Genomic DNA, 57,671 nt, shown 5'->3' on the forward strand with positions numbered 1-57,671 from the left:
AGTTTTTTAAACACATACTAGTAGCGCGGGAATTGAACATGAAAATTTTGACGGAGGTGAATACCCGCATGGTAACTATACAAAAAACAACAAATGTACCATTATTACCTTTACGTGGACTTTTAGTATTCCCATCGATGGTGTTACATATTGATGTGGGTAGAAATCGTTCTGTAGCAGCGCTAGAACAGGCAATGTTAGAGGACCAGATGATTTTATTAGTAACACAAAAGGAAATGCACGATGAACAGCCAGAAGAACAAGATTTATACGCGATTGGTACAATGGCTTATGTCAAACAAATGTTAAAATTACCAAATGGTACATTGCGAATTTTAGTTGAGGGAGTTGCGCGTGCATCTTGGAAAAACTATCGTGCCTTAGAAAATTATACATTTGTTGATATCGACGTAAAAGAGGATTTGTTAGGTAAGGATGTAGAAACGCAAGCTTTAATGCGTACATTATTAACGTATTTTGAAAAATATGCTAAGTCCTCTAATAAAATAACAGCTGAGACCATCAACACTGTGGCGGATATTGAGGAACCAGGACGTTTAGCAGACATTATTGCATCACATTTACCATTTAAAATTGCAGATAAGCAAGAAGTGCTGGAAATGCTGAATGTGAAGAAACGACTAGATCACTTAATTATTCGTTTGCACGATGAACAAGAAGTACTCGATCTAGAAAAGAAGATTAATTCAAAAGTAAAGCAATCGATGGAGCGTACGCAAAAAGAATATTACTTACGTGAACAGATGAAGGCTATCCAAACCGAGCTTGGGGACCGTGAAGGAAAAACGGGTGAAGTAGCAGAGTTACGTAAATCAATTGATGCGTCAGGAATGCCTGAGTCAACAAAAGAAGTGGCTCTGAAGGAATTAGATAGATATGAAAAAATTCCAGGTGCTAGTGCTGAAAGTGGCGTTATCCGAAATTACATTGATTGGCTTATCTCGTTACCTTGGACAAATGCAACTGAGGATCGTATGAATATTGATCATGCTGAGAACATTTTGAATCGTGATCATGATGGATTAGAAAAAGTTAAAGAACGGGTTCTTGAATATTTAGCTGTCCGTCAGCTGAAGAATTCACTTCGTGGACCGATCCTTTGCTTGGCGGGACCACCAGGAGTGGGGAAAACATCATTAGCTCGCTCCATCGCGGAAAGCTTAGACCGCAAATTTATTCGTATTTCATTAGGTGGGGTTCGTGATGAATCTGAAATTCGTGGGCACCGCCGAACGTATGTAGGAGCTATGCCAGGTCGTATTATCCAAGGAATGAAAAAGGCTGGTACCATTAATCCGGTATTTTTATTAGATGAAATTGATAAAATGTCTAATGACTTTAGAGGAGATCCTGCTGCAGCAATGCTAGAAGTTTTAGACCCTGCGCAAAACAATACATTTAGTGATCACTATATTGAGGAAACATATGATTTATCCAATGTCCTATTTATTGCCACTGCCAATGATTTAAGTAGTATCCCAGGACCATTGTTAGATCGTATGGAAGTAATTTCTATAGCGGGCTATACAGAAATTGAAAAAGCGCAGATTACGAATAACCATTTAATTCCGAAGCAATTGAAAGAACATGGCTTGAAAAAGTCACAAGTTATTATTAAGGATGAAGCAGTAATTGATATTATTCGTTATTATACACGTGAGGCTGGAGTACGTGGTTTAGAACGTCAAATTGCTACGCTTTGTCGTAAAATTGCCAAGATAATTGTCTCGGGTGAGAAAAAACGAGTAACGGTTAACTCAAAATCATTACAAGAATTGCTTGGTAAACATCGTTTCCGTTACGGACAGGCTGAAAAGGAAAATCAAATAGGTGTTGCAACTGGCCTTGCTTACACAACAGTTGGTGGCGACACATTACAAATTGAAGTATCCTTAACACCTGGAAAAGGGAAATTGCAATTAACAGGTAAGCTGGGAGATGTCATGAAAGAATCAGCTCAAACAGCCTTATCCTATGTGCGAACAAAAATGGAGAAACTTCAAGTAGATCCAGAATATTTTGATACACATGATATTCATATTCACGTTCCAGAAGGCGCTGTCCCTAAAGACGGGCCATCTGCAGGTATTACAATGGCGACAGCTATTGTCTCTGCAATTCTAAACCGACCGATTCGCAGAGAAGTGGGGATGACAGGTGAAATCACATTACGTGGTCGAGTACTACCAATTGGTGGTTTGAAAGAAAAAACATTAAGTGCTCATCGTGCAGGATTAACAACTATTATTTGTCCAAAGGATAATGAACGCGATATAGAAGATATTCCTGACAGTGTCCGTGAGCAACTTACATTTAAACTAGTGTCATCGGCAGATGAAGTATTAGCCTATGCACTGGACGGAGGTATTTAGAAAAATGAAAGTCCATAATGTCGAAATGGTCATTAGTGCGGTAAGACCAGACCAATATCCAGAAGATGGACTGCCAGAATTTGCATTAGCTGGTCGTTCAAATGTAGGGAAATCTTCCTTCATTAATCGAATGATCGGACGTAAAGCTTTAGCGCGTATTTCGTCTAAACCTGGTAAGACACAAACCCTGAACTTTTATAAAATCGAAGAACAATTATTTTTTGTAGATGTTCCGGGCTATGGTTATGCAAAGGTTTCGAAATCAGAGCGTGAAGCGTGGGGAAAAATGATTGAGCGTTACTTTACAGGGCGTCAAGAATTAAAAGCAGTTGTACAAATTATTGATTTGCGTCATCCTCCAACAGCAGATGATCGCATGATGTATGATTTTTTAAAGCATTATAATATTCCTTGCATTGTGATTGCAACGAAGGCAGATAAAATTCCAAAAGGTAAATGGGATAAGCATAAAAAAATTGTCAAAGAGACATTGGAGATGGAAAAAAATGATCCACTTATTGTCTTTTCTTCAGAATCAGGCCTTGGTTTTGAAGAGGCTTGGCGTACTATCGAAAATAGAATGTAAAAAAAAGCATCTATTGGTTCTAATGAATTAGGACTGTAGATGCTTTTTATTTTTCTTATGAAGGTATGGAGAAAGTTGGAGAATATGCTTGAGAAATAAAAAATTTTGCCGATAAGGTAGATAGGAGGTGGACTGTATGGATATAGCGGCTTTATCGATAGCAATGAATCAAGCGACACTTATGCAAAACGTATCTTTGGCTGTAGCAAAACAAGCGATGGATATGCAACAGCAAAACACAGAACAATTAGTTGAAATGTTAGATGCTCCACATCCGACAGCCGGACATACAATTGATGTTCAGGTTTGAGCAGGCAAGGTAGCTTTAATTGAAAGCTACCTTTACTTTTAAAGTTATTGTTTGATAGAAATTGTAACTTTTTGAATGAGAAAAACTACCAATAATACGATATACTATTCATGACTAAAATTTAGCAAGGAGGCAGAATTTTTGAAAAAGATTTCATACATATTATCGATTATGTTACTGATGGTTCTAGTTTTTTCCTTTAACCAAACAGCTAAGGCTGCCCAATTAGTAACTGGTACCTTTGTTGATGTAACATATTCAGAATATACAAAGCCAGATGGCACGATAGAAAAGCAGCTGAGTAAAGTGACATTGCAAAATGATCGGGGCCGTTCTGTAACCTACAATATTAGTAAAAACACTCGCTTATTTATTAATAATACGTCCACAACTATAGAAGGTTTTAAAATGGGCATGGAAGTGGAAGCTGACATTTCTTTAAGAAGTGTTGTGGAACTACGAGGTAAATCTAATATACCTACAGAAACGAATGTTCCATCAACTGGAGGCAATAGTACAACAATTGCTGGTGTCGTAACGAGTATCGATCCTAATGGATTATTTATTATGGTTAAGTCAGATGTTGGTGCAGAGACTACTTACTATATTAATAAAGAAACCGTTTATCAAAAAAGCTCATCAGCAACGGATATCAGTGCACTGTATGTTGGAGATCGAATTAAATTGAGCTTGAAAAATAAAAATACTTCTATTGTTACAAAAATAGCGATAAGTGAAACGGGTACTCTTGTAGAAAACCTATATAAAGGCGAAATACAAGCAGTTAACCCTAATGCCAATAAATTAACTGTCAAAAACCAGCATGCTTTTGTTAACTGGCAATTTGGCTCTCAAATAACTGCAGACCTTTCAACAATGCCTTTTACTTCCAAGGTACCGATATATGTGGGAAATACTAAGGTAGAAAAAGGTCAACTGAAAAATTATATTGGTAGTGAAGCTTACTACGCGACTGTAAAACAATTTGGGAAAGAGGTTATTGAGAAAATTGTAGTATTGAAAAATAATGAAAGAACTTATTATGAACCAATGCTATCTGTTGATACAGATTACAATCTATTAAAACTTAAAACAGCGGGCTCAATGTATTTCCATAATGGAACTATTTTAATCCGTAATGGGCGTTTAATTGAACCAACGGGGCTTATGGCTTATGGTACAGCATTTGTAATTACGGATGGTGCTGCTCGTGATCACTATGCACAGGTAGTGCAAGTGACAAGTGATAGCTTTATGTCTCCAAATTTAGCTGGTCATGAATTATATTATGGACGATTATCTCAAGCTAATGGATACCTTATAGAAATTGATGATGCTATGAAAATAGAATCCAATGTTTTCAAGAAAACAGATCGTACAGTTCTGTCGGTTAGTAATTCAACAAAGGCAAAGGTAGATGACGGAAATAAAACATATAATGTCATGCCTGATATTGAACTTTATTTATCTGAAGGTGATTATGGTTACTTCTATGTGAAGGATGGACATGTACAAGCACTTCATATTTTAGATAATGCCAAACCTGTTGCACCATTAATGCTTACAGGGAAGTTACAATCTGTGAAATCGACGTATCCTGCAGTTATAAACGTTAAGAGTGTTAGTCAATGGCAAAATGGCCGTTGGTATGAAGCAGGTGAGATGATTAATATGAATATTGATCAAGCGACACTGATAAAAGCAGGTAAAGTGATTCAGGCATCTGATTTACAGCCATCGGATCGTTTAGTTGTATTATCAGATCGATTTGTAAAAGGACATTTTATTTTAGTAGATTAATGTAAATAACAAACTAAAATCTGCGAGTCTAATGCGAATAGTATTAGCAAAAAGGCGATATATTCATGAGCTAAAAAGGATACCTTCGCTAGGTCTTATGGGCTAAATTGTCAATACTTTCGAAAGATAAGCAGATTTTTGTTTTAGAAATTATTAAAACTGGCTTCATGATGCACTTTATGCATAGTGAAAGAGAGGACAAGCGCATGCAAAAACATTGGTCAAAATTAGTGTTAGTCATTCTGGCTATATTTGTAATTAGTTCGATTACGCCATTCCATGTATCTGCTGCTTCATTAGAAACAACAGGTGCCGTAAAAAATGAATATACATATGAGGAAGCGGTATTCCTTTCTGGAGCACCCGTTATTTTTAAAGGGACAAGTAAAGATATTAAAATTTCACAAAAAGAATCAAAGGGCAAACTAACTGAAACGTATAGCATGAAGTTAATGGGGAGCAATGGCGCTACATTAACAAGAAACATTGCCTATGAGTCAGATGTTGTGGATTATGCAAGTATTGGTCAAAAAACTTCTAATGGAGAGGTTAAGAAATACACAGAAAAAATTACAATTGGATCAATTACTTATTCTTTAGTGGATTATCAATTTTCCCAAGGAACTGTTACAGATAATCGAGCAGCTTCAGATTATTACTCGGGGAATGTTATTTCAAGAAAGACTTATGCCTTTGAAACTGGCAAAGGGAAAAATGCAGTTCAAAATACTGTAACAATTGATACGGATAGTAGACATGCAGGCTATGAAAATTTTTGGGGAGCAACTGAAACACAAATTACAGAGTCTGTTTATTCTTTTAGCGACGGCAAGACTAGCCATGTAAAAAACCGTTTATCTACAAGTAAATCCCGTGTCCTTAATTACGAGGAGAATTTAGGTACTCTAGGAAGCTTTGAAGGTGGCTATGCGGTAGTCAGTGAAAAAGATGTTATCTCGGAGTACACTTATAATTTATCTTCTGGACAAAAAGGTACACTTGATTTAGATACAGAATATATGCCAACTATAGAGCGTCTTATTATTCCTAAATTCCGTGATTTAACAAGTCATTATGCGAAAGAAGCAATTGAAAAGCTTTATTCACTAGGTATCTATTCAGATTCAAGTAATTTCTTCTCTCCTAATACGCCAATGAAACGCATTGACTTTACTACAGCCATTGGTAAAGCGGTGGACTTACGTGTGTTTGAAGAAAAGAAATCAAAAAAAGCACCTACTACAAGTGTTTTTAAGGATTTAAAACGTACTCTTAAAGACTATTCCTACATTGAATCAGCTTTAAATAAAGGGATCATTAAAGGCGTTTCTGCAGATTATTTCATGCCTGATGGTGCCATCACACGAGCACAGGCTGCGACTATTTTTGTTCGTGCCTTAGGACTGGAAAACAGAGCGCCAAATCCTGGCTATTTAACAAAATTTACGGATGACAATCAAATTCCAAACTATGCAAGAGACGGCATCTACATCGCCAATGAGCTTGGATTTATGATTGGCGATTCTGCCCGACGTTTTAATCCAAATAAACCTCTGACTCGTGCAGAAGCTTCTGTTGTCCTAGAACGATTCTTGAAATATTTGGAAGATGATTTAAAACAAAATTATCGTGATGACATATTGTTCTTTAACTAAAGAAAGGACTGAACAACCATGACATATGTAAAAAAAGCAGTGCTCACTACGCTGTGTTTCATGCTTCTTTTGATGACAGCAACACCTGTTGTTACGCAAGCAGCTACAACAATAAGAGATGTTCCGACGAATAGTAGTAATTATAAAGCTATTTCTTGGGCTGTTGATAATGAATTGATGTCTTTGAACAATGCCAATAACTTTTTACCGAATGAGCAAGTGACAGATCGAGAGCTTGTCCTCATGTTTGCCAAGCTAGATCGTAACTACGTCTTATCTTATACGGATAGTGTTGCCTATAACTTTTATAGCGATTTTTATTTACCGTTTAATGGGACACATGTAAATGCTAATCGATCCAAAGCTGTTACTCGTGGTCAATTTGCACAAATTTATGCTGCTTTTAAAGGATTGGATTTAGATGAGCCACAGGCAGTTCAATATTTATATTCAAATGATTTATCGACAAGTAGTTCAGCCAAAAAGACATTTGCAAGCTTTAATCCATCAACAAAACTAACGCGCGGTGATGTCGCTACATTCTTTTACAGAGCAGTTCAAAATGGTAATTTTGCTGTACAAGGGTTAAAGCGTAGTGCAGCTGGACGTGATAATGATACTATTACCTTGCCGCCAGGATTCATGGGCTCCAATAGTGCGGATTTTGAAGAGCCAAAGGATAATACCAATGATTTTACGGGTCCTGAGTATGTTAATAATGCCTTGCAAAGTATTGTAGTGGAAAAACCCGATTTAATTGCAAATGGAGTGGATTCCACACTAGTGACTGTATCGTTAAAGGCATGTAATGGCGACCCGATTGCGGATGATAAATCTTATACATTCCGAGTAACGTCTAGTTACGGTACGATTATCGATACTTCTGGTGAAGCGGTTAAAACCGTCCAATCTGATGGTTCGACTGTGTCAGCTATTGTTGTAGCACCAAAATTAACAAAATCTGGACGTGATACAATTTCTTTTGAACTAGTTAATAATACCGATCCAGCAATGAAGTGTCTCGTGGGGGAGAAATTAAATGCAGAAGTGCGTTATTCACCACAACCTGAATTACGTATTGATTACCAAGTATACGATCCTACCAATACGGATGATGATAATGGTAGTGTGACACCGCCGTATGTCCCATATGAAAAATTGCCAGAGTTCTTCACACAAAACTTAATTGATGTGTACTCGCCAATTCCATTTAAGTATGATGGGGATAAAAAATTATTTAGTATTGGGCAACAAACAAATGTAACAGACGCTTTAGGCAATGTACAGAATGTCTATTTACGTTATGGTGGATCAGATCCTAGATATCCAGCTCTAGGTTATGAGAATGCTATTTTACAATTCGAAAACTACAATATTTCTGTTTACCTTTTTGAGGAACTTTTAAATCGTCGTTTAGATAACTCTGTAACATCGCCAGCCAAAACAGAAATTATGTATATGATTTCAGAAGATGGTCGTCCGATTTATCGTGTTCAAGGGATTGATGATGATATCGCCTCACAGGTAGAAAACATTAATCCAGTTGGAGCTATCATCCAGCTTATGAACCATATGCCGGAAGAAAAAAAATTGACACTAGAACATTATGATAGTGTCATGAAAATTTATTCTATCTTTACAAACTTAAGTAATTATGATCGTACGGTATTATTAAAATATCAAGGCGGGAAGTTGCTTGGACAAGTAGAGGCTTATAAAAAACGAGTAGAGGCATTGAAAGAAAGTGCTGATGCTGCCTCTAGACCATCAGGCAAAGATCGCTATACAAAAGTCATGGTCACTTTAGTTCGCCCTGGTGGAGAACCAGTAACAGATTATCAAGGAACAGTCAAAATTAAATATGATGGAGTGGAAAAAACAGCTTCATTTATAACGAATACTTCAGATCCATTGAATAATACGGGTAGTCCAGGTACGGCTGTTGCGTACTTTGATTCCATTATATATGGAAAATCTAAAGTAGAAGCAACCCTTGTCAATCCAATAGACCCTCGCTATGCAACGATTTTGAAGGGGTTAAAAGATAAAACAGTGATGAAAGATATCTTCACTAATCCATATTTCAGTAAAAACTCGTGTTCATTAGCAACAGAAATTGCTTATGTAGTGGATTATTCTTCTTCTATGAAGGCTGTTGATCCAACCAATTATCGTGGCAAAAAAATGATTGAATTCATCAATCAATTGAAGGCGAAAAATAACATTGTCATCGAGACTAACACGAAAGCAACAATTCTTGGTGAGGGTACTACAGACGCTGTATTGAAGAAAGACCTCTATAAAGCATCTAAAGATAAAGGTGCTACGGATATTTTTGCAGGCATTGATATTGCATTAACGAAATTCTCAAACGATACGAAAACGGCTAAAGCTATTGTGGTTGTATCTGATGGGAAAACAAGTAAATCAAAAATGACAAAAGTGATCAATGACGCGAAAAAGCAAGGCGTTAAAGTATACACTGTAAGTATGGGCAAGAAATCACAAATAAACGATGCTACGTTAATGCAATTGTCTACAGAAACAGGTGGAGCTTATTATCATGCGCTTGATAATTTACAATTGCATCAAGTGTTCCAAAAGTTGATAGATGCTATTTTATGTAAAACTCCAGCATCAAGCTGTATCAACCCGGATGATTTATTTGAAGAAGCAACTGTGTCATTACGAAAAGGCTATCTTACAATGAGTGCTCGAATCGATGGTAATTGTCCAAACGTTGAGAAGATTAATGTACGTTATAAATCGATTAGTGGTGATGTACAATTCGAATTACAAAAACGCAGTGATCATGTGTTTATGTTAACGAAAACAGTACAAACTATGCAGGACTTTAAAGTTAATAATGAAATTGAGTTTATCGCATACGATAAAGATGGAAATATTATTGCGATGAAAACTGTTTCCATGACCAATTAATGATAAAAACTGCCTCCTTATGCGGGGCAGTTTTTTAATTTGAAACAAAGCGTATAATTTGGTACACTTAGTTTATAATAATTCTAATGTAGATGACAGAATGCAGTTCTTCATGACATGTTCACAAATTATAGATGAACTATTGTCGAACTGTGCTATAATGAAATTTGTGAATTAGAACGTGTGAGGTGTTATTCATGCATACCATCGTAGTAGGCTTGAATTATAAAACAGCGCCTGTTGAAATAAGAGAGAAGTTATCATTCATTGAGAGTGAACTACCTCAGGCAATGGAAGCGCTGCAAAAGCAGAAAAGTATTTTAGAAAACGTTATTGTTTCGACATGTAACCGTACAGAAATTTATGCTGTTGTGGATCAATTGCATACTGGACGTCATTTTGTGAAACAATTTTTAGCTAATTGGTTTGACTTGCCTGTGGAGACATTTTCTTCGTATTTAACAATTCGTGAAGAAGATGAGGCAGTCGAACATTTATTTAAAGTGACAGCTGGAATCGATTCAATGGTTCTAGGTGAAACACAAATTTTAGGGCAAGTAAAAAAAAGCTTTTTAAGTGGACAAGAGATTGGCACGACAGGAACGGTTTACAATCAACTATTTAAACAAGCGGTAACATTTGCAAAGCGAGCACATAATGAAACAGCTATCGGCGAGAATGCGGTATCAGTTTCTTATGCAGCAGTAGAATTAGCAAAGAAAATTTTTGGCTCTTTACAACGCAAACATGTAGCTATTCTAGGTGCAGGAAAAATGGGGGAGCTTGCGATTGAAAACCTCTACGGCAGTGGAGTAGGAAAAGTAACAGTAATTAACCGTACGTTTGAAAAAGCGGAAACCCTAGCCGCTAAATTCCATGGTCAAGCTAAATCAATGAAGGAATTACAGTGCTCCTTATTAGAAGCAGATATTTTAATTACATCGACTGGTGCAACTGATTATGTCATTGATTATGAGCTCATGCAATTCGTGGAACGTTTACGTAAAGGAAAACCATTATTTATGGTAGATATCGCTGTTCCTCGTGATATCGATCCACGTGTTGGCGATTTACCAAATGTTTTCTTATATGATATTGATGATTTACAAGGAATTGTCGAAGCTAATTTAGCTGAGCGTGAACGCGCTGCTGCTGATATTACGGATATGATTGGGCATGAAGTGATCCAATTTAAAGATTGGGTGTCAACGCTTGGTGTTGTACCTGTCATTTCTGCATTACGTAAAAAAGCAAATCGTATTCAAGAAGAGACAATGACTAGTATAGAGAATAAAATGCCAGATTTAACGGAACGTGAACGTAAAATTTTAAGTAAACATACAAAATCAATTATTAATCAATTGTTAAAAGAGCCAATCTTACAAGCTAAAGAAATGGCTAATTCACCAAAAGCAAATGAACAGTTACGTTTATTCCAACAAATTTTTGGTATAGAAGAAGCTGTGGAAGCTGAAGTTCAAGAGATGACGAAGCAAGAGCTTGAGCGTAAAGAACGCGCACAGGCAACTCAAACTTCTGCTGAACCAAAGTATTCTTTCTAAATTATCTAATGCGTTTTGTACACAGAAGTTGTACGAAGTGGTTTTGCGCTATTGGATTCTCTACTGATATTACATGAGGCGTTTTCGTATCTGTATGGTAAACTTAGGATACGAAAACGTTTTTTGTTTTCTTACTTATAGCTGTACAATTTCAATACAAAGAAGGGATGTCTATTGGCTGATTTGACCATGACAAGGCTATATGAGGTGATGATCGTCTTGTATGCGATCAGTCTAGTTTTTTACTTTACTGATTATTTTTATAAGCAAGTACGAGCAAGGCGCATTGCTTTCTGGCTTGTTTCATTTGTATGGATGATTCAAAGTGCCATTATTATTTTAACGTTTGTGGAAACAAAACGCTTTCCGATCTTATCATTGTCAGAGGGGATTCTCTTTTACTCCTGGTTACTTGTGACGTTATCCATTATCCTGCATTGCATTGCAAGAGTAGACTTACCGGTATTTATTATAAATATATTAGGGTTTTTGTTTGCTAGTATATTTACATTTATGCCTAAACGTCCTACGGGAACTGTCGGAGATACATTAATTTCGGAAATGCTTTTTATTCATATATCATTTGCGATATTGTCATATGCAGCATTCACATTAACATTTGTGTTTGCCATTTTATATCTAGTTTTATATCGATTACTGAAGAAGAAAAAGTGGTCCCATCTATGGACAAGACTGCCATCTTTACAGCAAACGAGCAACTGGATGAATGTATCATTCTTTATTGGGATCCCGATGTTATTTATAAGTTTAATATTAGGGTTTGAATGGGCATTATTAACATTAGAGAGTCTTTCGATTTTCGATGCGAAGATCATAGGATCCTTCATTATTTTAATTTTGTATTGCTTTATCTTATATGTGAATCGCAAAAGCAAGCTGATAGGTACAACTTATGCTTGGGTACATATTTATGCCTATTTATTAGTTGTTGTGAACTTCTTCTTAGGAAGTAGTTTATCGCGATTCCATTTATGGTATTAGAGGAAAGGTTGGAGACTGTTGAGAAAAATTATTGTAGGTTCTAGGAGAAGTAAGCTAGCACTAACGCAAACAAATTGGTTCATTAATGAATTAAAGGCTGCTGGTGCTCCATTTGAATTTGAAGTAAAAGAAATCGTGACAAAAGGTGATCAAATTTTAGATGTACAGCTTTCAAAGGTAGGGGGAAAAGGATTGTTCGTTAAAGAAATTGAACAAGCCCTTTACGATAAAGAGATTGATTTTGCTGTCCATTCTATGAAAGATATGCCTGCTGTATTGCCAGAAGGTTTAGTAATTGGCTGTATTCCTCCACGTGAAGATGCACGTGACGCATTTATTTCGAAGGGACATGTTAAATTTGCTGATCTTCCTGCAGGAGCTGTAGTCGGGACAAGTTCTTTACGTCGTAGTGCACAGCTATTAACAGTACGTCCTGATCTTGAAATTAAATGGATTAGAGGAAACGTTGATACACGTTTAGCTAAGCTTGAGACCGAAGAATACGACGCGATTATTTTAGCAGCAGCCGGTTTAAAACGACTTGGTTGGAGTGAAGATGTTGTCACTGAATTTTTATCAGTGGAAGATTGCTTGCCAGCCGTAGCACAAGGTTCTCTTGGTATTGAATGCCGTGGAGATGATACCGAGTTACTAGCTGAGTTAGCTAAATTAACAGACCAATTAACATGGCAAGAGGCGCATGCAGAACGAGCATTCTTGGCGGCTATGGATGGTGGGTGCCAAGTGCCAATCGCTGGCTATGCCACATCAAATGGGGATGAAATTACTTTAACAGGCCTTGTTGCTGCACCTGATGCATCAGTTGTGTATAAAGAAACAGTAGTTGGTTCAGACGCACAAAAAATGGGGGAAGAGCTGGCTACTATTTTAACGAAACAAGGAGCTTTCGATTTAATTCAACGTGTGAAGGCAGAGCAAGATGCAAAATGATTTACCTTTAAGAGGTAAAACGGTACTTTTAACAGGTACATCTAAAACAACAGCTATTGTAGATGATATTGCAGCTTTAGGCGGCCATGCAGTAATTGCCCCATTAATTGAAACATGCGAACGTATGGACAACGATGATGCAAAACTGTTGAACAGTGCGCTTCAATTTGACTGGATTATCTTTACGAGTCAAAATGCAGTAGATGCCTTTGCTAATAAGATGGAACGGTATCAATTAAGTGCCGAAAATTTCCAATCGAAAATTGCTTCCATTGGTACAAAAACAACAACAGCGTTAGAAAATCTAGGATTTCAAGTGAGCTTTATGCCTTCCATATTTAGTGCCGATATTTTCGTCAAGGAATTTCCAAGTATAGCTGGCGACCATCCAAGTTGTCTGTTTATTCGTGGAGAAAAGGCGAAAAGTACGTTGAAGGATGGACTGCCCTTTAATTTGAAAGAATGGACAGTTTATGAAACGGTAGAACGACAAGATCAAACAACAGCTATTATTAATTGCATTCATCACAATGAGGACGTCACAGTGATTTTTGCTAGTCCTTCAGCTGTTGATGTATATGCAAAAAGTGTAGCAGTACATGTTGGGTGGCAGGCAACAAGAGTTGCAGCCATCGGCCATATTACGGAAGCAGCTCTTGAACAATACGGTGCAACTGTGGATATCATGCCAAGTGTATATACAATGCAAGCAGTCATCGAAGAATTAATGAAAGTAGGGGACAAATCATGACAAAACTACAATTTCAAAGACATCGTCGTTTGCGTGCCAATGCAACGATGAGATCAATGGTAAAAGAAACATACTTACATAAAGAGGACCTGATTTATCCTATTTTTGTAATAGAGGGCGAAAATATTAAAAATGAAGTACAATCTATGCCTGGTGTTTTTCAATTTTCATTAGATAAGCTAGAAGCAGAAATTGATGAAGTTGTTGCTTTAGGAATCCCAGCTGTAATTTTATTTGGTTTACCAGCTGAAAAAGATGCTGTTGGAACTGGTGCATTCCATGATCATGGTATTGTCCAAGAAGCTACTCGCTTAATTAAAACGCGTCACCCTGAGCTTTTAGTCATTGCGGATACATGCTTATGTGAGTTTACGGATCATGGTCATTGCGGCTTAATTGAAGGCGATCAAATTTTAAATGACCCTTCATTAGATGTTTTAGCTCGTACAGCAGTATCACAAGCAAAGGCAGGCGCAGATATAATTGCTCCATCTAATATGATGGATGGTTTTGTTGCGGCGATTCGTGCTGGGCTTGATGAAGCGGGCTATGAACATATTCCAATCATGTCATATGCTGTGAAATATGCGTCAAGTTACTATGGCCCATTCCGTGACGCGGCAGATGGTGCTCCACAATTTGGTGATCGTAAATCATATCAAATGGACCCATCAAACCGTTTAGAGGCATTCCGTGAGGCAGAATCTGATATCGAAGAGGGGGCGGATTTCTTAATTGTTAAGCCTGCGCTAAGTTATTTAGATATTATTCGAGATATGAAAAATAATTATCCATTACCACTTGTTGCGTATAATGTTTCAGGTGAGTATGCGATGATTAAAGCAGCTGCTATTAATGGTTGGATTGAAGAGAAAAAAGTTGTGCTTGAAACATTGTTAGGCATGAAACGTGCAGGTTCTGATTTAATTATTACGTATCATGCAAAAGATGTTGCACGTTGGTTGGAGGAGAAATAAATGACACGTTCTTACGAAAAATCAAAACAAGCCTATGCTGAAGCTGTTCAGTTAATGCCAGGTGGGGTGAACAGCCCCGTTCGTGCATTCAAATCAGTAAATATGGACCCAATTTTCATGGAATCAGGCCATGGGGCTATCATTAAAGATATTGATGGTAATGAATATATAGATTATGTATTATCTTGGGGCCCACTTATTTTAGGACATACACATCCAGAGGTTGTCAAAGCAATTGCTGAAACTGCGGCAAAAGGCTCTTCCTTTGGTGCACCAAGCTATACAGAAAATCGTTTAGCTCAATTAGTGTTAGATCGTCTTCCAGGCATGGAAATGATTCGCTTTGTTTCTTCGGGAACAGAAGCTACTATGTCTGCATTACGTGTAGCACGCGGTGTTACAGGTCGGGATAAGATTTTAAAATTTGAAGGCTCTTATCATGGCCATGGTGATTCATTACTAATTAAAGCAGGATCTGGAGTTGCCACACTGGGTCTTCCTGATAGCCCTGGCGTACCAGCAGATATCGCTCGTAATACGTTAACTGTAGCCTATAATGATTTAGAAGGCGCTAAAGCTGTTTTCGAAAAATTTGGTGCAGAGTTAGCTGCAGTTATTGTAGAGCCTGTTGCAGGGAATATGGGGGTTGTACCTCCACAATCAGGTTTCTTAGAAGGTTTACGCGAATTAACAACTACACATGGTGCGTTATTAATCTTTGATGAGGTTATGACGGGCTTCCGTGTCGATTATGGCTGTGCACAAGGTTATTTCGGAGTTACACCTGATTTGACGACGTTAGGGAAAGTAATTGGCGGCGGCCTTCCTGTAGGAGCGTTTGCTGGTACTAAAAAAATTATGGAGCAAGTAGCACCAGCTGGACCAATTTATCAAGCAGGTACACTTTCAGGGAATCCATTAGCTATGACAGCAGGCTATGAAACGTTATCACGTTTAGATCACAATACTTATGAATACTTTAAACAACTAGGCGATCAGCTAGAGGCTGGTTTCCGTGAAGCGGCGACGAAATACAATATTCCTCACACTGTTAATCGTGCCGGTTCTATGATTGGCTTCTTCTTTACGAACGAAGAGGTAATTGATTTTGCAACTGCTAAATCATCGGATTTAGCCTTATTTGCTGAATACTTCCACTTGATGGCTGAGGAAGGAATTTTCCTACCACCGTCTCAGTTTGAAGGGTTATTTATCTCTACTGCACATACAGAGGAGCATATCGCAAAAACAGTTGATGCCTTCCATAAAGTATTTGCACAATTAGCTAAGTAAAATTGATAGGGCATGCTAGAAAAAAATCTAGCATGCCCTTTTTTAGATATAAGTTAGAAGTCATTGTAGTACTTGAGCAATAAAAGATCAAAAAAGGAAATATAGCATATATTAACTACCAAGGACAATCATCTATACTGGATGAAGGACCTGTTTTCGTCAAAATTATATCTTTCAGCATAGCCAAAATGTGGACGATATCGTTTATAATATAGCTATTCATAAAAGAAAGTAGTGAATTGATATGGCAACAGGCACACATACGGTCGAAGTACCCGTAGGAATTGAACATGTATGGGATTTCGTCAGTGATATGGAAAAATGGGCAAAGCTTGTCCCAGGTTATAACACACATGAAATGATTGATGACAAACATTCAACATGGACTTTTAAAGGAAATGTTGGAGTTCTGAAAAAAACAGTTGAAGTAGAAATTATTATTTTAGAGTGGGTATCCCCGTCCAAAGTGACATTTGAACTTAAAGGTCTCTCGGATAATTTTACAGGAAATGGCTATTTCCTTGCAGAAAGCATCGATGCTGAAAACACAAAAATGACAGGCTTCTTAGAAGTTATTGCTGGAGGATTAGCTGGTCCTGTTTTAAATCCAATTTTCAAACCGATTGTACCAAAGGCAACACGAATGTTAACAGATCGCGTAGCGAATAAAATTAAATTAGTACATGTGTAATGGATGTAAGTACATTCCTAAAAATGGCATGCTAGAAGTAATGTTCTAGCATGCCATTTTTATATGAATTTCCTCTTTTTTTATACGGTTGAATAGGAAGCTTTCTAGCATACTATCCCCTCATAAGTCATATGATGCAAAGGGAGGGATTATTATCGAACATAAAACTTGGAATATGAGTGAAACATTTTGTTTTCCTGGGTACGGCTGCCCAACAGAAATAGCAGCTGTACAAATTAAGCCACAATGGCAAGCAATGCAGTTAGAGGATTCACTTCGACTAATAGGCATATATCATATCACCGCACATGTACGCTTCGATTTTCAAAATATGCAAGCTTATACAGGCGATGAAAATTTAATTTCGATTGATGCCTTAGATGTCCAAGGAGATACAGGTTATTTTGAGTATGCCGTGCCATTACATGTCGATTTACCAAAGGAATCAGACCTTAAGGATATAATGGTCAAAGATATTCGCCCAAGCTTGACGAATCAGAAATGTCAGCTTGAATGGACAGTCACTAGCATCTTTAATGAATATGAGCCAGTTGTTGAAAATGACCATTTGTTAGAAAATCAGTCCTTTACTGCCAGTGCCTTTGAACATGAAGAGACACTTGCTGTACCAGAAGAAAGCATGCAAGTGAAAAAACAAACTACCGCAGTAGTAGCAGCTTCACACCAAGAGAAGACTACAACAGTTGACCAAAAAACAATTTTGAGAGAATCCTCAAGTCATATTGTTGTACGTGAATCCAGCTCTTGGCATGAAGTGCCTTCCATGATTTGGGATCTAACTGAAGAATATACACCGCTTAAAGTTCGTGTATCAAATGATGTCTTTCAAAAGTAAATAGCTGAGAAGTAGCAAGAGTAATAAGAAAACTAAATCACCGGATGTTGGAACAATAATGACACGGATAAACTGAAAACAACAAATCGGCACAATAATCGTTCTACAGTAAAAACGAACTTGCCTAATCCAAGGTGGTAAAAGCCAGGGGTTATACTTGCGTCGACGCATTTGAATATTCACTTCCTTTTCTATTTACTTTACTCTTATTAAAAGATGACTAAATCACTTGAAAAATTACACGTTTTTGCGGTACAATAAGGAAAATCAAATACAGATGCTATGATAGGGAAGAGTAAATTGTGTTTACATTTTCAGAGAGGAAACGGTAGCTGAGAAGTTTCTATTTGTACTTAATTGAAGGTAGCCCTTGAGCAGCTTTAGTGAACTAACAGTAGTTAAAGCCGGTTAAACACCGTTACCGAATTAAGAGCCAGTAGATAAGGCTGAGAAATGTACTCGATGATCATTTCCTTAACCGCTGCTGGAATTAAAGGTGGTACCGCGAACTAAAACTCCTTCGTCCTTTTAGACGAGAGGAGTTTTTTTATTTGGTAAAGTGATTACTTTATCAATAGTCTTCAAACATTAGGAGGAGTCAATATGACAGAAAACATTTCAATGCCAACTAAATATGACCCACAGTCCATTGAAGCCGGTCGCTACGAATGGTGGTTGCAAGGGAAATTTTTTGAGGCACAGCCAGAAAGCGGGAAAGAACCCTATTCAATCGTTATTCCACCACCGAACGTAACAGGTAAATTACACCTTGGTCATGCATGGGATACAACTTTACAAGATATCCTCATTCGTATGAAACGTATGCAAGGATATGATGCACTTTGGTTACCTGGTATGGACCATGCAGGTATTGCTACACAGGCAAAAGTAGAAGCAAAGCTACGTGAGGATAATATTACACGTTATGATTTAGGACGTGAAAAATTCCTCGAAAAAACATGGGAATGGAAAGAAGAATATGCTGGGCATATCCGTGATCAATGGGCAAAGCTTGGCCTTGGATTAGACTACACACGTGAGCGTTTCACACTTGATAAAGGTCTTTCGGAGGCAGTTAATACAGTTTTTGTTCAATTATATGAAAAAGGCTTAATTTATCGTGGTGAACGCATTATTAACTGGGATCCGGCTGCTAAAACTGCATTGTCTGATATCGAGGTTATTTATCAGGATGTGCAGGGTGCCTTCTATCATATGAAATATCCTTTAGCTGATGGCTCAGGATATGTAGAAGTAGCGACAACACGTCCTGAAACGATGCTTGGTGACTCTGGAGTAGCTGTTCACCCGAAAGATGAACGTTATCAGCATTTAATTGGTAAAACAGTTATTTTACCGATTGTAGGTCGTGAAATTCCAATTGTAGCTGATGACTATGTTGATATGGAATTTGGAACAGGGGTTGTAAAAATGACGCCTGCCCATGATCCAAATGACTTTGAAGTTGGTAATCGTCACAACCTTGAGCGTATTCTTGTGATGAACGAAGATGGCACAATGAACGAACTTGCTGGCAAATATAACGGTATGGATCGTTTTGAATGTCGTAAGCAAATTGTTGCTGATTTACAAGAAGCGGGTGTGTTAATACGCATTGAAGAACATATGCATTCAGTAGGGCATTCTGAACGTTCTGGTGCTGTTGTAGAGCCATATCTTTCAGCACAATGGTTCGTTAAAATGCAACCACTTGCAGATTCTTCATTAGAGCTTCAAAAAGACCAAGAAGGTAAAGTAAACTTTGTTCCAGCTCGTTTTGAAAACACTTATTCTCGCTGGATGGAGAATATTCGTGATTGGTGTATTTCTCGCCAATTATGGTGGGGCCATCAAATCCCGGCTTGGTACCATAATGAAACCGGTGAAATTTACGTAGGAAAAGAAGCACCGGCTGATGCAGACAATTGGACACAAGATGAAGATGTGCTAGATACATGGTTCTCTTCAGCGCTATGGCCGTTTTCTACAATGGGCTGGCCCGACGAGGCAAATGAAGAATACAAACGTTACTACCCAACAAATACACTCGTAACAGGGTATGATATTATTTTCTTCTGGGTATCTCGAATGATTTTCCAAGGTCTTGAATTTACAGAACAACGCCCATTCAAAGATGTATTAATTCACGGTTTAGTTCGTGATGGTGAAGGGCGCAAAATGAGTAAATCACTTGGCAATGGTGTAGATCCAATGGATGTTATTGAGCAATATGGTGCAGATTCATTACGCTACTTCTTAGCGACAGGTTCATCACCTGGTCAAGATTTACGTTATACTACTGAGAAAGTAGAGGCTGTATGGAATTTTTCCAATAAGATTTGGAATGCTTCACGTTTTGCCCTTATGAATATGAATGGAATGACATACGATGAAATCGACTTAACTGGTGAAAAGTCGGTTGCTGACAAATGGATTTTAACACGCTTAAATGAGACGATTGAACGTGTAACATCTCTGGCAGAGCGCTATGAATTTGGTGAAGTTGGTCGTGAACTTTACAATTTCATTTGGGATGATTTCTGTTCTTGGTATATTGAAATGGCAAAATTACCACTTTACGGTGAGGATGAAGCTGCTAAAAAGACAACTCGTTCTATTTTAGCGTACGTTCTCGATCAAACGATGCGTTTATTACATCCATTTATGCCATTCATTACCGAAGAAATCTGGCAACACTTACCGCATGATGGAGAATCAATTACAGTGGCTGCATGGCCGACAGTACGCTCGGATCTTCATTTTGCTGAAGAAGCAGATAATATGAAGCTCCTAATGGATATTATACGTTCAGTACGTAATATTCGTGCGGAAGTAAACACGCCAATGAGCAAAAAAGTACCGTTATTTATCTCTGCAAAAGATGCTTCAACAGTGGCAGTGCTTGAAGCGAATAAAGCTTATTTAGAGAAATTCTGTAACCCAGATACGTTAACAATTGGTGAAGCCTTAGAGGCACCAGGTCAATCGATGACAGCAGTTATTACAGGTGCTCAAGTTTTCCTACCGCTTGTTGGGCTTATTAACTTAGAGGAAGAAATCGCTCGTCTTGAAAAAGAATTAGAGAAATGGGCAAAAGAAGTGAAGTTAGTGACAGGTAAGCTTTCAAATGAAAAGTTCGTATCGAAAGCACCTGAGGCATTAGTAAATGTAGAACGTGAAAAATTAGCGGATTATGAAAGTAAGCACGAGGTTGTATTAAAACGTTTAGAAGAATTAAAAAAGATGTAATAGTAGAGCAATGGATGACGATAAAGTCATCCATTGCTTTTTTTTATACGGGGCAAAAGTTATGCATTGAAATGGGTAAAAGTATATAGTAATATTTAGAATAATTAGTCTAATAGTGAGGGAATTTGTTATTATAGTAGGAAACAAAACCTAACGCAATGTTATGTAGATGGAAAAGAAATGGTCTGTAATGGAATCGCTATACCAAAGCAATGGCTTTTTTCGGGTTTATGGTATGAATGGAGATGTGAAAATGACAGGTAATATGACAACCTATATTACGAAAGTCAATAAAGCATGTGATGACTTTGATTTTGTTAGTGCAAGGGTATTGATTGAAACGAATCTATTGAAATTATCAGAAGCGAAATATTATCGTTTATTAAACACAAGTGCGCGTGTGCTTATTAAACATGTATTAGCAAATAGGCAAACTCAACAGGAGTGTACAAAACTATCACGGGCAGATCTGTTAACCATCAATAAAATAAATGAGTATTGCTCAAATTTTGATATTTCAATGTTGAAAAGAACATTAAAAAACTCCTTTGATTTAGTACAACGTTCAGATGTAATGCCTTTATTAAACAATGATGCAAAAATTATTTTGGACAATATGGGTGCTTTGCTAGGGGCCCAACAAGTACATTAACAAAAATACTTATCAAACACGCAGTTGCTAGCTGTGTGTTTTTTCTATTGTTTTGTAATTAATCTATGTTATTAAACGTTACTTGTACTAAAATAGAGATATTGCAGTAAGAGGGAGTGTTTCTTTTGTTTAACACAATGAACGAATGTACGGAATTTATTTTTACACTAAAAGCCGTTGATCATAAACGTGCACCGCTTGTACTAATGAAAGAAGTACTAGCACATTTAGAGAATCCTCACAATAAACTACGCATGATTCATGTGGCTGGTTCAAATGGGAAGGGTTCTACAGTAAATGCCCTTCGAGAAATGCTACAGCATGCTGGGTACCAAGTAGGGGCATTTACTTCCCCGCATTTAGAGCGAGTCAATGAAAGGATGACCATTAATGATGAGCCAATTTCTGATGAACAATTTTTATACTATTTCAATAAACTAGCTAAGATTATAGAAGAACAATATAATGGAGATTTTCCAAGCTTTTTTGAAGTAGTAACACTAATAATGTTTCAGTTTTTTGCCGATCAGAAAATTGATATAGCGCTTATTGAAACGGGGCTTGGAGGGCGTTTAGATGCGACCAATGTCGTGACGCCACTACTAGCTATTATTACAACAATTTCACTTGAGCATACGGCCTTTTTAGGTGATACTTTTGCCGAAATTGCCTCTGAAAAGGCAGGCATCATAAAAAGGGGTGTTCCAGTTGTTGTAGGGGTTAGGAATGAAGAAGCATTAGCTGTTATAAATGAAATGGCGGATGCTCAACAGGCGCCATGCTTCATTTTAGGACAAGATTTTACTGTCTCAGATATTTTACAAAGTACAGACATTCAGCAATTCACGTATGAAACAGCTAATATTGTGATGACTGATATAGCTTTAAAAATGGCTGGTCCCCATCAAATCAATAATGCAAGTCTGGCCATTACAGCAATCCTTGCATTGCGTGAAGAGGGCGCCATTACTATATCAGACTCATCCATTCGGTATGGACTTCAATATGCACATTGGGCTGGCCGCTTCGAACAATGGCCTCAAAAGATTGTTTTAGATGGTGCCCATAATTCTGAAGGGACGGCGGCACTTATCCAAACACTCAAAAAGGTATTTCCAAAAAGCCATTATCGTTTTGTGTATGCAGCATTAGCAGATAAGGATCACGCAAATAGCATTGCACTAATGGATGATGTTGCAACGTCAATTACTTTTACACAAATCAATCTACCTAATGCAATGCCTGCTGAAGACTTAGTCGTGTTATCAACGAATGCCAATAAATCGTCCTATAAGGATTGGTTGGAATCGGTACAAACTGTATTACGTGAAAGAGCTGAAGAGGATGTTGTGGTGATTACCGGCTCTTTATACTTCATTGCGGGTGTTCGCCAGTGGCTACAGGAGGAAGGGCGATGATACCAGGATTTGATCATTATAAAAAGAAATGGGCTGTCCACAGTGATGATGTCATAAAACCTGGTCTTGTGGCGATGGAGAAGGCTTTGTTATTAGTTGGGAACCCTCAGCACAACTTACATGTCGTACACTTGGCTGGCACAAATGGGAAGGGCTCCACATTAACCTTCCTTGAGGCTATCGCCAAAGAACATGATTTACGTGTGGGCAAATTTATGTCACCCTGTATAGTCGATGTGCACGACCAAATTCAAATAGATGGTCAACCTATTACCGAAGCTGATATGGATGTTGTTTTTCGACAAATGCATGCCGCTGGTTTAAGCGGGAAACTAACAGATTTTGAACTTTTGACTGTAGTAGCATTTTTACATTTTGTGAATTATGAAGTTGATATTTCCTTAATTGAAGCAGGGATGGGGGGATTATTGGATAGTACGAATGTGGTAACACCTATCGTATCCATAATCCCTAGCATCGCTTTAGAGCACACAAAATTTCTAGGCGATACAATCGACAGTATTGCGCGTCATAAAGCGGGCATTATTAAACAAAATCGCCCTGTCATTATTGGTAATTTGCCAGAAGATGCGAAGCGGGTTGTTTATGCAGAGGCTGCTCAAAAAAAAGCCGCAGTTTTTGAAATAGGTAATCATTTTTCAATACACTCAGTGGGTGAAGGAGAATGTTATAGAAATGACGAACAACATGTCCAATTCTCCCATCTAACACGTACAATGAAAGGGACTCATCAGGGCGATAATATGGCACTTGCTATTACAGCATTCCTAGAAGTGACAGCATTTCTTAATGTGCCTGTGAATCAAACAGCAATTCAGAATGCTGTGAAACAAGCGGCTATTTTAGGCCGCTTTGAAGAAATCATACCATTTGTGATTGTCGATGGGGCACATAACCCGGCGAGTGCTGAAAAATTAGTAGAAACGATTAAGGGTGAGTTTCCTGGAGAGCGAATCACATTTGTTGTGGGGATATTAGCAGACAAAGATGTTCAACAAATTCTTCGCCTGTTAGAGCAAGTTAGTGATGAATTTTATTTCGTTGATTTTGATAATCCACGAGCAATGACTGCACAAAATTTGCTGGAGCTTTCCAAAGCGACATCTAAAAATATCTTATTGGATTATGCACAATTTTTACAGATGCAATCAGACAGCAAGCAAAGAACGATCGTATCGGGCTCATTATATTTATTAACGGCAGTAAGAAATAGCTTAAAAGTATGAAATGACTAGGACCCCTAATAGGAAGTCCTAGTTTTTTTTATGGATGTATGCCGTTTTTGTTATGAATCAAATCTCAATAAATTCGCATTTACACTTCTAATTCTACATATACTTTTATATATTGAAATCTCGTTTTATTGAAACGTGTACGGATAGGTGGAAGGATGAGGTGATAGGTGGATGAAAATTGTAAGTCATGTGATGAAAAAACAAATATTTCGGGCAATGATTATTGGTGGATTTGTAGGTTTGTTAGGTGTGGCCATTTTTTTAGGTGTTTTACAAGCCAGTACCCAGTTACCGATAAAGAATAATGGTAGTGATGTGGCAACTAATCAATCACAATCAGAAACCATTCCTACTGCCGGTGAGACAACTAGTACATCAAATGCACCTATGTTTTATGCTAGTCAAGCAGGCGTGTATTCAAACTATGAGAGTGCAAGTGCATTTGTTGCCGAGTACCCTGCATTAAAAGAGAGCGCAATTGTCGAGGTTGATGGCAAGTTTTATGTTTGGACAAGCATGGAGATTGAAGAAAGTCAGCTTAAATTCTTACAGGAACCAGCGACCTTTAAAAAAGCATTTAGTGTCAGTGGTGATAGCTGTAAGAAGCCAACCCTTGTGGAATTGCCAACGGCATTAGCAGATAAAAATGCTACAAAATTAAATTTTAAGGAAGACGGGAAGGATTCAACTTTACCTGAAGATTGGCAATCAATTGGAGCAGCTGCCTCTACTATTTCCAACGATGTTAGCGTCATCCGTTTGCAAGTTTTTGCTCATTATCAGGCTAAAAATACATGTCTCCAAGTGAAATTTTAAAAGTAAAGATAGTAAATCATTATTATCTTGATTTTTAGAAAATTTTCAAATTGAACATTCTTCGGTATCATAAAGATAAGGAAGGATGGTCGGATCATGTTAAAAACAAACCATAAGCTTATACTTGCCTCTGCTTCACCAAGACGAAAGGAATTGCTGGAAATGTTAGCACTGCCGTTTGAGGTCGTGACAAGTGAAGTTGAAGAAACAAGTGTACAAGCTAATTCAATGCAGGAATATGTAAAAGGAGTAGCTCTCTTAAAAACACGAGATGTAGCGAAAAAAGCAACCAATGCAACAGTCATTGGTGCTGATACGATTGTTGTCGACAATGATGAGCTGCTACATAAACCAAAAACTCGTGAAGAAGCTAGTTCTCATTTATTACGTTTATCTGACCGTAAACATGTTGTGATGACAGCGGTCGCTATTATTGAACCTACTGGGAAAGAAAGCGTCTTTGTGGAAGAAACCACGGTTGTTTTTCATCCTCTATCAAAGGATTTGATTGAAGCCTATGTCGATTCTGGAGACCCTTTCGATAAAGCGGGAGGTTATGGTATCCAGACGATAGGCACACTTTTAGTGAAACGAATTGAAGGAGATTATAACAATGTTGTAGGCTTACCACTTGCAGCGTTGTTTTCGCAATTGGTAGACCTACAAATTGTCCAATTTGCGAAGGAGTGAGCATTTTTGCTAGATAAGGCTTTGCCTACGTTGATGTTACGTGATGTTCATTTGGAAGATCGCCCTCGTGAAAGACTGATACGACAAGGGGCAGAAAGTCTATCCAATCAAGAGCTAATTGCTATTTTATTGAGGACAGGCACAAAAGAAGAATCGGTTCTTGTCCTCGCGAATCGAGTATTAACTGTTTTTGAACGTCTCCATCATTTAAAACACGCAACCATTGAGGAAATGGTCGCTATTAAAGGGATTGGTGAGGTGAAGGCTATACAATTATTAGCCGCCATTGAACTTGGTCGACGACTGGCTCAAAAGCAGAATGATGAAAAATTTACTATTCGTTCTCCACAAGATGCGGCTGCTTATTTAATGCCTGACATGACTTCACTTAATCAGGAACATTTTGTTGTTCTTTTTTTAAATATTAAAAACCAAATCATTCACAAACAGACGATTTTTATAGGCAGCTTAAATGCCTCTATCGTGCACCCACGGGAAATTTTTCGAGAAGCAGTGAAGCGGTCTGCTGCTTCAATTATTTGTGCACATAATCATCCTAGTGGAGTACCAACTCCTAGTGCGGAGGACATTGATGTCACAAAGCGAATTGAAGAGGCTGGTTATATTATGGGCATTGAATTAATTGATCATTTAATTATCGGTGATCATCAATTCATCAGTTTGAAGGAAAAAGGGTATTTTTAACTCTGCATGAAATTTGCAGAGTTTTTTTATCTTGAGCAGATGTCTCAGAGGAACTTTACGTAAAAACTCGAAATATCTTAATGCTATGACATTAGAGGCATATTCCTAAAATTTTTGTATTTTTTTGTGGTTTAATGGCGAACCTTTTTCGATTCAAATCGTTAATGTATTCTAGAAACTGATATTATCTTCACAAAAATTGGTAGCCTGATACACATTGTCTTATGAGAATAAAAATTATATGCTAATCTATACGTACTATTTTTAGTTTAAGAGGGAATTAAAATAGTATCTTTTCTGTGAGATAAAGTATGTGACACTACAAATTCTTGCGCTTTTCCGTTATAATGAACGGTATGAATTTTATCTTGATTCAGGAAAGACTCCCATCGAAATTGGTGGTGAGCTAAATAAGTGTGTAGTTTTTTCAAGGTGTGAAACACTAACTGATGAAGATAAAAACTTTGGCGGAGTGCTATGGGTTTTGAGGAGGAGTCAATTGTATTTTTATACAATTCAATTTCCTATACATGACTGTCAAAGATAATGGATGTCAACGAAAGTATGGCTTAAATAGAAAGGGAGTACACAATTTGTTTGGACTAGGAAGCAAAGATGTCGGGATTGACCTCGGCACAGCGAATACATTAGTGTTTATTAAAGGAAAGGGAATCGTTTTACGAGAACCTTCAGTAGTAGCAAAAAATACGAAAACAGGAGATATCGTTGCCGTTGGTAATGATGCTAAAAATATGATTGGTCGTACACCTGGCTCAATCGTAGCAATTCGCCCAATGAAAGATGGCGTTATCGCTGATTTCGATATTACGACAGCAATGATTCAGTATTATTTAAGAGAAGCCTCTAAAAATTCTGGCGGCAATTGGAAAAAACCAAATGTTATGATTTGTGTGCCTTATGGTATTACTTCAGTGGAACAACGTGCGGTAATTGATGCAGCTCGACAAGCGGGCGCAAAAGAGGCTTTCACAATCGAAGAGCCATTTGCAGCGGCTATCGGATCAAATTTACCGGTATGGGATCCAACAGGGTCAATGGTAGTTGACATCGGTGGTGGTACAACAGAAGTAGCTGTTATTTCACTAGGTGGTATTGTAACAAGTGAGTCCGTACGTGTTGGTGGGGATGCAATGGATCAATCTATCATTTCATATATCCGTAAAACGTATAATTTAACAATTGGTGAACGTACTGCAGAAGCGGTAAAAATGGAAATTGGTACGGCATTAGCTGAAGGACCAGAAGAGAAGATGGAAATTAGAGGTCGTGACCTTCTAACAGGTTTACCAAAAACAATTGAAATCTCTTCACAGGAAATTTCTGAGTCATTACGCGAAGCAGTTTCATCAATTATTGATGGCGTTCGTAAAACATTAGAACAGACACCTCCTGAATTATCTGCGGACGTTATGGAGCGCGGTATCGTATTAACTGGTGGTGGCGCACTATTAACAAACTTAGATAAAGTGATTAGTAAAGAAACAAATATGCCAGTATTTATCGCAGAAGATCCTTTAGACTGTGTAGCAATTGGTACGGGTAAAGCTTTAGATCATATGGACTTAATTCGTCAACAACAGGTTAAAGGGTAAGGAGGTTTAGGCAATGCCACATTTTTTTTTCAATAAGAAAGTAATTTTGCTGCTCGTAGGCATGGTTTTTCTTGTGGCATTGATTAGCTTCTCATTACGTGATCGGACGAATGCTACTTTACCAGAGCAAATTATTAAAGATACTGTCGGCGTCGCACAATCGCTTGTTGCGAAGCCGGCAAATTATGTTAATGGTATTTTTAATAATATTGACTCCCTCTTAAACACGTACGAAGAAAATAAACGTTTAAAAGCACGCTTAGAAGATTTTGCAATTGTACAAGCTGAGGCTACGGATTTAAAATCAGAGAATAATAAGCTTCGTGAGCTTTTGGATAAAGCTGAGAGCTTAAAGGCATTTAATCCTATTCAAGCAACAGTGATTGCTAGAAATCCTGACCAATGGGAAGAGAAAATCATTTTAGATAAAGGATCTTCTCATGGAGTCCAAAAAAATATGGCAGTTATGACGGCGAAAGGGCTAGTAGGAAAAATTATACTAGTTACGCCTTTCACTTCTGAGGTAGAGCTTTTAAATACAAATAATCCTAACTATCGTGTTTCTGCAATGGTGTTAGGTGAAGAAGAAGCATACGGTTTAATCGAGGGCTTTGATGAAGAACGTAATGAACTCATTATGAAGCGAATCGATTCTAGTTTTAAGGTTAAAGAAGGCGAGCAGGTAGTTTCTTCAGGACTCGGAGGTATTTTCCCTAAAGGTGTCCCTATCGGAGAAATTACAGAGGTTAGTACAGATGATCACGGCTTAACAAAAATGGCGTATGTCAGACCATCTGCTGATTTTTCGATTTTAGAGCATGTTGTTATTGCCAAGCGTACATCTACAGTCATTGATGGTTCAGATGGCAGCTCAACGAACGAAGATTTAACAAACCCGCAAGATACGAATGAAGAGGAGGCGGAATGATGGTTCGTTTTCTCATTCCTTCTGTGGCGGTTTTACTATTCTTGCTAGAACCAGAGTTTGCGATGCTTTCTCCAATTGAAATCAAGGGAGAAGTGTATTTTCTAGTACCGCGTTTTTTAATCTTATATCTCATTTTTATCTCCATCTATTACAGCCGTCAACGCGCGGTAATGTATGGACTTTTTTTTGGTGTCTTGTATGATGTGTTTTACATTGATATTATTGGATTATATTCAGTTCTATATCCACTTATATGTTTTTTAGCAGGGTCTATCGTGAAAGTTATACATCAGCACTTAGTCGTAACAACAACTATTTCAGTTGTGTTAGTAGCCATTTTAGAATTTATACTCTATCAATTTTTCTTCTTGATCGATTTTACAGCAATACCTTTAGCGGATTTCTTACGTTCACGACTACTGCCAACAATCATTGCAAATGCTTTATTTTTAATGATTCTTGGTTGGGCCTTCAAGTATCTAATTAATGCGCGTGTCTTACAGAGAGCACGTGAGGTTTCTTAACAAAGAACAACGTGAGGTGAGGCATTCATGAAAAAACAATTAGTTAATATGAAGGGAACGAAGGACGGATTTGTACTGCGTCTTGATGACCAATGTGCTTATAGCGATTTAGTAGAAGAATTAAAGAAAAAAGTGTTAGAAGGCGGTATCGATGGTAAAGTAGATGTACAATTATACTTAGGCTATCGATACTGTACTGATGAACAGATCGATGAACTTATCCATATTGTGCAGGAAACAGAGCAGCTCATTGTAGCAAATGTACAAAGCGAAGTACTGACTGTCCATGAAAGCAACCAGAAAATGATTGAAAGTCAACAAGATACATATTTAGGTGTGGTCAGATCAGGGCAGATTCTGCGTTCATCAGGGGATATTATCATTGTAGGAAATGTCAATCCAAACGGTCGGGTTGAGGCTGGTGGTAATGTGTATGTCTTAGGTAAACTAAAAGGAATAGTACATGCTGGTATGCAGGGCAATAAAGAAGCTATCATTGCCGCCTCTCGATTTGAGGCTACGCATATTATGATTGCTGATCAGGTGGAAGCAATGTCAGATGAGCATGTGAAAGAAATCAATCAAGCAGAAATGACTTGTGCATTTATTGGTTACGATGGACGCATTACGTACGATCAAATTCACGCCTTAAAAAATATTCGACCATTGTTAAATGTGTCTAAGGGAGGAAGCTAGTGTGGGAGAAGCGATCGTCATAACTTCGGGTAAAGGTGGTGTCGGAAAAACAACGACATCGGCTAACCTTGGGACTGCATTGGCTCTACAAGGTAAAAAAGTATGTTTAGTTGATACAGATATTGGCCTGCGTAATTTAGATGTTATTTTGGGCCTAGAAAATCGTATCATTTATGATCTAGTCGATGTAGTGGAAGGGCGCTGTAAAATACATCAAGCATTGATTAAAGATAAGCGCGTGGATGATAAACTATTTTTATTACCTGCTGCTCAAACGACAGATAAAAATGCTGTTACCCCTGAGCAAATGAAGAGCTTAATTGAGGAATTAAAAAGAGATTATGATTATGTATTAATAGATTGTCCTGCAGGTATTGAGCAAGGCTATAGAAATGCCGTTGCAGGTGCAGATCATGCGATTGTTGTCACAACACCTGAAATTTCCGCTGTTCGAGATGCAGATCGAATTATTGGTTTATTAGAACAGGAAGACATAACTGCTCCGAAACTCATCATTAACCGTATTCGACAACATATGATGAAGAGCGGTGACACTTTGGATGTGAATGAAATTACAACCCATTTGTCTATTGATCTATTAGGAATTATTGTTGATAGTGAGGGTGTTATTTCATCCTCTAATAAAGGAGAACCAATCGTTATGGATCCTTCTAATAAAGCATCTTTGGGCTATCGAAATATTGCTCGTCGTATTTTGGGTGAGTCGGTTCCATTAATGGCTATTCAAGATGAGCAAAGAGGTATGTTTTCAAAACTTAAATCATTATTTTCAAGATAATTTAAAACCTTTTCGTGCATTTGTGCGAGAAGGTTTTTTGTGCATGTTTGGACATGCAATCACATATAGTGTGGAAAAAAGGATGAGGGCTTGTTTAAAAAATGGAAATGGTTTGTCACGATAATACTGGTGGCAGCAACTATGCTTGTAATTCGTTTAGAAGATCAAGGTGTAGTTGATACGCCTGTTCGAAAGATGGTCACAACCTCGGCAGATTTAACGTACTTAAGTGAGCTAGGGCAAAGTTGGTTCGATAAAGAAAATGAGGCCATTACAGTATCTAGTGATGTGGGGCAAGCAGATCTTTTAACTTTTGCTAATGCCCAGGTTTTTAAAGAGGGATATTTATTGCAGTATGATGTTGGCTTACCAGTTTATGCCGGACAGAACGGTTTAGTCGTGTTCACAGGCCATACAAAATATACTGGTAAGACCATGACCGTCAGTTATGATGATGGTACAACCGTCTCTTATGGCATGCTAGATAGCTTAGCACAGCTACCTTATACATCCATACAGGCAAATGATTTGATTGGTATGAAAGAAGCTGGGCAACTTTATCTTTCCATTGAAAAAGGAGATACTCATTACGATTTAGAGCAAATTGTGCAATGGTTGGAAACGATGGAGACCCATGAAGATTAAATTACATCTTCTCTGTATTCCTCTCGTATTTGTCATGATTTTTAGTGGACAACTTGCTTATTACGCTATTATTTTTTTCTCGCTAATGTGGCATGAAGCAGGTCACTTATTAGCAGCCTTACTGTGTGGCGTAAGAGTGAAATCATGTGTTATTGCACCTTACGGGGGGGAAATTCAATTTGAAAATCCAGCGATTGTGCAAGCCTCGTCACTCCTATGGATTGCATTAGGAGGACCAATCGCTACTATTTTAGGGATTGGCCTCGCTTTTTTTATGCCCGAACTAATCGCAGGTAAGCTAATTAGTGTTCAACTTGTGTTATTATTAGTAAATATAATACCTATCCTACCATTGGATGGTGGCAGAATATTGTTAGCATGGTTATTTTTATATTATCCAAAAGCTCAAGTGGTGGAAATGTATTATTGGCTGTCGTTCATGGTTGCGACGACGCTATTTCTGATAACTTTAAATTTCTTACCACAATCTATTTTTTTAGCAATCATTTGTTTATTCATTTGGCTTCAAGTTTTAAAAGAATGGCGTTATCGAAAATATCGTATAGCTTTTGAAAAATATGTTATGAATAGATTGACTTAAAAAAAGCCATGTGGTAATATTTTAATGTTATTGTTTGTAGCACCCGTGCTACTACAACCGCTCTGGGAAGGTTTAAGTATCTTACTAATAAGATCACCTTTATGAAACAGGCGAGTCTGAGTTTAAGAGGAGGTGCAGTAAAATGTACGCAATTATTGAAACTGGTGGTAAACAAATCAAAGTAGAAGCAGGTCAAGAAATCTACGTTGAAAAATTAGGCGTAGAAGCTGACGAGGTTGTAACTTTTGATAAAGTTTTATTCGTAGGTGGCGAAAACGTTAAAGTTGGTGCTCCATTCGTAGATGGTGCTACTGTAACAGCGAAAGTTGTTAAAGAAGGCCGTGCGAAAAAAATCGTTGTTTTCAAATTGAAAGCTAAAAAGAACTACCGTCGTAAACAAGGTCACCGTCAACCTTACACAAAATTAGTTGTTGAAACTATCAACGCTTAATAGTGAGGTGTAGCGAATGATACAAGTTACGATTCATCACGATGAAAATAGACATGTGTCAGCATTCGAATTTTCAGGACATGCTGGGTACGATGAATCTGGGAAAGATTTAGTATGTGCAGGAGCATCTACCATTGCCATTGGTACGGTAAATGCTATTTATGCATTACTACAAATCCAACCAGAAGTCGAACAAGCTGCTGAAGGTGGAGGCTATCTTAAGGTAGATTTACCAACAGATTTAGAACCTGAAATAGATGCAAAACTACAGTTAATTGTTCAAGTAATGACTGCCCAAGTGTATTCTATGGTGCAAAATTACGGACAATACATCCAAATCAACTACAACCAAGTAGGAGGTGGAACTCGATGAAATTATTATTAGCTTTAGACCTTCAACTTTTCGCATCGAAAAAAGGGGTAGGTTCTACTAAAAACGGACGTGACTCTGAGTCTAAACGACTTGGTGCTAAACGTGCTGATGGCCAATTCGTAACTGGTGGTTCAATTCTTTACCGTCAACGCGGTACAAAAATTTACCCAGGTACAAACGTAGGTCGTGGTGGTGACGATACACTATTTGCTAAAGTTGACGGCGTTGTTAAATTCGAACGTTTAGGTCGCGATCGCAAACAAGTATCTGTATACCCAGCACCACAAGAAGCTTAATCTTTTATAAGATATCATAAAGCGGAGGACTGCATTTATTGCAGTCCTTTTTTTGGCTAAATTTCAGCCACTTTCAAGAGATGTCTGTTAAATCGAAAGTGTAGCAACAGCAATTAGGTGATGAAATTTAGGCGGTTTTCATTTTTCAGTAGCGTCAAAAGCCACTGAAATAAAGGAATTCTGACTTTGGTCGTCATGTCCTGTAGCAACGACTAACCAACTTCTCGTTGGCCCAAAAAAGAGAGATTTCAGACGCAATTATGCCTGAGCGTAATTGAATAAAGAATTAAGGGAAAAATACAGCAAAACTTGTTATACTAGTAAAGATAACTTTATTGGAGTGAATGGGATGAACAATCAATCACTAACCATTAGTGAAGTATTACGTTTTGCAAATCATGATTTTGTGAATCAATTACAATTGATTCGCATGAATTTAGATTTAGGTAGAGTTGATGAATCAAAGGAACTTATTCAGCATTTTTCAGAACAGTTAAGAGTGTTTTCTATCCTCAATCGACTACAATTACCACAAACAATCGAATGGCTCCAAACAGCAGGATGGCGTTTCCCTTCCTTAGCTTGGAAAATAAACGGCGACATAAAAAAGCCTGTGACCAATAAGATTGATCAGGAAATTGTAGATTACTTAAACAAAACAGTTATGCATGTTTATGATACATTAGATCCATTTACAGAGCAGATCCTCACGCTTGATGTACGTGTTGACGATCATACATTTGCCGTGACATTCACGCTAAATGGGTTATGGAGTGCTGATACATTCACCGAAAAAGGTTTGAAACAATTCGACATTCAAACAATTGAGCAGACAAATACACGCTGGCAATATGTCTTGAGTGCAAATAGGGAGTGAACTAAATGTTTGTCGATCACGTAAAGATTTATGTTAAAGGTGGCGATGGCGGAGATGGCATGGTTGCCTTTCGTCGAGAAAAATATGTACCGAACGGTGGTCCAGCTGGTGGAGATGGTGGACATGGCGGTAATGTCGTATTTGAAGTAGAGGAAGGCTTACGTACGTTAATGGATTTCCGCTATAAACGCCATTTTAAAGCACCGCGTGGGGAGCATGGTATGAGTAAAGGCATGCACGGTAAAAATGCGGAAGATTTAGTTGTTAAAGTTCCACCAGGTACAGTGGTTATGAATGAAGAAACAAATGCTGTTATTGCTGACTTAGTCGAGCATGGGCAAAGAGCCGTTATTGCGAAAGCTGGCCGAGGTGGACGCGGAAATTCTCGCTTTGCTACACCTGCCAACCCAGCGCCAGAACTTTCTGAAAAAGGTGAGCCAGGACAAGAATTAAATGTTATATTAGAGTTAAAAGTTTTAGCAGATGTAGGTTTAGTTGGTTTCCCAAGTGTTGGTAAATCGACACTTTTATCTGTTGTTTCTGCTGCTAAGCCAAAAATTGGTGCTTATCATTTCACGACAATTGTACCGAATTTAGGCATGATTGAAACGGATGATCACCGAAGCTTTGCGATGGCAGATTTACCAGGGCTAATTGAAGGAGCTCATGAAGGGGTAGGATTAGGCCACCAATTTTTACGACATATTGAACGTACACGCGTTATTGTCCATGTGATTGATATGTCAGGAATGGAAGGTCGAGATCCATATGAGGATTATTTAACAATTAATGATGAGCTAAAACAATATAATCTTCGTTTAACAGAGCGTCCACAGATTATTGTAGCTAATAAAATGGATATGCCTGATGCAGAGGAAAACTTAACAGCATTCCGCCAAAAGGTAGGAGAAGACGTTCAAATTTTCCCAATATCTGCTGTTTCACGTCAAGGGTTAAAAGAGCTGCTGTTTGCTATTGCGGATCTATTAGAAGTAACGGCTGAATTCCCACTATATGATGAAGTAGAGGAACAATCAGACGCAACTGTCATGTACAAGCATGAGGCAAAAGGTGAAGATTTCGAAATCACTCGTGACGATGACGGTACATTTATTATTAATGGTTATGCCATTGAGCGCTTATTTAAAATGACAGACTTTAGCCGTGAAGATGGTATACGTCGTTTTGCTCGTCAATTGCGTGCAATGGGTGTGGACGAGGCTCTACGTGAACGTGGAGCACAGGATGGCGATACTGTTCGCCTACAAGAGTTTGAATTTGAATTTGTCGATTAAGACATGAGTTTTAGGGGGAAGCGTATGAAGAATGTTGCGAATCAGCGATATTATTTAGTTCGTGAGGATGTTTTAACGGATGCAATGCAAAAAACTTTGGAGGCGAAACACTTATTATCAAGTGGTTCAGTATCTTCCATTTGGGATGCGGTAAAGCAGGTGGATTTATCGCGAAGTGCGTTTTACAAATATCGTGATGCGGTTTTTCCTTTTCATTCAATTGTGCAGGAACGCATTTTAACAGTCTTTTTACAGCTTCAAGATAGAAAAGGAACACTTGCTAAGCTTTTAGAAACTGTGACAATTACACATTGTAACGTATTGACGATTCATCAAACAATCCCTATTCAGGGACGTGCCAATGTTACATTATCACTAGATGTAACAAGTATGACATGTGATCTTGATGACCTAATCCAGCAATTAAAGCGTTTGGATTTTGTTGAGTCAGCGGAAGTCATTAGTTCTGGTGCTTTGTAATCACAGTAAGGTGTTCGATCCTTTAATTTTTGACAAAAATGACAATTATCGTGTTTAATAATCCATATGCTCTTGAAGCACTGGAGTAATAATACGATACCAAAGCTCAAATAAGGAGCTGTCCCTTAGTGATACATCAATCGCTAGGGACTGCTCCTTATTCCATAAAGGAGGTTTTTGCAATGACAAAGCAACAATGGGAAAATCGAATCGCATATTTAGGACCGGAAGCATCATTTACATACTTAGCAACAAAGTCTACTTTTCCAAATGAGTGGCTTGTACCCTGTGCAACGATTCCAGAATGTATTGAGGCAGTAGCAGAGGGAAAGGTAGATTTAGCCGTTGTACCATTAGAAAATGCCTTAGAAGGTTCAGTTACGCTCACACTTGATTACCTATTCCATGAAGCATCACTATATGTAACAGGTGAATTATTACTGAAAATCCAGCAGCATTTAATGGTCAATAAAGCGCAGAAGGATAATTGGCAGTCCATTGAAGGGGTCTACTCCCATCCACATGCGCTAGCCCAATGCCATAAATATTTATTTTATCGTTTCAGTCATGTGCCACTTCAACAAACATCTTCAACAGCAGCTGCCGCGAAATATGTATCCGAAAACCCAGAACAATGTATTGCAGCGGTTGGAAATGCAGCTGCTGCAGAAAAATATGGCCTTGACATAGTAGAGTCCAATATCCATGATTTCCATTTTAACCATACTCGTTTCTTTGTTCTGTCTAAGAAAAACCAACGTTTGCCACAAGAATTATCCGATGGGCAAGCGAAAACAACTTTAATGATTACATTGCCGACTGACCGTTCAGGGGCATTACATCAAGTGCTTTCAGTCTTTGCATGGCGTCAACTGAATTTAAGTAAAATCGAATCGCGTCCGTTGAAAACAGGACTAGGTGATTATTTCTTCATGATAGATGTGCTAGCCGATGAAAAAATACCCATGATGCGCGGTGCTATGGAAGAACTTGCTGCGCTAGGTTGCAAAGTAAAGTCATTAGGTACATACTTTACGTATCTTACATCTGACGAAGCATAATAGCTCTAAGGGGGAAATATAATGTGTGGGATCATTTTATTTGATGGTATCTGTAACTTTTGTGATAGCACCGTTCAATTTATTATCAAACATGATCAAGCAGGTTATTTTCAATTTGCGTCATTACAAAGTGATGTCGGTCAAGCATTACTCCAGCAGTTTAGTATATCCGAAAATATAGATAGTGTGATCCTCATTGAAGATGGGAAAGCATATGTTGAATCGACGGCAGCTTTAAAAATATCCAAAAATTTGGAGAAGATTTGGCCTTGCTATTATCTGTTCATTCTGGTGCCTCCAATTATTCGCAATGCATTATATAGACTGTTCGCTAAGCACCGTTATCGTTTATTTGGTACAAAAAAGGAATGTCTTTTACCTACCAATTCACAAAGACAACGATTTCTCTCCTAATAGGTTGAGGAAATGGATGGAGTCATACTCGAATGAAATAATGAAGCACAGTATGAGAAAATACTGTGCTTTTTTTATTGGTCTGTCACCAAATAGCCCTTTTTTTGTAAGGCTTGTTCAATTAATGTTAATACTTCCACAGAGGGGGCTGTAATGACATGAAGATGAATGCCTCCCGTTAGTGCAGATAAGTAATTAGCCTGAGTGGCATTAACCCGTTCGATAAATTGTTTTACCTCATGACGGTTTGACACCATGATAGAGGCTGTTAGTTCGCCATAAATAGGATGTTCAACCATAACATTTTTAACTGTGCCACCACAATCTACAATTGTCATTAGCTCATCTTCTGTTTGCTCAGATGTGTGTATGCAAGGTAATGTGCGTTCAACAGTTTGCTGTAATTGCTCCTGATGCATATAAAGATAACCCTGACTCGTAGCGATAATGGGTTCGTTTCTTGCCTTTAATAAAGTCATATCATTGACGATAACTTGTCTAGAAACATTGGCGAATTTAGCTAAGTCTGTCCCTGTTATAGGTGCTTTACTTTTTTTTAATTGCGCTAATAGCTGCAGTCGGCGTTCCTCGCCTAACATTTTTTTCATATGAGATCACCTCTGCCCGTAATAATGGAAACAGTATTCCCTATAGGTTAGTGTACCATGAAGCATTTCTAACTTGTTGAAATTTTTGTATCCAATTGGAACATTGAACATATGATACCTAGAGAGGAAGGGAGGAAAAAATTGCGTATTCATATTGTTCAAAAGGGAGACACATTGTGGAAGATTGCGAAAGAGTACGGCATTTCGTTTGAAGATTTGAAGCGGCTCAATGTCCATCTTGCCAATCCAGATTATATTGTCCCGGGCATGGAAATTATTTTGCCTGAAAAAATAAACAAAGAGCCACATAGAGAGTCAAATAAAGAAATGCCAAAAAAGGAATCACAAATGCATAAGGAGACACCTAAGGAAGTTCCGAAAAAAGAGGTACAGAGGCCAATGCCTCCACCACCACCAATTGTACCGCCAGCTCCAATGCCAATGCCAGAGCCACAAATGATTCCAATACCTATACCAATGCCTATGCCAATGCAGATGCCACAACAACCGATGTGGGTTCCACAGCCTGTAGAAATGAATTGGCACCAACAAGTAGTCATGCCACAAATAGAGCAAACAGTCACAACACCACCACCAGTACAAATACAACCAGCGCCACCGCCGCCGCCACCACCTGTAGCGAAGCCAATGCCACATCCAATGCCACAACCAGCACCACCGCCAATGCATATCATGCCACATATGCCTGCGGTACCACATTGCTCAAGCTGCCATCAACCAATTTATCATCATCAAATGTGGTGGCCAATGCCAATGCAGCCACAGGCCGAGCAGTATATGATGCCGCAGCAGCCGATGTCCTTTGAGATGCCAGAAAATAAAGTGGGCGAGATGGAAGACTTCTTAGAGTCTACGTCACCATTTTTCCACACGCCTAATCATCAACAAATGCAACCACAATTTAATATGATGCCTGAAATGAACATGGGCAAATCATGTGGCTGTGAAGCACAACCTTGTGGCTGTCAATCACAACCAATGCCGATGCCAATGCCTGCATGGCAAATGGATCCATGTCATTGTCCACCACCACCATGCCCAACGCATTGTCCACCGCCGTGCCCGTCATCAGTAGGACCTTGGATGTCACCGCATTATTTCCCAGGCGGGATGACGCCTTATCGATGGTGAAAAAGCGTATATTGTCGAAGAGGTAAAATCAAATATTTGGAAATATAGATATCGATCGAATACTTATTTTGTCAAACGAGCAAAACAACTAGAGATTGCAGAGAAGGTAAGAACGATTCATCGCCAGCTAGGTCGAATTGAACCTAACCTTATCCTACCATTAGTCCGGAGTGATGATGAGCAGCTCATTGTGCAAGAATGGCAAGAAGGAAGCCATGGAGCCAACTTTGCTCATAAAAAGGATCGGAAGGAATCTCTTGAACTACTAATAGCTTTACATGACACATATAAAAAAATCGCTTGGCAACGCTTGCCTGGCTTGCATACCTATTCACAACTTTTAAAATGGCAAATGCGTCATCTGCGTTTTAAAAGCAGAAGAAATGAGTTCCGGGCTTTCTTAACGAAAGAAGAAATCGATCAAATTTTGCATTATAGTGATAAATCGCTGCAGTTAATTGCCCTGGAGGATGTAGCTGAAAAGGAAATTACACTATTGCACGGGGATGTTGTACATCATAATTTTTTATGGTGCACGGACGGACAATTGCGTTTAATTGATTTTGATTTGGCGCATCTTGGAGAAGCCGATGACGAATATATTTTATGGTTGCATCGGGTACTACCCGCAGTCGATTATGATTTAGCTAAAGTTTTTGGGGAATTACCAGAGCTGAAACGACTTGATAAAAGAAAGCTTCATCGTTTAAAATATCCGAATGAACTATTGCGAGAATGGCTTTTTGCTGTGGATTTGCCACTTGATCAGCAACTAGTATTTTTAGATTATTTAGTACCATTTACTAAACGAGCCCTCACCTATTGGCCAAAACTGTGGTACGATATTGATAGATTTGTGAAGAAATGACCGTCATTTGGCGGTCATTTTTGTCTTGAACAGCGTTTTGGATACTACTTTCTGTCGAGCATTCGTTCGCTATATGCTATAATCGAAGACGATGATTGTGAGGGAATATAGATGTATGATTATTTAAAAGGACTAATTACTCGTATTACACCAGAATATATTGTGCTAGAACAACAGGGGATTGGCTGGCAATTGAATACACCCAATCCGTTTGCATTTCGAACATCAGCGCTTGAACAACAAATTTATGTTCATTTACATGTACGAGAGGACGCACAAATGCTTTACGGTTTCCCGAATCTAGATCAACGTGAGCTGTTTCGTAAGTTAATTTTAGTATCTGGAATAGGTCCAAAGGGGGCACTAGCTATTTTAGCGACTGGCAACCCACAGCAGGTTATTAGTGCGATTGAACGGGAAGATGAAGCGTTTTTAGTGAAGTTCCCTGGAGTAGGTAAAAAAACCGCACGTCAGATGATATTAGATTTAAAAGGCAAGCTAGGCTCTTTATTAGAGACAATTGAACTGCCGAGTACAGAAGATGAACTGCCATTGTTTGGCGTTAATGCTTATAAACACGAATTAGAAGAAGCGATACTTGCTTTAATGGCACTTGGTTATTCTGAAAAGGAGCTCGAAAAAATTCGCCCGCAGCTTGAGGATAACGACAAGCTTGAAACGACAGATGCCTTTATGAAACAAGCGTTACAACTATTATTAAAATTAAAATAAGGAAAGGAGGGAAGAGGCATGTCTGAACGTATGATGGCCAGTGAGGCAAGTGGCTATGATGAACAGTTTGAATTATCTTTACGCCCACAAAGGTTAGCCCAATACATAGGGCAGCATAAAGTAAAGGAAAATTTACAAATTTTCATTGAGGCAGCAAAACTTCGGCAGGAAAGTTTAGATCATGTGTTGTTATATGGACCACCAGGGCTTGGTAAAACAACATTGGCTGCTGTTATCGCAAATGAGATGAGTGTCAATGTTCGCATGACAAGCGGTCCTGCAATTGAACGTCCAGGAGATTTAGCTGCGATTTTAAGCTCACTAGAGCCTGGCGATGTTTTATTTATTGATGAGATTCATCGACTACCTCGTGCCATTGAAGAAGTGTTATATCCAGCAATGGAGGACTTCTGTTTAGATATTGTGGTGGGAAAAGGTCCTGAAGCACGTTCTGTACGACTTGACTTACCTCCCTTTACCCTTGTAGGTGCTACAACAAGAGCTGGTGCCTTATCAGCCCCTCTGAGAGATCGCTTTGGTGTATTATTACGCTTAGAGTACTATGATGATAGTTCTCTTGCTGAAATTGTTGCTCGCAGTGCCCTTTTATTTGAGGTAGAAATTGAGCAAATAGCAGCAATGGAGATGGCGAGACGTTCCCGCGGTACACCTCGAATTGCCAATCGCCTATTGAAACGAGTACGAGATTATGCACAAGTGCTTGGAGATGGTATGATAACGGAGGGTCTTGCAAAGCAAGCTTTAGAGCTGTTACAAGTGGATCCAAGAGGGCTTGATCATATTGACCATAAACTTGTCACGAACATGATTGAGCGCTTTCGAGGAGGTCCTGTGGGCTTAGATACGCTTGCGGCATCAATTGGTGAGGAACGGGTGACGATAGAAGATGTATATGAACCCTATCTCATGCAAATTGGGCTTATTCAACGCACTCCACGAGGAAGAGTGGCGACACATTTAGCCTACGAACATTTTGGATATGAGTATCCCCAACAAACATAAAGAAGGAAGTTTTTTTCATGCGTGTAGAAGATTTTGATTTTGAATTACCAGAGGAGCTTATTGCCCAAACACCATTAGTAGACCGTACAGCTAGTCGATTAATGGTTGTGACACCTGGCTCAAATGAAGTAGAGCATCACCATTTTGCACATGTCTTAGATGAGCTACGTGCGGGGGATTGTTTGGTGTTAAATGATACAAGGGTCTTACCGGCTCGCTTAATGGGTGTAAAAGAGGAGACAGGCGCCCATATTGAGGTATTATTACTGAAGCAATTGGCAGGTTCAGACGAGTGGGAAACCCTTGTAAAACCAGCAAAACGCGTAAAAGTAGGGACAGTTATTACATTTGGAGATGGGTTGCTAACAGCTACTTGTACAGGTGAGCTTGACCATGGTGGACGAACATTTGAATTTCATTACGATGGAATCTTTTATGAAATATTAGAGCAGCTTGGTGAAATGCCATTACCCCCTTATATTCGAGAGAAATTAGAAGACAAAGATCGCTATCAAACGGTCTATGCCAAAGAGCGTGGCTCAGCTGCTGCTCCAACAGCGGGTCTACATTTTACAGAAGAATTATTAGAACAAGTAAAGGCAAAAGGGATAGAGGTTGTCTTTATTACTCTTCATGTCGGACTTGGTACATTCCGTCCTGTTAGTGTGGATTCGATTGAAAACCATGAAATGCATGCCGAATTTTATAGTGTGACGGACGAAGCGGCAGACACGATTAATCGCGTAAAGCGTAATGGTGGTAAGGTAATTGCTGTTGGGACAACCTCCACACGTACATTAGAGACAATTGGCTCTAAATATGGTGGTGAAGTACGACCAGAGCAAGGTTGGACGTCTATTTTCATCTATCCAGGCTATACGTTTACCGTGGTGGATGGTTTAATTACAAACTTCCATTTACCAAAGTCAACACTTGTTATGCTAGTGAGTACGCTAGCCACTAGAGAAACAATTTTAAGTGCATATCAGCAAGCTGTAGAAGAAAAATATCGCTTCTTTAGTTTTGGTGATGCTATGTTTATTCGACCAAAAGAATAAAAAAAGAAATAATCGGAGTACTGTTTTTACTTCAGATCAGAGAGGATTTTTATTTTTATGACACAGCCAGCAATTCGCTATGAATTACTTCATACATGTAAACAAACAGGAGCACGTCTTGGTATCGTGCATACACCACACGGCTCCTTTGAAACGCCAGCATTTATGCCAGTTGGGACACAAGCAACGGTTAAAACGATGTCTCCTGAGGAATTAAAAGAAATGAATGCCGGTATTATCTTATCCAACACGTATCATTTATGGCTTCGTCCAGGCAATGATATCGTCAAGGAAGCAGGCGGACTGCATAAATTTATGAACTGGGATCGACCAATTTTAACAGATTCAGGCGGTTTCCAAGTATTCTCGCTAAGTAAGTTCCGCAAAATTGAGGAGGAAGGCGTTCATTTCCGTAATCATCTTAATGGAGATAAATTATTCCTAAGTCCAGAAAAAGCGATGGAAATTCAAAATGACTTAGGCTCGGATATCATGATGGCCTTCGATGAATGTCCACCGTATCCTGCAACACATGAATATATGCTGCAATCAGTAGATCGTACAACACGTTGGGCAAAACGATGCAAAGAAGCTCATAATCGTCCGGAAGAACAAGGGTTATTCGGAATCATTCAAGGCGGTGAGTACGAGGATTTACGCCGTCGTTCTGCAGAAGCATTAGTGGAGTTAGATTTCCCAGGCTACGCTATAGGAGGATTATCTGTTGGAGAACCAAAAGATATTATGAACCGTGTACTTGAGTTCACAACACCGTTAATGCCAGCAAATAAACCTCGATATTTAATGGGAGTGGGTTCACCAGATTCATTAATCGATGGTGCCATTCGTGGTGTTGATATGTTTGACTGTGTTCTGCCAACACGTATTGCCCGTAATGGTACACTGATGACATCAGAAGGTCGTTTAGTCGTTAAGAATGCAAAATATGCTCGTGACTTTGGGCCGATTGATCCGAACTGTGATTGCTATACATGTAAAAACTATTCACGTGCTTATATTCGTCACTTGATACGCACAGAAGAAACATTCGGTATTCGTTTAACGTCTTATCATAATTTACATTTCCTGTTAAAGTTAATGGAACAAGTACGTGAGGCAATTCGTCAAGATCGCCTAGGTGATTTCCGAGAAGAGTTTTTCGAGAAATATGGCTTTAATGGACCAGATGCCAAAAACTTTTAACCGATTACTTTTGTAGGGATAATAAAGTGAGGTATTTTTCCATGAAAAGGACATTAGAAATCCTCTAATGTCCTAAATAACTAGCCATAGTATGGACAACTCATTCAAAACTTTGTAAAAAGTGAATATATCTAGCAAAATATTGTCAATCATAGAAAAAATATTAGTAAATGAGAAAATTTTTGGGCTTGTCCATCGCTTTTTAATGGTGGAATAGTCTATACTAAAAAAGTGAGATTTGGAAAGGGGGCAAGAAGTATTATGGATCAATTATTAGGCTTAGCACCAATATTATTAATGTTCGTTGCTATGTGGTTTATCTTAATCCGTCCAGCTAAAAAAAGACAGCAGGAAACACAAAATATGCAAGGCAGTTTGCAACGTGGAGATAAAGTCATTACAATTGGTGGCATGCATGGTGTCATTGATGCAATCGAGGACACAGCAGTAACATTAAAGATCGCTGATAATGTACGTGTTAAATTTGACCGTCAAGCAATCGGGCGAATTGAGAAAGACGTTTAATCATTAAAAGGAAAAAGGCTTACAATAGGCATAGCTATATTGTAAGCCTTTTCTTATGAAGTTGAAGCAGAAGGGATAACTTCCTTCTGCTTCTTATTTCATTGTATTTATTTTATGAATTAATTCGGCACCTGAATCATTGCCATTTACAATGATTCTACTCAGTGTAAATAATCCATCACCTTTTTTGACATTTTTATTTTGAATGACAAAGCCCATTTTAAAGCCAGCCTCCCGCGCTATTTTAATGGTAGTTGCAGATTGAATACCGTATGGATAGCTAATGGCGATGGGCTCATAGCCTAATTTTTCTTTAATTATGTTTCTGGAGTGAATAAAATCATCTTTGACTCTTGCTTCGTACTGCTCTTGACTTTCTAATTGTCCATTCAAATAGCTTGGACCGTAAATGGCACCATTCATTCTACCGAATTTTGAAGGTAATTTATAATGCGAGTCCCAAGTATGGCTTTGGATCGTTATATAATCCTGCATTTCTTTTAATTGATCCCAGTTCATTTTGGCAATTTCATGTGGATAGGCAATTTCTTTGCTTGTGTCAATAATTCGACTTGCAATAACAAAGATTTCTGCATGTAGTTCATATTTTTTCAAAATCGGATAAGCCATTTCATAATTGCTGAGATAGCCATCATCAAAAGTAATCAATACAGGCTTTTCGGGTAATTTGATTTGGTTCGTTAAGTAATCATGTAATTGTTTGACTGAAATCGCATGATAACCTTCTTCCTTCAGTGCTAGCATCTGTTTATCAAAATTAGTGGGTGAAATAACCGTATTATTGTTTATATTGTCCGCTAAATGGTGGTACATAAGAACGGGTATAGTTTGTTCTTGATATCCATGAGTAGGAAATGGATGCGTGAACAGAACGATATAAACAACAACAAAAGCAATTATTTTCCGTATCATTTTCTCACCTTTGCTGTTTATAGTCTTAAGTATGTCGTTCATTATATTGTGTACGAACAACTATGGACTATTCCTTGAATAAAATCATTTTTCAGCAATATCTCACCATTAATCTGTATAAAAAATAAAAATAAGGTCACCTTGATATTATGGGGGTGTATTTTAATGGAAGAATATTTCCATATTATTTTTAGAACCTGTTTTTTATATGTGTTTATCATCATCGTCTTTCGATTAATGGGTAAACGAGAAGTGGGTGAGCTATCTGTCATTGATTTAGTTGTATTTGTATTAATTGCAGAAGTGGCTGCTTTTGCATTAGATGATTATAAAAATCCTCTATTTAATGCTATTCTACCCATTATTATTTTGCTCTTCATACAAATATTAAGTGCTTATTTATCGTTGAAGTTCAAGAGAATTCGTGACTTAGTTGACGGTGATCCAGCGTTACTAGTGAAAGACGGTGTGATATTAGAGAGCGAAATGCGAAAACACCGTTATAATTTGGATGATTTATGTCAGCAATTGCGAGAAAGTGGTATCGCCTCTGTCTCCGATGTTGCTTTTGCTTATTTAGAACCTTCGGGTAATCTTTCCGTTTACAAAAAAGATGAAAAACCATTTGTTTATCCATTGATTATTGACGGAGATATTCAAGAAAGACATTTATTAACTATGCATAAAGATGTGGAATGGTTGAAGAATGAACTAGCTAAAAATAATATTACAGATAGTGAGACAGTGTTTTTTTGTATTTGGGAAGACGAGCGACTGTATATCCAATTAAAAGAAAGCTAAACTTTCTTTGCTAATTTACGGATATAGCGGAAATCCGTTATACGTAATTGATTTGTAAATAATAAACTTGTAAATAGTAAAAATAATGTGACAAAGCTATTTAAAATAAATGGTAGTGATAGTAATGGCATAAGGAAATACTGGGCGACACAAACGGCAATAAAGCAACTATAAGGTACGACAAACATTCTAAAGCCTGCTCGTAAGTTTTTCCGTTGTCTAACAGTTGCGATATGCAAGAAAGACGTTAGTAAAACGCCAAAGCCAATAGCTACCACAGCTCCTTTTTCTTGGATACCAGGCTGAGAGGCAAGTACAAACATAACAAATAATTTTCCTAGGCCACCATAAATGGAGTTCATCATCGCAGCCCGAGCTTCGCCAATCGCCTGAAGGATGGAGTGCAAAGGGCTTTGAATATAATAAAAATAAAAAATGGGTGCTAAAATTTTTACGTAACCACGATTTTCTTCTAAATGGAAAAGCTTCATAGCCAATTCATCACCATGTACAAAGAAATATGTAGCGGCAAAACAGCCCACTAAAGAAGATAATCGTAGGGAAACCGAAATCCGCTCCTGTAACAAAGGAGTATGCTGACGAGCGACGGCATCACTAACAGCTGGAATAAGAACAATCGATAAAGCTGTTGACACAAACGCAGGAAATAGCAGTAATGGCACCAACACACCAGAGATGACACCGTATAGAATGGTAGCTGCAGATGCAGTTAATCCTGCCACTGTTAAAGCTTTCAAAAAGATGATTGGTTCTAAAAACCAAGTGAAAGAACCAAAAAGCTTACTGCCTGCGGAAGGTAGTGCTATACGGAGCATTGGCGATGAAGGATAACCTTCGATTTTTGTCTTGCGCGCAATTAGTTTCTTTTTTGAAATTATATAATGCAGCCATAAATAGAGGAATGCTACTACCTCTGCAGCAAGTGTAATACCCATTGCGGCAGCTGCCGTCACAGCAGCATTATTATAGTTAGCCACATATGGAAGCATTAGCGTAATAAAGCTAATACGTACAACTTGTTCAATCATTTGTGACCATGCGGTCGGTGTAATTTTAGCGATTCCCTGTAAATAAGCACGTAATAAACCAGATCCTACTGATACCGGTACGGCAAAGAGTGCAATCCATAAGGTGAAGGTTGTATGTTCATTATGTAAAAGTGTCGTAGAAATATATGGTATGGTAAGTGCAACGAGTGGCATAAAAACGATCATGCCAATAAATGACCAAAGAATGGCAGTACGCATGACGCCAAATATGCTTTCGCGTTTATTTTTAGCTAGTAATTCTGCCACAATTTTAGCTACAGCAATAGGTAGTCCAAGTTGAATGAGTGAGATGAAGAAAATAAAAGCTGGATAGACGGTCATATAAATGCCGACTGCCTCTTCACCAGCAATTCGCATAAATTGCATTCTATAAAAGAAGCCAAAAAGTTTAGATAAAAAAATGACAAACATTAAAAATAATGTACCCCGTACAAAAGAACTCATGCCATCCGTCCCTTCTCAAGCCGCAAAAATTCATTTACACTATTTGTATGCAAGCATGTCTTACGTTACGACTTTGATTGGAGATGATTCAAAATGAGTATGCAATATGAGCAACTATTTGAAAAAATTCGTCCTGCAATTGATAGTAAGATAGCAGAGTTCAAGTATTTTCATTACGATGCTATAACGGCAGAAGAGCTTTGGCGGTACTGTGTTGAAAAAAAATGGCGTAAAAAGAAAGTAGATCAACTACGCTTATATGAGGTGATTGCTACCATATTCTCGGTATCACCATCTGATATCGTCTCATTTAATCAAGTAGAGTTTTTACAAAGTGATAATTGGTTTGAAGAACTGAATACAGAAGAATTACAATTACTGCTTGGTCCAGTCAAAACATAAATTACGATGTGTCAAATCTTGCAAGAATTCAAAGAAACCTATATGTGTTGAATTGACACCAAGCGCAACCTGTTTCATAATAAGTGTGTTGCGCTTTTTTTATTTTGAAATACTGTATACTTACATAAACCTCCCATGCGATATTACTTGCATTAGGAAGGCTAGTACCTAATAATACAAAGATAAACTTGCGCGTTATGAACGAATGAAATAAGTGAAGCTACCTTTTTGAGACACAGGTAACATGATTCTAATGAAAAGGAGGATTAATTGTTTCAAAAGGTATTGCTAGTTACTTGTTTGGCGTGTAAGGACAACCCTTACACCATTTCGAGGAGGATTTTCAATGAAACTAAAAAGTCGTATAGTTGCATTCCTATTAATTCTTGTGCTTTTGGTAGCTGGAATTAGTACGACTGTAAACGGCGTCTTAAAGGACATTAAGCTTGGTCTTGACTTACAAGGCGGGTTTGAGGTGCTTTACGAGGTAAATGAATTAAAAGAAGGACAAAAAATCACACCGGAAGTTGTTACAGCAACATCAACTGCGCTTGGTGAACGTGTAAATACTATGGGGGTTAGTGAACCGAGCATTCAGGTTGAGGACAAGAATCGTATTCGTGTTCAATTAGCAGGTGTTGAGGATCAGGAATCCGCACGTAAATTATTGTCTACGTCTGCAAATTTAACATTCCGCGATGTCGATGATAATTTATTATTGGATGGAGACGATTTAAAGGCAAATGGTGCTAAAGACTCCTTTGACCAACAAAATCGTCCAATTGTTTCTTTAACATTAAAAGATGCGAAAAAATTTGCTGATATAACAAGTAAAATTGCGGCGAAACCTGCAGGCCAAAATTTATTAGTTGTATGGTTAGACTTTGAAGAGGGTGTTGATTCCTATAAAGCAGAGTCGCAAAAAGCAAAACCACGATATGCATCTGCAGCAACGGTTAGTCAAACATTAAATACTACAGACGTTATGATAAGTGGTAATTTCTCTGTTGAAGAAACTAAAAATTTAGCAGATATTTTAAATGCTGGGGCACTACCTGTAAAGCTTGATGAAATTTATTCCACTTCTGTTGGTGCTCAGTTTGGTGATGCAGCACTGAAAAGTACTATTTTTGCGGGTATTGTCGGCGTAGTAATTATTTTCTTATTCATGTTATTTTACTATCGTTTACCAGGCTTTATTTCCATCATTACACTTGTTGTATTCACTTTCTTAGTCTTGGTTGTATTTGATTGGATTAATGCCGTATTAACGCTTCCAGGTATTGCTGCCATTGTGCTTGGTATAGGGATGGCTGTGGACGCCAACATTCTAGCAGCAGAACGTATTCGTGAAGAGCTTCGAGTAGGCTATTCTACTAAGCAAGCCTTCCAAATTGGGTCTAAACAATCTTTATCAGCCATTGTGGATGCACAATTGACAACTTTATTAGCTGCTGCAGTACTGTTTCAATGGGGAACAAGCTCTGTTAAAGGATTTGCTACAACATTAATTATTAGTATCCTACTGAGCTTCTTAACAGCAGTTTGGGGTTCTCGCGTCCTATTAGGGCTACTTGTTAATAGTGGTTATTTCAATAATCCAGCATGGTTTGGTATTGCAAAGTCCAAACAGCACAGTCTGGATGAAAATATTGGTACACTTGATTTATCAACGAAATTTGATCGTTTCGATTTTGTTCATAACCGTAAGAAATTTTATACATTCTCCTTAGCCATTTTAGTGGCTGGGTTAGTGGTTATAGGTATTTTCCGCCTAAATCTAGGTATTGATTTCTCAAGCGGTACTCGTGTCCAAATTGAATCTGATCAAACCTTAACAAAAGAAGAAGTATCCACGTATCTAGATAGCATCGACTTTTCATCAGAAGATATCATACTCTCTGGAGAGAAAAGTAATACAGCAGTTATTCGCTATAAAGATGACCTATCACAAGCAGAAATTTTAAAATTCAAAAAAGAAGCTGGCGAAAAATATGGCCATGAACCAGCTGTAAGTACCGTATCGCCAACAGTTGGTAAGGAACTTGTAAAGAATGCCATTAAGGCATTGTCTATTGCAGCACTTGGAATCATCATTTATGTAGCAATTCGCTTTGAATGGCGTATGGGTATTGGAGCAATTGTTTCATTATTGCATGATGTATTCTTAATTGTTGCTGTCTTTAGCTTCATGCGTTTAGAAGTAGATATTACGTTTATTGCGGCTGTGTTAACAATTGTTGGTTACTCCATCAATGATACGATTGTTACCTTTGACCGTATGCGTGAAAACTTAGATCGTTATGATACTATTAATGATCGAGAAGTATTGGCGAATATTGTAAATAAATCACTACGCCAAACAATGGGACGTTCTGTTAATACAGTCTTAACAGTTATTATTGTTGTTATTGCTTTATTAATTTTTGGTGCACCATCTATTCAAAACTTCTCGATCGCGTTATTGATTGGTTTAATTACAGGTATGTATTCTTCCATCTGTATCGCAGCTCAAATCTGGTATTCATTAAAAATTCGTGAAATGAAAAAATCAGATGGACAGCTACACAAGAAAGAGAAAAAACAATGGGGTACGGACGAACCTACTGTATAATTTAAATGGGCAGGGTAGAAAACAAATTGTTTTCTATACCCTGCTTTTATTATGCAAAAAAAAATCTGCTAGCTTTCTGAAAAGCAGCAGATTTTCTTTTTTTATATTTTAAATTGTTGAAGTAATGTTTGTAGTTGCTGAGCATGTTGACTTAACTCCTCAGCGACCGCGTTCACTTGCTGCATTGTTGCGACTTGTTCATCAACAGACTCTCCAATTATTTGTGAATTGCTGGCTGATTGATTTGATACGCTAGCTATTTCCGTGACAGAGGCAGCAACCTGTTCAGCACTGGCGGAAATTTCCTCGGATGTAGCAGAGATTTCTTCAATTTGCTCAGTAAATGCAGTCACGGATGATGTGATAGAGTAGAAAGCATCTCCTGCCTCATGAATTTTGTTTACGCCGTCTTTGACAGAAGCTAGACCATTATCGACGGCAGCTGCAACATTGCGTGTATCTGTCAGAATTTCTTTTGTAATGGCAACTATTTGATTGGCAGATTGATTAGATTCCTCGGCAAGTTTACGTACTTCATCAGCTACTACCGCAAAGCCCTTACCGTGTTCCCCAGCTCTTGCCGCTTCAATTGCCGCATTTAATGCCAGTAAATTTGTTTGCTCTGAAATGGCCGTGATGACGGCTGTAATTTGTCCAATTTCTTCTGATTGTTTACTTAATTTTTCGGTTAATGTAGCAATTTCAGAGGTAGCCACAGAAATGATAGACATTTGTTCTTTCGCTGTGGAAATGGTTGTTCCTCCTGTTTGTGCGAGCTGAGTCATACTTTCTGCATTGGAATGAAGGCTTTGTGTCGCTTCTGCAATGCGTTGGACACCGGCTGCTGTTTCATCCATTGCTACGGCACTTTGCTGTGAAGCACTGGCGGATGAAACGATATGTGTTGAGTTTTCTTGAATTCGTTGTGCAATATCATCAGAAGTTGCCGTCACTTCCTCCGTGCTAGCAGACAACTCTTCAGAGACAGCTGATAGGTGGGAGGCACTATCTTGGATGTTTGACATTAATCCAGTTAGATTGTGCTTTAACGTATTGACGGCCACAGCTAGTGTACCAATTTCATCTTTGGATTGGTGAGTCAGCTCATCAATCGTTAAATCTCCTTTTGCTAATGTATCAGCCGCATCAATAGCCTGACGCAATGGCTGAACAATCGAATTTTTAACAAAATACATAAAGTATACGCCAATAACGATACTAGCTAATAGTAGCGTGATGGAAATAATAATTGCTCTTGCAACCGTTTGATTAACTTCAGCATCAACCTTTTGAAGCTGTTCATTATGATACTCTAACATTTCCTTCGTCAATTGGAAGATTTCTTTATTATCTTTTGTCACATCATTATTTATGTAAGAGAGTGCTAAATCTACATTCCCATTATGGAAGGCTTGGACCGCCTCTTCGGAATGAGTAAGTAAATCTTTTTGTAGTGCTGTGATCTGCTGCGTGATATTTTTGGTGTAATCAGAACGAACAAGCATTGAAAGTTCATTCACCGATTCTGGTAAAAGCTTTTCATAGCGCTCTAAATTAGCTTTAGCTGTTTCATCCTTTTGATTTAAAATATAGGAACGTAAAAATAAACCTTGTGATGAGAGTTCTTGCTGAATTTTCACTGTTAATTGCATTTGAACAATACGATGTTGCAGCACTTCTTCTAGATCATTTTGCGTAGCTTTAAATTGAAGAAAGCTTACAATGCTTGAAATGAAGAGTAAACATGTTAATGAAATGAAGCCCAGATTTAGTTTTTTACGAACGGACATAGACGTTCCTACCTTCTTTTGTTATATGGAAAAAATAAATGTTCTGAAATTACTATAACTTGATATTTTTACAAGGTCAATACTCAGAAAATTTTCAACTGCAGGAGTAGTATTTCCCTTTTTAAGGGGTTTTTAAGGGTTTATATACCTATATAAAAAACTTCTGAAATCCATGTAAACCACTTGATGCTTTAAAATTGATTGACAATTATATTTGTTTGGCATAGAATTAAGGCTAACTTTTTGTTCGGTCAAGGTAGAAGGCTACGGGAGCGTGGTCAGCCTAAGAACAGATGAGCTGAGTTTAGATGAGAATAGCTGAGAAATTGTTGAATAAGAGTAGTAGCATAAGTGTGCAATTTAGAGAGTCAGTGGCTGGTGAGAACTGATTTGTAGCTTATGTGAATGGGCTTATGAGAGTCGCCTTTAAAAAGCGAACGTGAATCCCCACGTTATAGGGAATGCTTGAACGATATATGGGACCTAGCTATCGAAATTATTAGCTATGAACCGTAGCAGGTGCAGGCATTAAAGTGAGAGCAAAATGCTCTAATATGAGGTGGCAACGCGGTCATGATCGTCCTCTGCAATTAGGAATAATCCTTTTTGCAGGGGATTTTTTTATTTTCATTCAACAGTGCAGTTTTTCTTTACTCGTCTAGACATTAGCTCAAGGAATCTTTGAAAAAGGAGATTGAAAGCTATGCAAACAACGAGTTCAAGAACAAAAATGAAAACCATCAATGGCGATTCTTTAACACCGATTTTAATTTTTAGACGTTTACAAGGTAAGTATAAATTTTTGCTGGAAAGTTCAGCCCAGCATGAGGGAGCAGGAAGGTTTTCATTTATTGGTGCGAATCCAAGAAAAACATATAAAGGTGTGGGGCAAGAAATTCAGGAGTATTCCTATCAAACAGGAAAAACCTATGTCCATAAAGGTGAGCTCTTTGCTCTACTGAAAAGACTCATGCCACGCATTTCCAATACGACTGAATTTCCGTTCTCTGGAGGTGCCGTTGGTTATATAGGTCATGGAGGAACATCGATGCTGCAAACCGATGCAAAGAATCTCCCAGATATTCATTTTCATGTATATGAAACAGTCATTATTTTTGACCATGTAACAGATGAAGTGACGTTGATTCATACAAATATAAATGTGGAAAAACAAGAGCCTGACTTGGAGGATTTAGCCCAACAGTTGTTACAGGGGCATCCAAGTGAAGAAGCGACTTACATGTTTCAAACGCTTGATACTTCTACACAGGATCAATTTTCAAATGCTCTACAGAACATTCAACGTAATTTAAACGGGGAAATGACAAGAGCCATATTACCGAAGCGCTATTTGGCAAAGTTTCAGGGAGACACTTTTTCGTTATATAGACAGCTCCGAAAAAAAAAGCCGGATGCCTATATGTATTATGTAGAATTTGAAGATTATGTAGTTTTAGGTACTTCTCCTGAAAGTCTAATACGAGTAAAAGGAGAACAAGTGATTGCAACCCCGACAGAGGGAACATACCCAAGGGGAGGAACGAAAAGTGACGACTTAGAAAATGAACGCAAACTATACAATCATCTAGAGATTAGAAAATCACATGCCGTCCTTGTGAGCGCAGTGCAACAAGAGTTACAGTCTGTTTGTTTTCGGGATTCCGTCCAGGTAATCGATGCTATGCGCATTGTGAAATCGAAGCAAGCCTTACACATGACTTCTAGCATAGAGGGACAGCTTTTGCCGATGCTTCATGCCCTTGATGTATTAGCAGCAATGCTACCACCATATGCAACTACAGGGATAGCTAAGGAACAGGCAACCCATTATTTTGAAAAATGGCATCAACCTGCGAGTATTTTTGGCGGAGCTCTCGGCTTTATTGGTTTTAATGGGCATTTGGATTTTGCTTTAACAGGGCAATCCATTGTGGTGAAACAGGCAATAATGCATATGCAATCGACCATTGAGGTTACAAAATATACGGACATATTAAGCGTTTTACAACAGGTGGAAGAGGAAGAACGAGCGTATTTACAGTTATTGGATAATAATGGAGGGCAAAACGAATGAAATATTTACAGCAGAAAGTGTTGCAAGGGGAGCATTTGATGTATGAAGAAATGCTGGAGGTGGCGCAATGGATATTTCAGGATGACACCCCTAAAGCTGAAATCGCAAGCTTTTTAACAGCCCTATCTATAAAGGGGGAAACTGCTCATGAAGTAGCGGCATTAGCAACAATCATGCGGTCATTTGCCCGTCATGTCCCTGTAAAAGAAGGGAGTTATATGGATAATTGCGGCACTGGTGGTGATGGTCTTCATACATTTAATATCAGCACTGCCTCTGCATTCGTGCTAGCAGGAGCTGGTGTTAAAATCGCCAAGCATGGAAATCGTAAAATTTCGTCTTCCTCTGGCAGCTCAGACGTTTTAGAGGCATTAGGTATTCATACAGATATGACAATTCCACAAACTGTAGATCTTTTGGAGAAAGAAGGAGTTGCTTTTTTATATGCACCGAATGTCCATCCTAAACTAAGGAGGATTGGGGAGGTGCGACGTTCACTAGGTCGACCAACCATCTTTAATCTAGTTGGTCCTTTAACAAATCCTGTAACCCTTTCAACACAATTTACAGGCATTAATCGTCCCCATTTTGTCATGGAATATGCTTCTGTACTTCAAATGCTAGGACGGGAACGTGCCATTGTAGTATCAGGTCCTCAAGGGCTAGATGAGGCTTCCTTAGCAGGGCAAAATACATTGGTTTTACTAGATAAAGGAGATTTGATTCCATTCTCATTGACCGCAGAGGATGTCGGTCTTCGCTCGGCACCATTAGAGGCCATTCGCGGTGGCAATGCTGATGAAAATGCGGTAATTATGAAAAATTTATTGGCTGGGGAGCAGAGTGCCTACTTAGATACGGTATTGTTAAATGTCGGAATTGGATTATTCGGTCATGGTCAGGCAGAAACGATTAAAGAGGGTGTGGCTATGGCGAAATACAGTATTAGTAGTGGGCGAGCCCTACAAAAATTAGCAACGGTTGTAGCTTATAGGGAGCAATTAAAAGGAGTGGAGGTTGGACAATGAATATTCTTCAAAAAATACTTCAGCAAAAGAGAATAGAGGTAGGAGCATTATTAGAGCAGCCTGATCCTTTAGCAAATTTTACAGATCAGCAACGCCCTTCGTTATTCCAATCATTACGGCAAGCAAACACATTGCAGGTGATTGCAGAAATGAAACGTGCTTCGCCTTCCAAAGGGTTAATTGCTGGTGGGGCAGATCCAGTTGCCCAAGCAAAAGTTTATGCTCAGGCAGGAGCAGCAGCTATTTCTGTATTAACGGACAAGGAATTTTTTAAAGGTTCCTTTGAAGATTTAGCTACAGTTGCTCGTGCTGTGGATACGCCACTTCTTTGTAAAGATTTTATGGTGGATCGAGTGCAAATTCGATTTGCGAAGGCAGCAGGCGCATCAATAATTTTATTGATCGTAGCAGCATTAACGGATGAAGCTTTACGTGATTTATATAGGTATGCAACGAGCTTAGGCTTAGAGGTTTTAGTGGAAGTGCATGATAGTGAGGAGCTCGAACGTGCCCTTGCAGTCGATGCGAAATTGATTGGCGTTAATAATCGAGATTTACGTACTTTTGAAGTCAATTTACAGCGAACAAAGGAAATTGCAGAAGCCTTTCCGTTTGATGAGGAACATCTATTAATTAGTGAAAGTGGTATTTGGTCGCAGGACGATGCGAAACAAGTGGCGGCTATGGGTGCTAGTGGCGTTCTGGTTGGAGAAGCATTAATGCGGAGCGGAGATGCAGGGCAAGCACTCAGACGTTTACAAGTTCAAACCGAGGAGACTTCCGTATGACAAAAGTTAAAATTTGTGGATTACAAGAATTAGAACATATCCAAACAGCAATTCATGCTGGTGCAGATGCTATGGGCTTTGTTTTTGCACCAAGTAAACGCCGTGTATCCATTGAACAAGCACAGCTGTTAGCAAAGCAAGTGCCACAAGGTATTTTGAAAATTGGTGTCTTTGTCAATCCAACTCCTGCTGAATTACAGGAAGCGGTTGAGCGAGTGCCTTTAGATTATGTGCAATATCACGGAGAGGAAACAGCAGCCTTTATTGCAGAACAAGGTTATCCGGCTATAAAAGCATTATCTATACGGACAAAAGAGGATGTGCAAGCCGCTGCTAATTATCAGGTGGACTATTATTTATTCGATGCCCCTGGGACTGATTTTAAAGGTGGAAGTGGTCAAACTTTTGACTGGACTTTACTCGATGAAGTGGGAATTCCACGGGAAAGATTAATACTAGCTGGTGGATTGAAGGCGGAGAATATTGAAGGAGCCATTACAGATGTAGACCCTCACATGGTGGATGTATCCAGTGGTGTAGAAACAGAAGGCATAAAGGATCATAAAAAAATACGGACATTTTTACAAATGGCAAAGAGGGGGCATAGATAATGACAATTTCGATAGCCAATAGTGTACCAACAAAGGAAGGGCGTTTCGGTCAATTTGGCGGGCGGTTTGTACCTGAAACATTAATGACGGCCTTGCTAGAATTAGAGACTGCCTACGAGGAAGCAATAAAAGATGCAGCATTTACAGAGGAGCTATCTTATTATTTAAAGGACTATGTTGGACGTGAAACCCCGCTTTATTTCGCAGAAAATTTAACAAGGAAGCTTGGTGGAGCGAAAATCTATTTAAAGCGTGAAGACTTAAATCATACAGGTGCTCATAAAATCAATAACGCGATCGGCCAGGCACTTCTTGCTAAACGGATGGGAAAAAAGAAAATT

General features: G+C 38.4%; 55 protein-coding genes and 3 other annotated features (1 of these 58 only partly in view). Of the genes, 51 read left to right on the forward strand and 4 right to left on the reverse strand.

Annotated features, from left to right (window positions below; genetic code table 11):
* The first annotated feature begins 68 nt into the window (after window positions 1-68).
* The 36 genes from lon to B3D94_RS09065 all read left to right on the forward strand — a co-directional run bounded on the left by lon (window position 69) and on the right by B3D94_RS09065 (window position 37,606).
* Window positions 69-2,393, forward strand: coding sequence for an endopeptidase La (lon, locus tag B3D94_RS08885; protein WP_069482224.1), 2,325 nt, complete (start codon window positions 69-71; stop codon window positions 2,391-2,393).
* Between the two features lie 4 nt (window positions 2,394-2,397).
* Window positions 2,398-2,979 (forward strand): ribosome biogenesis GTP-binding protein YihA/YsxC, encoded by a 582-nt coding sequence (yihA, locus tag B3D94_RS08890; protein ID WP_054609155.1) that lies wholly within the window; start codon window positions 2,398-2,400, stop codon window positions 2,977-2,979.
* 136 nt (window positions 2,980-3,115) lie between these two features.
* Window positions 3,116-3,289 (forward strand): YjfB family protein, encoded by a 174-nt coding sequence (locus tag B3D94_RS08895; RefSeq protein WP_083244723.1) that lies wholly within the window; start codon window positions 3,116-3,118, stop codon window positions 3,287-3,289.
* Window positions 3,290-3,430: 141 nt separating this feature from the next.
* The gene (locus tag B3D94_RS08900) at window positions 3,431-5,089 is read left to right on the forward strand and encodes a DUF5666 domain-containing protein (protein WP_069482222.1); all 1,659 of its coding nucleotides are present in this window, start codon (window positions 3,431-3,433) and stop codon (window positions 5,087-5,089) included.
* Between the two features lie 206 nt (window positions 5,090-5,295).
* Window positions 5,296-6,744, forward strand: coding sequence for an S-layer homology domain-containing protein (locus tag B3D94_RS08905; protein ID WP_069482221.1), 1,449 nt, complete (start codon window positions 5,296-5,298; stop codon window positions 6,742-6,744).
* 18 nt (window positions 6,745-6,762) lie between these two features.
* Window positions 6,763-9,684, forward strand: a complete 2,922-nt coding sequence (locus B3D94_RS08910) for a VWA domain-containing protein (RefSeq protein WP_291756788.1) — start codon at window positions 6,763-6,765, stop codon at window positions 9,682-9,684.
* Window positions 9,685-9,881: 197 nt separating this feature from the next.
* Window positions 9,882-11,246, forward strand: coding sequence for a glutamyl-tRNA reductase (hemA, locus tag B3D94_RS08915; protein ID WP_069482219.1), 1,365 nt, complete (start codon window positions 9,882-9,884; stop codon window positions 11,244-11,246).
* A gap of 174 nt (window positions 11,247-11,420) precedes the next feature.
* Window positions 11,421-12,248: a cytochrome C assembly family protein gene (locus B3D94_RS08920; protein ID WP_036119291.1), complete on the forward strand. Its 828-nt coding sequence runs from the start codon at window positions 11,421-11,423 to the stop codon at window positions 12,246-12,248.
* Window positions 12,249-12,266: 18 nt separating this feature from the next.
* Complete coding sequence (gene hemC / locus B3D94_RS08925) at window positions 12,267-13,199, forward strand: hydroxymethylbilane synthase (RefSeq protein ID WP_069482218.1); 933 nt, start codon at window positions 12,267-12,269, stop codon at window positions 13,197-13,199.
* Window positions 13,189-13,950, forward strand: coding sequence for a uroporphyrinogen-III synthase (locus B3D94_RS08930; RefSeq protein ID WP_069482217.1), 762 nt, complete (start codon window positions 13,189-13,191; stop codon window positions 13,948-13,950). Before hemC ends, B3D94_RS08930 begins: the two co-directional genes overlap by 11 nt.
* Window positions 13,947-14,927, forward strand: a complete 981-nt coding sequence (hemB, locus tag B3D94_RS08935; RefSeq protein ID WP_291756803.1) for a porphobilinogen synthase — start codon at window positions 13,947-13,949, stop codon at window positions 14,925-14,927. The genes B3D94_RS08930 and hemB overlap by 4 nt, the downstream gene beginning before the upstream one ends.
* Entirely contained in the window at window positions 14,928-16,220 is a 1,293-nt protein-coding gene (hemL, locus tag B3D94_RS08940) for a glutamate-1-semialdehyde 2,1-aminomutase (protein WP_069482215.1), read from the forward strand. It abuts the gene before it with no gap.
* Window positions 16,221-16,464: 244 nt separating this feature from the next.
* Complete coding sequence (locus B3D94_RS08945; protein WP_069482214.1) at window positions 16,465-16,911, forward strand: CoxG family protein; 447 nt, start codon at window positions 16,465-16,467, stop codon at window positions 16,909-16,911.
* Window positions 16,912-17,086: 175 nt separating this feature from the next.
* A complete protein-coding gene (locus B3D94_RS08950) occupies window positions 17,087-17,767 on the forward strand; it encodes a valyl-tRNA synthetase (protein WP_069482213.1) in 681 nt (226 codons plus the stop codon).
* Window positions 17,768-18,040: 273 nt separating this feature from the next.
* Window positions 18,041-18,298: a binding site (T-box leader), on the forward strand.
* 72 nt (window positions 18,299-18,370) lie between these two features.
* Complete coding sequence (locus B3D94_RS08960; protein WP_069482212.1) at window positions 18,371-21,016, forward strand: valine--tRNA ligase; 2,646 nt, start codon at window positions 18,371-18,373, stop codon at window positions 21,014-21,016.
* Window positions 21,017-21,269: 253 nt separating this feature from the next.
* Window positions 21,270-21,668 carry a hypothetical protein gene (locus B3D94_RS08965; RefSeq protein ID WP_069483398.1) on the forward strand — a complete coding sequence of 133 codons (399 nt, stop codon included), beginning with the start codon at window positions 21,270-21,272 and terminating at the stop codon, window positions 21,666-21,668.
* A 137-nt stretch (window positions 21,669-21,805) separates the two neighbouring features.
* Window positions 21,806-23,086: a folylpolyglutamate synthase/dihydrofolate synthase family protein gene (locus B3D94_RS08970; protein ID WP_349679800.1), complete on the forward strand. Its 1,281-nt coding sequence runs from the start codon at window positions 21,806-21,808 to the stop codon at window positions 23,084-23,086.
* Complete coding sequence (locus tag B3D94_RS08975) at window positions 23,083-24,333, forward strand: bifunctional folylpolyglutamate synthase/dihydrofolate synthase (protein WP_069482210.1); 1,251 nt, start codon at window positions 23,083-23,085, stop codon at window positions 24,331-24,333. Before B3D94_RS08970 ends, B3D94_RS08975 begins: the two co-directional genes overlap by 4 nt.
* A 180-nt stretch (window positions 24,334-24,513) precedes the next feature.
* A complete protein-coding gene (locus B3D94_RS08980) occupies window positions 24,514-25,158 on the forward strand; it encodes a hypothetical protein (protein ID WP_069482209.1) in 645 nt (214 codons plus the stop codon).
* A 96-nt stretch (window positions 25,159-25,254) separates the two neighbouring features.
* Window positions 25,255-25,848, forward strand: coding sequence for a Maf family protein (locus B3D94_RS08985; RefSeq protein WP_069482208.1), 594 nt, complete (start codon window positions 25,255-25,257; stop codon window positions 25,846-25,848).
* A 33-nt stretch (window positions 25,849-25,881) separates the two neighbouring features.
* On the forward strand, window positions 25,882-26,553 hold the full coding sequence (gene radC, locus B3D94_RS08990) for a RadC family protein (RefSeq protein WP_193833735.1): 672 nt from the start codon (window positions 25,882-25,884) through the stop codon (window positions 26,551-26,553).
* Between the two features lie 593 nt (window positions 26,554-27,146).
* A complete protein-coding gene (locus B3D94_RS08995) occupies window positions 27,147-28,166 on the forward strand; it encodes a rod shape-determining protein (protein WP_008180696.1) in 1,020 nt (339 codons plus the stop codon).
* 13 nt (window positions 28,167-28,179) lie between these two features.
* Window positions 28,180-29,094, forward strand: coding sequence for a rod shape-determining protein MreC (gene mreC / locus B3D94_RS09000; RefSeq protein ID WP_069482157.1), 915 nt, complete (start codon window positions 28,180-28,182; stop codon window positions 29,092-29,094).
* Window positions 29,094-29,618, forward strand: coding sequence for a rod shape-determining protein MreD (gene mreD, locus B3D94_RS09005; RefSeq protein WP_004226656.1), 525 nt, complete (start codon window positions 29,094-29,096; stop codon window positions 29,616-29,618). Before mreC ends, mreD begins: the two co-directional genes overlap by 1 nt.
* A 27-nt stretch (window positions 29,619-29,645) precedes the next feature.
* The gene (minC, locus tag B3D94_RS09010; protein WP_069482156.1) at window positions 29,646-30,314 is read left to right on the forward strand and encodes a septum site-determining protein MinC; all 669 of its coding nucleotides are present in this window, start codon (window positions 29,646-29,648) and stop codon (window positions 30,312-30,314) included.
* A gap of 1 nt (window position 30,315) precedes the next feature.
* A complete protein-coding gene (gene minD / locus B3D94_RS09015) occupies window positions 30,316-31,113 on the forward strand; it encodes a septum site-determining protein MinD (protein WP_008180704.1) in 798 nt (265 codons plus the stop codon).
* 90 nt (window positions 31,114-31,203) lie between these two features.
* Window positions 31,204-31,758 (forward strand): peptidoglycan DD-metalloendopeptidase family protein, encoded by a 555-nt coding sequence (locus tag B3D94_RS09020; protein ID WP_069482155.1) that lies wholly within the window; start codon window positions 31,204-31,206, stop codon window positions 31,756-31,758.
* A complete protein-coding gene (locus B3D94_RS09025) occupies window positions 31,748-32,359 on the forward strand; it encodes a stage IV sporulation protein FB (protein WP_291756828.1) in 612 nt (203 codons plus the stop codon). Before B3D94_RS09020 ends, B3D94_RS09025 begins: the two co-directional genes overlap by 11 nt.
* Window positions 32,360-32,404: 45 nt before the next feature.
* Window positions 32,405-32,487 (forward strand) — a sequence feature (ribosomal protein L21 leader region).
* A gap of 14 nt (window positions 32,488-32,501) precedes the next feature.
* A complete protein-coding gene (gene rplU, locus B3D94_RS09030; protein ID WP_054609178.1) occupies window positions 32,502-32,810 on the forward strand; it encodes a 50S ribosomal protein L21 in 309 nt (102 codons plus the stop codon).
* Window positions 32,811-32,826: 16 nt separating this feature from the next.
* Window positions 32,827-33,183, forward strand: coding sequence for a ribosomal-processing cysteine protease Prp (locus B3D94_RS09035; RefSeq protein WP_069482153.1), 357 nt, complete (start codon window positions 32,827-32,829; stop codon window positions 33,181-33,183).
* On the forward strand, window positions 33,180-33,479 hold the full coding sequence (rpmA, locus tag B3D94_RS09040) for a 50S ribosomal protein L27 (protein WP_004226673.1): 300 nt from the start codon (window positions 33,180-33,182) through the stop codon (window positions 33,477-33,479). Before B3D94_RS09035 ends, rpmA begins: the two co-directional genes overlap by 4 nt.
* 349 nt (window positions 33,480-33,828) lie before the next feature.
* The gene (locus B3D94_RS09045) at window positions 33,829-34,356 is read left to right on the forward strand and encodes a Spo0B domain-containing protein (RefSeq protein WP_291756835.1); all 528 of its coding nucleotides are present in this window, start codon (window positions 33,829-33,831) and stop codon (window positions 34,354-34,356) included.
* Between the two features lie 5 nt (window positions 34,357-34,361).
* On the forward strand, window positions 34,362-35,651 hold the full coding sequence (gene obgE, locus B3D94_RS09050; RefSeq protein ID WP_291756837.1) for a GTPase ObgE: 1,290 nt from the start codon (window positions 34,362-34,364) through the stop codon (window positions 35,649-35,651).
* 24 nt (window positions 35,652-35,675) lie between these two features.
* On the forward strand, window positions 35,676-36,131 hold the full coding sequence (locus B3D94_RS09055; protein ID WP_004226679.1) for an ACT domain-containing protein: 456 nt from the start codon (window positions 35,676-35,678) through the stop codon (window positions 36,129-36,131).
* Window positions 36,132-36,313: 182 nt separating this feature from the next.
* On the forward strand, window positions 36,314-37,192 hold the full coding sequence (gene pheA, locus B3D94_RS09060; protein ID WP_069482150.1) for a prephenate dehydratase: 879 nt from the start codon (window positions 36,314-36,316) through the stop codon (window positions 37,190-37,192).
* 21 nt (window positions 37,193-37,213) lie between these two features.
* Window positions 37,214-37,606 (forward strand): thiol-disulfide oxidoreductase DCC family protein, encoded by a 393-nt coding sequence (locus tag B3D94_RS09065; protein ID WP_291756854.1) that lies wholly within the window; start codon window positions 37,214-37,216, stop codon window positions 37,604-37,606.
* A gap of 74 nt (window positions 37,607-37,680) precedes the next feature.
* On the opposite strand, the gene B3D94_RS09070 is transcribed toward B3D94_RS09065, so the two are convergent.
* Entirely contained in the window at window positions 37,681-38,214 is a 534-nt protein-coding gene (locus tag B3D94_RS09070) for a transcription repressor NadR (protein WP_069482148.1), read from the reverse strand.
* 141 nt (window positions 38,215-38,355) lie between these two features.
* Here B3D94_RS09070 and B3D94_RS09075 point away from each other — a divergent pair, with 141 nt between their 5' ends.
* The 7 genes from B3D94_RS09075 to yajC all read left to right on the forward strand — a co-directional run bounded on the left by B3D94_RS09075 (window position 38,356) and on the right by yajC (window position 44,775).
* Window positions 38,356-39,366 (forward strand): LysM peptidoglycan-binding domain-containing protein, encoded by a 1,011-nt coding sequence (locus B3D94_RS09075; RefSeq protein WP_069482147.1) that lies wholly within the window; start codon window positions 38,356-38,358, stop codon window positions 39,364-39,366.
* 34 nt (window positions 39,367-39,400) lie between these two features.
* Entirely contained in the window at window positions 39,401-40,234 is an 834-nt protein-coding gene (locus B3D94_RS09080) for a phosphotransferase (RefSeq protein ID WP_083244719.1), read from the forward strand.
* A gap of 111 nt (window positions 40,235-40,345) precedes the next feature.
* Entirely contained in the window at window positions 40,346-40,966 is a 621-nt protein-coding gene (ruvA, locus tag B3D94_RS09085; protein WP_008181187.1) for a Holliday junction branch migration protein RuvA, read from the forward strand.
* Window positions 40,967-40,984: 18 nt separating this feature from the next.
* Window positions 40,985-41,989 carry a Holliday junction branch migration DNA helicase RuvB gene (ruvB, locus tag B3D94_RS09090; protein ID WP_291756866.1) on the forward strand — a complete coding sequence of 335 codons (1,005 nt, stop codon included), beginning with the start codon at window positions 40,985-40,987 and terminating at the stop codon, window positions 41,987-41,989.
* A gap of 17 nt (window positions 41,990-42,006) precedes the next feature.
* Window positions 42,007-43,047: a tRNA preQ1(34) S-adenosylmethionine ribosyltransferase-isomerase QueA gene (queA, locus tag B3D94_RS09095; RefSeq protein WP_069482144.1), complete on the forward strand. Its 1,041-nt coding sequence runs from the start codon at window positions 42,007-42,009 to the stop codon at window positions 43,045-43,047.
* Between the two features lie 57 nt (window positions 43,048-43,104).
* Window positions 43,105-44,250 (forward strand): tRNA guanosine(34) transglycosylase Tgt, encoded by a 1,146-nt coding sequence (tgt, locus tag B3D94_RS09100; protein WP_069482143.1) that lies wholly within the window; start codon window positions 43,105-43,107, stop codon window positions 44,248-44,250.
* 261 nt (window positions 44,251-44,511) lie between these two features.
* Complete coding sequence (gene yajC / locus B3D94_RS09105) at window positions 44,512-44,775, forward strand: preprotein translocase subunit YajC (protein WP_069482142.1); 264 nt, start codon at window positions 44,512-44,514, stop codon at window positions 44,773-44,775.
* 93 nt (window positions 44,776-44,868) lie between these two features.
* Here yajC and B3D94_RS09110 read toward each other — a convergent pair whose 3' ends face one another.
* Window positions 44,869-45,708 carry a polysaccharide deacetylase family protein gene (locus B3D94_RS09110; RefSeq protein ID WP_069482141.1) on the reverse strand — a complete coding sequence of 280 codons (840 nt, stop codon included), beginning with the start codon at window positions 45,706-45,708 and terminating at the stop codon, window positions 44,869-44,871.
* A 165-nt stretch (window positions 45,709-45,873) separates the two neighbouring features.
* On the opposite strand from B3D94_RS09110, the gene B3D94_RS09115 reads away from it, so the two are divergent.
* Window positions 45,874-46,509 (forward strand): DUF421 domain-containing protein, encoded by a 636-nt coding sequence (locus tag B3D94_RS09115; RefSeq protein WP_069482140.1) that lies wholly within the window; start codon window positions 45,874-45,876, stop codon window positions 46,507-46,509.
* Here B3D94_RS09115 and B3D94_RS09120 read toward each other — a convergent pair.
* A complete protein-coding gene (locus tag B3D94_RS09120; protein ID WP_069482139.1) occupies window positions 46,506-48,023 on the reverse strand; it encodes a putative polysaccharide biosynthesis protein in 1,518 nt (505 codons plus the stop codon). The genes B3D94_RS09115 and B3D94_RS09120 overlap by 4 nt on opposite strands.
* Before the next feature lie 93 nt (window positions 48,024-48,116).
* Between B3D94_RS09120 and B3D94_RS09125 the strand changes: the two genes are divergently transcribed.
* Window positions 48,117-48,425: a post-transcriptional regulator gene (locus tag B3D94_RS09125; protein ID WP_025114635.1), complete on the forward strand. Its 309-nt coding sequence runs from the start codon at window positions 48,117-48,119 to the stop codon at window positions 48,423-48,425.
* Between the two features lie 346 nt (window positions 48,426-48,771).
* Window positions 48,772-51,039 (forward strand): protein translocase subunit SecDF, encoded by a 2,268-nt coding sequence (secDF, locus tag B3D94_RS09130; RefSeq protein WP_069482138.1) that lies wholly within the window; start codon window positions 48,772-48,774, stop codon window positions 51,037-51,039.
* Window positions 51,040-51,140: 101 nt separating this feature from the next.
* Here the strand turns inward: secDF and B3D94_RS09135 are convergent, their stop codons facing one another.
* Entirely contained in the window at window positions 51,141-52,829 is a 1,689-nt protein-coding gene (locus tag B3D94_RS09135) for a methyl-accepting chemotaxis protein (RefSeq protein WP_291756877.1), read from the reverse strand.
* Window positions 52,830-53,149: 320 nt separating this feature from the next.
* Window positions 53,150-53,417 (forward strand) — a binding site (T-box leader).
* 115 nt (window positions 53,418-53,532) lie between these two features.
* Here B3D94_RS09135 and B3D94_RS09140 point away from each other — a divergent pair.
* The 5 genes in view from B3D94_RS09140 to trpB are tightly spaced (each overlapping or abutting the next) and all read left to right on the forward strand, a layout consistent with a single transcriptional unit that may run on beyond the window.
* Window positions 53,533-54,903, forward strand: a complete 1,371-nt coding sequence (locus B3D94_RS09140; protein ID WP_291756881.1) for a chorismate-binding protein — start codon at window positions 53,533-53,535, stop codon at window positions 54,901-54,903.
* A complete protein-coding gene (gene trpD / locus B3D94_RS09145; protein ID WP_291756884.1) occupies window positions 54,900-55,931 on the forward strand; it encodes an anthranilate phosphoribosyltransferase in 1,032 nt (343 codons plus the stop codon). The genes B3D94_RS09140 and trpD overlap by 4 nt, the downstream gene beginning before the upstream one ends.
* Complete coding sequence (gene trpC / locus B3D94_RS09150) at window positions 55,928-56,719, forward strand: indole-3-glycerol phosphate synthase TrpC (RefSeq protein WP_069482128.1); 792 nt, start codon at window positions 55,928-55,930, stop codon at window positions 56,717-56,719. Before trpD ends, trpC begins: the two co-directional genes overlap by 4 nt.
* The gene (locus B3D94_RS09155) at window positions 56,716-57,330 is read left to right on the forward strand and encodes a phosphoribosylanthranilate isomerase (RefSeq protein ID WP_291756888.1); all 615 of its coding nucleotides are present in this window, start codon (window positions 56,716-56,718) and stop codon (window positions 57,328-57,330) included. The genes trpC and B3D94_RS09155 overlap by 4 nt, the downstream gene beginning before the upstream one ends.
* Window positions 57,330-57,671, forward strand: partial view of a tryptophan synthase subunit beta gene (gene trpB / locus B3D94_RS09160; RefSeq protein WP_193832673.1) — the beginning only. The gene runs 870 nt beyond the window's last position; 342 of the gene's 1,212 nt are visible here — the first part of the coding sequence; its start codon is at window positions 57,330-57,332; the stop codon falls past the right edge of the window. Before B3D94_RS09155 ends, trpB begins: the two co-directional genes overlap by 1 nt.

The organism is Lysinibacillus sp. UBA5990, from assembly GCF_002429815.1.
Classification (GTDB): Bacteria; Bacillota; Bacilli; order Bacillales_A; family Planococcaceae; genus Lysinibacillus; species Lysinibacillus fusiformis.

Coding starts and splice junctions, on each gene's coding strand:
- lon (WP_069482224.1), top strand. CDS start 69: ATGGTAACTATACAAAAAACAACAAATGTACCATTATTACCTTTACGT.
- yihA (WP_054609155.1), top strand. CDS start 2,398: ATGAAAGTCCATAATGTCGAAATGGTCATTAGTGCGGTAAGACCAGAC.
- B3D94_RS08895 (WP_083244723.1), top strand. CDS start 3,116: ATGGATATAGCGGCTTTATCGATAGCAATGAATCAAGCGACACTTATG.
- B3D94_RS08905 (WP_069482221.1), top strand. CDS start 5,296: ATGCAAAAACATTGGTCAAAATTAGTGTTAGTCATTCTGGCTATATTT.
- B3D94_RS08910 (WP_291756788.1), top strand. CDS start 6,763: ATGACATATGTAAAAAAAGCAGTGCTCACTACGCTGTGTTTCATGCTT.
- hemA (WP_069482219.1), top strand. CDS start 9,882: ATGCATACCATCGTAGTAGGCTTGAATTATAAAACAGCGCCTGTTGAA.
- B3D94_RS08930 (WP_069482217.1), top strand. CDS start 13,189: ATGCAAAATGATTTACCTTTAAGAGGTAAAACGGTACTTTTAACAGGT.
- hemB (WP_291756803.1), top strand. CDS start 13,947: ATGACAAAACTACAATTTCAAAGACATCGTCGTTTGCGTGCCAATGCA.
- hemL (WP_069482215.1), top strand. CDS start 14,928: ATGACACGTTCTTACGAAAAATCAAAACAAGCCTATGCTGAAGCTGTT.
- B3D94_RS08945 (WP_069482214.1), top strand. CDS start 16,465: ATGGCAACAGGCACACATACGGTCGAAGTACCCGTAGGAATTGAACAT.
- B3D94_RS08950 (WP_069482213.1), top strand. CDS start 17,087: ATGAGTGAAACATTTTGTTTTCCTGGGTACGGCTGCCCAACAGAAATA.
- B3D94_RS08960 (WP_069482212.1), top strand. CDS start 18,371: ATGACAGAAAACATTTCAATGCCAACTAAATATGACCCACAGTCCATT.
- B3D94_RS08965 (WP_069483398.1), top strand. CDS start 21,270: ATGACAGGTAATATGACAACCTATATTACGAAAGTCAATAAAGCATGT.
- B3D94_RS08970 (WP_349679800.1), top strand. CDS start 21,806: ATGAACGAATGTACGGAATTTATTTTTACACTAAAAGCCGTTGATCAT.
- B3D94_RS08975 (WP_069482210.1), top strand. CDS start 23,083: ATGATACCAGGATTTGATCATTATAAAAAGAAATGGGCTGTCCACAGT.
- B3D94_RS08980 (WP_069482209.1), top strand. CDS start 24,514: ATGAAAATTGTAAGTCATGTGATGAAAAAACAAATATTTCGGGCAATG.
- B3D94_RS08985 (WP_069482208.1), top strand. CDS start 25,255: ATGTTAAAAACAAACCATAAGCTTATACTTGCCTCTGCTTCACCAAGA.
- radC (WP_193833735.1), top strand. CDS start 25,882: ATGTTACGTGATGTTCATTTGGAAGATCGCCCTCGTGAAAGACTGATA.
- mreC (WP_069482157.1), top strand. CDS start 28,180: ATGCCACATTTTTTTTTCAATAAGAAAGTAATTTTGCTGCTCGTAGGC.
- mreD (WP_004226656.1), top strand. CDS start 29,094: ATGGTTCGTTTTCTCATTCCTTCTGTGGCGGTTTTACTATTCTTGCTA.
- minC (WP_069482156.1), top strand. CDS start 29,646: ATGAAAAAACAATTAGTTAATATGAAGGGAACGAAGGACGGATTTGTA.
- B3D94_RS09025 (WP_291756828.1), top strand. CDS start 31,748: ATGAAGATTAAATTACATCTTCTCTGTATTCCTCTCGTATTTGTCATG.
- rplU (WP_054609178.1), top strand. CDS start 32,502: ATGTACGCAATTATTGAAACTGGTGGTAAACAAATCAAAGTAGAAGCA.
- B3D94_RS09035 (WP_069482153.1), top strand. CDS start 32,827: ATGATACAAGTTACGATTCATCACGATGAAAATAGACATGTGTCAGCA.
- rpmA (WP_004226673.1), top strand. CDS start 33,180: ATGAAATTATTATTAGCTTTAGACCTTCAACTTTTCGCATCGAAAAAA.
- B3D94_RS09045 (WP_291756835.1), top strand. CDS start 33,829: ATGAACAATCAATCACTAACCATTAGTGAAGTATTACGTTTTGCAAAT.
- obgE (WP_291756837.1), top strand. CDS start 34,362: ATGTTTGTCGATCACGTAAAGATTTATGTTAAAGGTGGCGATGGCGGA.
- B3D94_RS09055 (WP_004226679.1), top strand. CDS start 35,676: ATGAAGAATGTTGCGAATCAGCGATATTATTTAGTTCGTGAGGATGTT.
- pheA (WP_069482150.1), top strand. CDS start 36,314: ATGACAAAGCAACAATGGGAAAATCGAATCGCATATTTAGGACCGGAA.
- B3D94_RS09065 (WP_291756854.1), top strand. CDS start 37,214: ATGTGTGGGATCATTTTATTTGATGGTATCTGTAACTTTTGTGATAGC.
- B3D94_RS09070 (WP_069482148.1), bottom strand. CDS start 38,214: ATGAAAAAAATGTTAGGCGAGGAACGCCGACTGCAGCTATTAGCGCAA.
- ruvA (WP_008181187.1), top strand. CDS start 40,346: ATGTATGATTATTTAAAAGGACTAATTACTCGTATTACACCAGAATAT.
- ruvB (WP_291756866.1), top strand. CDS start 40,985: ATGTCTGAACGTATGATGGCCAGTGAGGCAAGTGGCTATGATGAACAG.
- queA (WP_069482144.1), top strand. CDS start 42,007: ATGCGTGTAGAAGATTTTGATTTTGAATTACCAGAGGAGCTTATTGCC.
- tgt (WP_069482143.1), top strand. CDS start 43,105: ATGACACAGCCAGCAATTCGCTATGAATTACTTCATACATGTAAACAA.
- yajC (WP_069482142.1), top strand. CDS start 44,512: ATGGATCAATTATTAGGCTTAGCACCAATATTATTAATGTTCGTTGCT.
- B3D94_RS09110 (WP_069482141.1), bottom strand. CDS start 45,708: ATGATACGGAAAATAATTGCTTTTGTTGTTGTTTATATCGTTCTGTTC.
- B3D94_RS09115 (WP_069482140.1), top strand. CDS start 45,874: ATGGAAGAATATTTCCATATTATTTTTAGAACCTGTTTTTTATATGTG.
- B3D94_RS09120 (WP_069482139.1), bottom strand. CDS start 48,023: ATGAGTTCTTTTGTACGGGGTACATTATTTTTAATGTTTGTCATTTTT.
- B3D94_RS09125 (WP_025114635.1), top strand. CDS start 48,117: ATGAGTATGCAATATGAGCAACTATTTGAAAAAATTCGTCCTGCAATT.
- secDF (WP_069482138.1), top strand. CDS start 48,772: ATGAAACTAAAAAGTCGTATAGTTGCATTCCTATTAATTCTTGTGCTT.
- B3D94_RS09135 (WP_291756877.1), bottom strand. CDS start 52,829: ATGTCCGTTCGTAAAAAACTAAATCTGGGCTTCATTTCATTAACATGT.
- B3D94_RS09140 (WP_291756881.1), top strand. CDS start 53,533: ATGCAAACAACGAGTTCAAGAACAAAAATGAAAACCATCAATGGCGAT.
- trpD (WP_291756884.1), top strand. CDS start 54,900: ATGAAATATTTACAGCAGAAAGTGTTGCAAGGGGAGCATTTGATGTAT.
- trpC (WP_069482128.1), top strand. CDS start 55,928: ATGAATATTCTTCAAAAAATACTTCAGCAAAAGAGAATAGAGGTAGGA.
- B3D94_RS09155 (WP_291756888.1), top strand. CDS start 56,716: ATGACAAAAGTTAAAATTTGTGGATTACAAGAATTAGAACATATCCAA.